The following is a 57,140-nucleotide window of genomic DNA, read 5'->3' on the forward strand; positions in this document are numbered from 1 at the left end:
ACCGGTGTCTGCTGCTCCGAAGACCGGATCCCTGCCAACAACAAAGGCTGCCGTTGCCCAAGCACGTAACCGCGTCTTTGGCAGCTACGCGCCAGAACCGGAACCTTCCGAAGCGGCCGTGAAGCGCCGGGTTGCGCGCGAACGGGCACTGAACTCGAAGCCGGCCCTGGGCCGTACTGCCCAGGTGATCGTGGCTCTGGTCTTCCCGTTGCTGACCTTGATCGCTGCCATCCGTTTGGTTGCCACGCCGGCTTTCCTGGTCCTGTCCTACGGCCGCCCTGGATTCCCAAGCGATTCCTTTGGTTTCACCGATTCTGAACGCCTGACCTACGGCAGCTACGGTGTGGATTACCTGAACAACTTTGCCGGCCCCGAATACTTGGCCGGCCTGAAGCTTTCCACCGGTTCAAGCATGTTCACCGAAGGGGAGGTCCAGCACATGGTGGACGTGAAGAACCTCATCGGGTTCGCCTATATCCTCGGAGCTGTTCTAGCGGTCATCTTGATCATCGGTGTTTGGTACCTCGCCAAGCGCTATGCAGGCGGCGTACGGCGTGCATTGTTCTCGGGAGCGATCTTGGCCTTGGCGGGCATTGCTGCGCTTGCCGTCTCCGCGATTGTGGGATGGGACAATTTCTTCACCCAGTTCCATGCCCTCTTCTTCTCCGACGGCACCTGGACCTTCAACGTCAGCGATACGCTGATCCGCCTGTACCCTGAGCAGTACTGGCTCGATAGCGCCATTGGCATCGCCGTGCTGGTGCTGGCCACGATCGTCACTGTATTGATCAGTTGCTGGCCAACCGGCCGCCGCCGCGAGGCGGCCCGGCTGCGCCAGGAGGCCCGTGCGTTCGGCATTGGCAACTAGCTGGCACAAGGCTTAAAGCACTGGGGGAGCAGTTCATGGCGAACTGCTCCCCATTGCTTTACCCAGTGGGAATTACTGGCGGTAGAGGGCTTCCACGCGGCCTTCGAATTCTTCGAGAACGCTCTGGCGCTTGAGCTTCAACGAGTTGGTCAGGTGCCCGGAAGCTTCGGTGAATTCCTCTTCCAGGACCACGAACTTGCGAATGGACTCAGCCTTGGAAACGGTCAAGTTAGCGGTATCCACGTAGCTCTGGACCTCGGCGATCACTGCTGGGTTGATGGCCGCCTCAGCCAGGGTCATTGCTTCAAGCCCCTTGGCCTTGGCCCACAGCACCAGTTCTTCGGGATCGAGGGTCATCATGGCCGTAATGAATGGGCGCTGTTCGCCAGCCAGTACGCACTGGGAGACGATGCGTCCGGCGCGGACCATCTCTTCCAACGGGCCAGGGGAGACGTTCTTGCCGCCGGCGGTGACGATCAGTTCCTTCTTGCGGCCAGTGACCTGGAGGAATCCTCCATCATCCAGGACTCCGGTATCACCAGTCTTGAAATAGCCGTCTTCATCGAAGACTTCAGCTGTGGCGGCAGGATTGTTGTGATAGCTCGCGAAAACCCCAATGCCCTTGACCAGGATTTCACCGTCATCGGCGATCCTGATGGAGGTGCCGGGAAGCGGACGACCCACGGTGCCCACGCGGATTCGTGATGCTTGATTCACGGTGGCTGGGGCGGTGGTTTCGGTCAGGCCGTAGCCTTCGAGCAGTTCAATGCCAGCGCCGCGGAAGAAATGCGCCAAGTCCGGGTTCAATGCACTGGCTCCGGAAATCGCGTAACCGCAGTGGCCGCCAAAGACGGCCTGCAACTTCGGGTAGAGGACCTTGCTGAACAAGGCATGGCGGGCACGCAGGCCCAAGGGCATGCGAGTCTTGAGGCCACGCGCACGCGCATCACGGATCTTGGAAACCTCGATGGCTGCCTGTTCTGCCTTGAGGAACAGCTCGGCCTTGCCGCCACGTTCGGCTGTGGCCAAAGCGGTGGTGCGAATTTTCTCGAAGACGCGCGGCACGGCCAGCAGGAAGCCGGGCTTGACCGCGGACATGTCCTCGACCAGATTGGCCATGGAACTGGAATGCGCAATCACCGATCCGCCGTGGATGCAGGTCTGCTGGACGGCACGAGCCAATACGTGGGCCAGCGGCAGGAACATCAGCGTTCGGCGCTCTTCCCCGAGCACTTCGAGCATATGGCCGGCCAGATTATGCGCCACCATGGCAAAGTTCGAGTGGGTCATATTGCAGCCCTTGGGACGCCCGGTGGTACCCGAGGTGTAGACCATCGTGGCCACGTCCTGGAGGGTCATGGAAGCACGGCGGGATTCGACCAGCTGCTCATCGACTTGGTTGGCAGGAACCATCAGCTGATGCAGGCCAGCGGAGGGAATAAGCGTCTTGTCCGCCGTGTCGGAGCCTTCAAAGATGTGGGTGCGAACCGGTTCGCCCAGCTGAGCCGCCGCCTGGCGGACGTTGGCGCGCAGCTCGTGGTTTTCGGCGAAAACCACGCGCGCACCGGAGTCGCGCAGGATCCATTCGATCTGGAAGGCGCTGGAAGTTTCGTAGATGGGGACCGTCACGCCTCCGGCGAACCACACCGCTTCCTCTGCCAAAGCCCATTCATAGCGGGTACGGGAAATAATGGCGACCTTGTCACCGGGCTGCAGCCCATCATTGATCAGCGCCATTGCCAGGCGCTTGACATCAATGAGGAAATCACCGGCACTGAGATCATGCCAGGTGCCGTCGCGCTGCACGCTGAACAGTGGTCGTTGCGCCCCACGTGCTACGCGATCAAGGAGTAGGCTCGTCGTGTTTACTTCTGGTGCTAGATCAGTGAGTAGCTCGACGGTTACTTCTTGCATTGAAGAATTGTCCTTTGGGATTCGATGGTCGTCTTAGTGGCCTATTTCATGGAAACAGGTGGCCAAGCCACGGGCAGCCTAGCCCCAGCTGGGGAGCCACACGTGCAAGCGCCAGTAGTCATCCGCGATCATTTCCCCACTCCATATCGGCCAGAAAAAGGCCGACGTGACTAGGAATAGCGCTATGAATATGGTGAGTACGATGATGCGTGATCGGTGCGCGGCACTGGAATTAGGGTCGCGTGGAATGAACCTGCCAATCATATACGTCAACGCGAGCACCATGAACGGAACCAGTGGCAGGGTGTAGAAGAAGAACATTGTGCGTTCTGGGTACATCAGCCACGGCAGGAACCCGGCCGCCACCGATGAGAGGACCGCTCCGGCGCGCCAATCACGGGCGCCAATCCACCACAGAATCAGCAAGAACATGCTGATGGTGCAGGCCCACCACATCAACGGGTTAGGCAGGTCGGTAATGACCTCGGTGCAACGCTCCAGCCCGCAGCCGTTGGCTCCCTTGTCGTAGCCTTCGAAGTAGAACAGCACTGGACGTCCGGCGAAGGGCCACGTCCACGGCGAGGATTGCCAGCCATGCTCGGAGTCGAGCCCGGTATGGAATTCGTAGCCAGCCTGGTGATAGTGCCACAAGGAACGCAACGGCGAGGGCAGCCAGCTAATGCCTTCGCCGGGATTCTCCTCGGCCCAATGGCGGTATCGGCCGCCCTGGGTGATCAGCCATCCGGTCCACGTGGACAAATAGGTCAGCAGCACCAGCGGCAGCATGGTGAAGAAGGAATAGATTCCGTCGCGGATGAATGCCGCCGACTGCCACTTGTGAACTCCTGCGGTGCGCCGCGCACCAAAGTCCCAAAGCACCGCCATGAGGCAGAATACAGCTACGAAGGACAGCGCCGACCATTTAATGCCAACTGCGCCACCGAGCATGATCGCTGCGATCAGCCGCCATGGGCGCCACCAGAGCATGGGGCCATGAACGAGCAAGAAGTCATCTGGCCGGTTACCCTCGGGTACTGAAAGCTTCCGGGCAAGCACGGTTCTGCCGTGTATCCGGTCTTTGAGCAGGGCATAAAACGCGGCAAGCACAAAGAACATCAAGAAGATGTCCAGCAACGCGGTGCGCGACATGACTATGGAATGGCCGTCGATGGCCATGAGCAAACCGGCGATGCCGGCAAGGACGTGGGAACCAAAGAGCAAGCGGGCGCACAGGGTGACTAGCAGGACCGAGAGGGTGCCGACCAGCGCTGTGGAAAAACGCCAGCCGAAGCCATTGAAATCACCGAAGAGGAGCATGCCCACACCGATCATCCACTTGCCCAGCGGCGGATGGACGACAAAGGAAGATTCAGCTTCCAGCTGCGGGTCGCCTGCGATGAACTTCCCATCGCTGTCGTCAGCCCATTCGCGCTCGTATCCGCTTTGCAGCATCGCGAAAGCGTCCTTGACGTAATAGGTTTCATCAAAGATCAGCAGGTGCGGGTGCGCCAGGTTGACGAAGCGCAAGAGGCCGGCAATGAGTGTCACGACCAGCGGAATGATCCACATCAGCGGGCCGCTGGGAGCCACCACAGGCAGGAGCCGCTGTTTCAGGCTCTCGAAAGTGAAGGCCTGTCGCGCCGAGCGTACGTGGCCGGAGTCCGGAGTGTCTAAAACCGAGGTGCCCATCACCAATTCATGCTACCGGTGGAAAGTCCAGAAAGTGGGCTTTTCCTGCGTCGCGTAGGCTTAAGAATGTGCAGAACTCAGATAATGAGGGCGTAATCGTCCTGGGAGCCACCCCGATTGGCAATTTGTCCGACGCCTCCCCGCGTCTGCGGGAGATTATGGCCAGTGCCGATATCATCGCCGCGGAGGACACCAGAAACTTCCACCACCTGGCCCATGCCCTGGGCATTAAAATCACTGCGAGGGTGATGAGTCTGCATGAGCACAACGAGGCTCACAAGCTCTCCGAGGTGATTGACCTGGCCGCCGAGGGCGCGACTGTGCTGGTGGTTTCCGATGCAGGAATGCCGGCGGTTTCGGACCCCGGCTACCCATTGGTGGCCGCTGCCTTGAGTGCTGGCATCCGTGTCACCGCGGTACCGGGCCCTTCTGCGGTGCTCACCGCGCTGGCCCTGTCCGGATTGCCCACTGGCCGTTTCACCTTTGAAGGCTTCCTGCCGCGCAAGGCGGGGGAACGCCGCAAGCGCCTGGATTCCTTGCTCGCCGAAGATCGCACCATGGTGTTCTTCGAGGCTCCTCACCGGCTGAGCGACTTCCTGGATGCCGCTATCGAAGCATTTGGCCAAGACCGCCAGGCCGCCGTAGCCCGCGAGCTGACCAAGAAGTTTGAAGAGGTCCGTCGAGATTCACTGGCAAATCTGCGCGCATGGGCAGAAGATGGCGTACGCGGAGAAATTGTTGTGGTGGTCCACGGAGCCCCGGAAGCCGAGGCCGCATCCATCGAGGATTTGCTTCCCAAGGTTGCAGCCCTCGTGAAGGAAGGCATGCGCATGAAGCAGGCCGTGGCCGAAGTGGCCGAAAAATTCGGCGTGAAGAAACGCGAGCTTTATGAAGCTGTTCTGGCAGCACGTCACGAAGCGGGAAAATAGCCGAAGTCGCATAGGCTAAATGCACAATGAATGCTCGCGTTTATCGTGCAGACGGCAATTTACAGCCACCACCTGCCAGGAATAGCGTAGACATCAAAGACGATTAGTTTTCATTATTTTCTATCAGGAGATGCTCGTATGTCGATTACTGCCCAGCGCGAAGCGGAACTGCTTGCCAAGGTGCCAACCGGCCTATTGATTAATGGCGAATGGAGGGATGCCTCCGACGGTGGCACCTTCGACGTGCTCGACCCGGCTACCGGCGAGAAGCTGCTGACACTGGCCAGTGCTACGAGCGAAGACGCAATGGCTGCACTGGATGCAGCTGACGCAGTCCAGGCCGAATGGGCACTGACCGCACCACGCGAACGCGCGGAGATCCTGCGCCGTGCTTTCGACCTTGTCACCGAGCGCAAGGATGACTTTGCGCTGCTGATGAGCCTGGAAATGGGCAAACCACTGGCCGAGGCCTATGGCGAAGTAACCTATGGCGCCGAATTCCTGCGCTGGTTCTCCGAAGAAGCCGTACGCCACTACGGCCGCTACCTCACCACCCCCGAGGGCAAGAACAAGGTCCTGGTCCAGCACAAGCCGGTTGGCCCATGCCTGCTGATCACCCCATGGAACTTCCCGCTGGCCATGGCTACCCGCAAGGTCGGCCCGGCAGTAGCGGCAGGCTGCACCATGGTGCTCAAGCCAGCCAAGCTGACCCCGCTGACTTCCCAGCTTTTCGCAGCCACGATGATGGAAGCAGGCCTTCCAGCTGGCGTGCTGAACGTGGTCTCCGGCGCTTCGGCCTCGAAGATCTCCGGCCCGTTGATGCAAGATGACCGCCTGCGCAAGGTTTCCTTCACCGGCTCGACCCCGGTGGGCAAGCAGCTGATGAAGGACGCTGCAGACAAGGTCCTGCGCACCTCGATGGAGTTGGGTGGCAACGCACCATTCATCGTCTTCGAGGATGCCGATCTGGATGCCGCTGTCGAGGGCGCCATGGCAGCCAAGATGCGCAACATGGGCGAAGCCTGCACCGCTGCTAACCGCTTCCTGGTCCATGAGGACGTTGCCGAGGAATTCACCGCCAAGTTCGCTGCAGCGATGAAGGCCCTGAAGCCAGGACGCGGCACCGAAGCCGACACCACGGTAGGCCCGCTGGTCGAGGAAAAGGCCCGCGACGAAGTCCACTCGCTGGTTGAAGCCGCCGTCGCCGCCGGCGCGACTGCCATTACCGGCGGTGCGCCAGTTGACGGCCCGGGCTACTTCTACCAGCCAACCGTGCTGGCCAATGTCGCCAACGACGCCAAGATCCTGAGCCAGGAAATCTTCGGCCCAGTGGCACCAGTGACCACGTTCAAGGATGAGGCCCAGGCTATCAAGCTGGCCAACTCCACCGAATACGGTTTGGCTTCCTACATCTACTCGCAGGACTTCAACCGCATGTTCCGTGTTTCGGAGCAGATCGAATTCGGCCTGGTTGGATTCAACGCTGGCGTGATCTCCAACGCCGCGGCACCATTCGGTGGCGTGAAGCAGTCGGGCCTGGGCCGCGAAGGCGGCGCCGAAGGCCTGGAGGAATACACCACCGTGCAGTACATCGGCATTGCCGATCCTTACGCAGCCAAGAAGTAGATTCTCCAGCTCGCGCCGAGGCCCGACCGGATTCTTCCGGTCGGGCCTTGGCCGGTTAAACCGATGGCTACATGTCGATTCGCGTGGATTCTTCCGAGCGCGAATGACGCGGGTGCACCGAAGCAGGGAACAAGAATGCCCTGATTCGTTGGATAAAGGACAGCTCGCCGCGCAAATTGCCCTGGATCGCGTGCAAGGCGTCAAGCAGCGGAGCGGCATCATCAGCGCTGGGATGCCTGTTGGCGTAGAAGCTCTCTTGGATGACAGTTTTCAGGGACTGCAAATCCTTGGCGACTTGGGGATGGTCTTCGCCCAGCCGGGTAGTGTAGTCACCGGCCGACTCGTGGCTGCCAGCCGGCCCCCGGTAATCGGCCCCAATAGCCTGCAGCTCGGCCAGCAGAGCTGGAGCGGCATCAGCGCCGCCACGGCGCACGCGTCCTAGCCGCTCCTCACGCAGGCGATGGCGCCGCCACGGAGCAAGACCCAGTGCGAGGAAGGCCAGCAACAAGACCGCTGGCAACAGCCACACTGCCTTTGCGCCCTGGGTCCCAGAATCTGCGGACGGTGCCGGCGCAGAAGGCGCGGCGCTGGCCGGCAGGCTCGGGTTGCCGCGCTCGGTGGGCACTTGGGGTGCAGTGCTTTCTTGCGGGTTCGACGTAGGAGTTGGTTCCGGCGCGTAACTTGGCGAGTAGCCCCGACCCGGTGTGGGCTCGAACGGAATCCAACCCAGCCCGTTCAAATACAATTCTGGCCACGCGTGGGACTGTTTCCCGCTGACGGTATATCCGGTGAGCTCGGTACCTTCTTCCAGGCGCCGTTCCAGCATGCTCTGGGCGGTGTCCCCGGTGATTTCGAGAGTGTCTCCGCTGGCTTCACCGGGTGCATACCCCACGGCAATGCGCGAAGGGATTCCGGCTTCACGAGCCAGCAGGGCCATCGCCGAGGCGAAGTGCACGCAATACCCCTGGCGCCGGGCCAGGAAGGCTTCGACAACTCGACGATTGGCCCCGTCGTAGCCTTCGCGCAGCGGGGTGCGTTCGGAGTACACGAAATTCCCGGAACGGAAGAAATGCTGCAAAGCCACGGCGGTATCAATGTCGTTGGCAGGCTTCCCCTTCTTGCCGAAAACCTCATCGAGGGTTTGCTGCAGCAACGGTTCCAATCCGTTGTCAGGATCCTGCGGAAGACGCAGGTATTCCTCGGGCAGCTGGTCGCTGGCGTCGACTCCCATGTGCCCGACGTTGCGGACCATTTGCGTGCTGATGACCAAATCCGCGTAGGCCACTGAAATGTCGTTGGTCGATGCCATGGCGTCGCCAGTGAGCCTAGCCACCGAGGTCTCGTAGGTCCAGTTCCAATCCCCGACGATGCCCTGCACGAAATAGGATTGGTTGGGCAAAGGGAGGACCGGACTGCTGATGCCATCAGGCCAAGTCATTCGCAAGACTTCGTCGGTGCTGTTGAACGTGCTGAAATTCGTTGACACCGCGGAGGTGCCATCAAGCGTGTGCTGCATGGAGCTTTCGCTTGGTTCCCAGCGGTCTGAGGAAAGATCCTTGATCACCTGAGTGCGCAGGTAAGGCGCTTCTTCAGCAGTTGTGTAGTAGTCCAGGATGGGAACACCGCTGTTCGAGCGGAGGTCTCTTCCGAGGTTGATCAGCGGATCGACATTGCTGGCCAGCAGATCACCCGAAGGACGTTGCCCCTCGGAGAACATGCCGCTGCGGAAACCAGGCATCCAGATGCTGGCCGCCAAGAGGGCACCGACACAGGCCATCACGCTGACACCCAGAATTCCCAGCGTCCTGGGCGCAGGAAGCATCACTTGGGAATGCTTGGAAGATGCAGGGGCAAAGAGATACGGAATCAGCGCAATATAGCCGAGCACTGCCGACAACAGCAGCGCGAGATAGCCAATTCCGGCGCCTTCCTGCTTGAACAGCGACGCGATGATCGGCGCCAGGGACAAGGGAATGATGATCAGCATGGCCATGCGCCGCGAGCTGGCCAGCATTTCCACGATCAGGCTGATTGCCAAAGTGAAGCACAATACGCTGAAAGCCACAGAGCGGGAATTGGCTACCGGCGGCACCTGGGTAGCTAGCTGGATTCCCGCTTCACCAAGCACATTCCAGACCCATTGGGCGAGAGGCAAACCGTAGATGTTGCTTTCCCGGGCATCGCTGAGCGCAATGGATGCCACGGCGACGATTGCCGCAGCAGGAACAGCACTCCAGCGCAAGCGGCGGACTGCGCGCAGCAGACTGGCGCACAGGTGCACGGCGAAGACCGGGAGGACCAAGGCCGGGAACCAGCTGGAGCCTTCAATGACCCCGGACAGCGAGGCGGCACCCGCTAATACAGCGACTGCCAGGCAGCAGGCAGCAGCAACCCGCACGAGCAGAAGCCGCATCGCGGGAGCCGAGCCACCGCTCGGGTCCGGATTTTCAGGAGTCGGGGCTAGAGTGCTTGCCCCAGCACGGCCAGCGCTCATCATCCCCACATCTCGTCTATCGCCATATCGCCGGGAAGAATATGCACTTTCCAACTGGTGCGAGCCAATTCAAGTTGTATCTGCCCATGGCGTTCAGGGTGGCTGACCAGCAGGAAAACCTCGACATTGCGCACGGTGCGCGAGAGCGTAGCCAGCCAAGCTGCCTGCGGCGCAGTGAGCTCTCCGAGGATCATGATGACCGGTTCTTCGCGGAACACCAAGAGCTCCTTGCGCAGGGTATTGCCCAGAATCTCGGAACCGTTGGCTTCAACTGTTCCGTTGGCCAAGGCCAGGTCCGAAGTTGCGGCATGGAAGTCTTCAAAACTGTTCAGCGCGCCGAGCTCGGAGACGCTTTGCGGGTCTCGTTGCGCCAACGAGGCCCCGGTGAGGTCCCGGAAGGCGAGCTGGTAGCCGCTAGTGGCATATCTCAGGCCGATGCTGCTGGCCAACGACAACGCATTTTCAAAGCGGCGGCTGCTGGTGAGTGCTTCGGCGTGAGCCTGCGGCAACGAGATCCTCAGATCCGATCCGCTGTGATTCCAATGCTCGAAGGAAGTGTCCAGGACCAAGAGCGCTTGCGCGGTTGCCACGTGGTTTTCCTGGCGGACCATGAGCTTTCCGTGCCGGGCGCTGGCTTTCCAGTGCACCTGGCGGACGGAGTCGCCTTGCTGGTAGTCGCGCGTCGCGACATCGTAGTAGTCGGTGGTGGTGCTCCTGGAGAATTTCGCATCGCCAGTGAGCGTTCGTTCGCCGAGCGGGGCGAAACGATCCAACCGGTGCAATTGGGAACGCACGGGGATCTGCAGGCTCGCTCCGGTGCGCACCATTCCCTGTATCAGCCCCAGGGGGTCCACGACTATTTGCTGGGCTGGTCCCACAAGGTGGATCCCGCGTGTGCGGAACACCAATTCGTATTCGATGGAACCCGGGGCCTGGAATCGTGGGCCGGGCCCGAAATCCTCCGGCAATTGTTCCTGGATGATGGAACGCTCAGCACACGACAAGCGGAACTTGCTGACCTCGCCAACGCTGGGAACCGCCGAGAGCAGCTCCCGGTGGATAATCGTGCGTCCGCGCAGGCGCAAGGCCAAACCCCAGTTCGCCAAAGCCAACGCCACCAGGGCCAGGCCCAAAGCCATCATTTCGTGCCGGCCCAGGAGATATGCCACGAACACCAGCAGGCCGCCAGCTCCGGCAGTGCACCAACCGCGCACGGTGAACAGGTCAAGGTGCCAACGCCGCAGGACTGTCGCCGAATTTTCGGTGCGCGTCCAGGAGAGGGCATCGCGCGAATCGTAGCGGGGAATCTTCTCCATGGCTGCCCGTTAGCTCACGGGGGTGCTGGCAACAAGCTCTTGGATCACGGCGCTGGCATCCAAGCCGTCCGCAACCGCTCGCCGGGTCAGGATCAACCGGTGGTTCAGCACCATCTGGGCCACGCTGCGAACGTCTTCTGGCAAGACGTGGTCGCGTCCATGAATCGCGGCATGGGCTTTGGCCGCGCGAACCCACTGAATCAGTGCGCGAGGCGAGGCCCCCAGCGCCACCTGCGGGTGCTCGCGTGTGGCTCGGCCCAGATCCACTACGTAGGCGCCTAGCCGTTCGGTGACCGTCACCGCTTTAACCTGCTCAATCATGTATCCCAGATCAGCCAGCTGCACCACGGCTTGCAGTGCTTCCAATGGGTCGAACTGGTGCCGGCCGGTGAGCATGGTGATTTCGGCATCGCGTTGTGGGTAACCCAGCGAAAGCCGTGCCATGAATCGGTCACGCTGCGCCTCGGGCAGGGCGAATGTGCCCTCGGATTCCACCGGGTTCTGCGTGGCCACAACCATGAAAGGCTGCTCCAGCCGATGGGTGATCGAATCGACGGTGACTTGCTTTTCTTCCATGCATTCCAGCAATGCCGACTGGGTCTTGGCATTCGCGCGATTGATTTCATCGGCGATGACGATATTGGCGAAGACCGGTCCGGGATGGAAAGTGAATTCGTGAGTCTGCGGGGAGTAAACCGAGACACCGGTGACGTCACTGGGCAAAAGGTCCGGGGTGAACTGGATGCGGTGCACCGAACCATTGACGCTGCGCGCCAATGACTTGGCCAGCATGGTCTTACCGACCCCGGGAACGTCTTCCACCAGCAGGTGGCCCTGTGCCAGCAGGACCGTCAATGCGCTAGTCACCGCCTCCGGCTTGCCGGTGATGACGCTCTGGACAGCATCGAAAATGCGCTGGCAATTGGACTGGAATTCCGAATCAAGCGACGGCACTGTTCGGTTTGCACTCATGCGCGGTTCCTCCTGAAGAACGAATCGTTGGCAAGATCGATCGCCGCGGCATTCATTCAATTGGGTCTTGCATCACATCATATGGGGATCTTTTGTCCAGCAACAGAGCCTAACTACCGGGAGCTGAGCACCTGATTGTCGTTGCTACCCCTAGTGGTGCCACAATTAACCACAGATTCGATCCCAGTACTCACGCGCAAAGGATAACCGTGTCCAAGAAGAAGCACACTGATCCCACCCTGGTTCCCGAGGCCTACCGCCCGACGGAACAAGCCGCTGAAGCAGAGCAGGGGGAGCGGTCGCGTGCTTCTGGCAATGAAAAGGGCGGAAGCCAGCGCAATTTGCAGTACCCGGAAGCGCCAGAAGCGCTTCCAGTGCCAGTGGTCGATAACCATACGCATCTGGATTTCCTTGACGGAACTGTGAAGGTCACGGCTGCCGATGCCCTGGCGGCGGCGGCAGCTGTTGGCGTGAAAGGGCTGATCCAGGTCGGCTGCGACGTGGAGTCATCGGAATACGCGGTCCAGGTAGCTAACGAGTACTCGAATATCCTGGCCGCGGTAGCCATTCACCCCAACGATGCCGCGCGTCTGGCTGAACGCGGGGAGCTGGAAGGAGCGATCGCGCGGATCGAAGAACTTTCCGCGGATCCGCGGGTGCGTGCAATTGGCGAAACCGGGTTGGACTACTTCCGTACCGGTGAAGACGGACGGGGCGCCCAGGAGCATTCTTTCCGGGAGCATCTGCGCATTGCGGTGGAGCAGGGCAAGGCCCTGCAGATCCATGACCGGGATGCCCATGAGGACGTGGTTCGTGTGCTCAAGGACGCGCCATTGCCGGGGAAAGTGGTCTTCCATTGCTTCTCTGGGGACGCGGCATTAGCCCGGATCTGCAACGACAACGGCTGGTACATGTCGTTCTCCGGAACTGTGACATTCAAGAATTCGCATGATCTTCGCGAGGCCTTGGCGCTGGCGGATCCAGAACTGCTTCTGGTGGAAACCGACGCACCGTTCTTGACGCCGCACCCCTTCCGGGGCCGCCCGAACGCCAGCTACATGATTCCGTACACGACTAGGTTCTTGGCGGAAACCAAGGGGATCGATCTGGCCGAATTCTGCACCCGGATCGATGCGAATACGCGAGAAGTGTACGGAGAATTCTAGACCCGGAGGTTGTGTGTCTCGTTACAGGACACTTGCCACAAATATAACAATTCGGTTACGGTGGATGAGATGTCCGGTACCGCCCCCGCCTATTTTCGGCACGGTGTGTTCAGGACAGCCTGATCCTCACGCCTTGCTGCAAGTGGAAACACGGCGCAACTTTGACTGAAGGACAGGCAGCGAACACTGCCGGGCCCAACCGGAGATCCTGACAGGATTCCCGCAGTTGGGTCTACAAACGATGGGGACCTCATTACCGTGACTCACTTGCTCAAGAAGACCTGGGTGAAATACCTGGCTCAGGCGCTCGCCGTAGCTGTGGTTATTGCCGGTGCTGTTTTCTATATTTCTGGCCAGAAATCGGTCGTCATGTCGGTGGACGGCCAGCGCCAGGAAATCACCACCCGTGCTGCCACCGTTGGCGCACTGCTGGAACAGCAGGACGTTGCCTTGGCTGAGCGCGACGAGATCTCCGCAGCACTGGATTCCGAGCTTGTCGACCAGCAGCTTGTTGATATCAAGCGCAACAAGTCGATCGAAGTAACCGTGGATGGCACCGAGCGCGTTGTGCACACTACCGGCATGACCGTTGCCGACGTGGTTGAACAGCTCGACCTGGATAAGGATTCCGAGGTTTCCCTCGATGAGGACATGCAGCTCGCAGCCTTGAGCGATGAATTGGAAGTCATCACGCCCAAGGAAATGACCCTGGTCGTCAAGGACAAGAAGAAGAAAATCGCAACGACTGCTTTGACCGTCAAGCAATTGCTTGCCGACGAGAAGATCAAGGTCGACGGCAACGACGAAATCAACGTCAAGATCAAGGACGAAACCGACAAGGACGTCAAGGACAGCGTCAAGCTGGCCGCGGGCACCACTGTCGAGGTGATCGACGTAACGGTCAAGACGTGGGACGAAACGCGCGACATCGACTTCGAGACCAAGAAGGTCAAGGACAGCTCGTTGGATAAGGGCGACACCGAGGTCAAGACCGAAGGCAAGAAGGGCGAGCGTGAGCTGACCCTGCGCCAGGAAACCCGCAACGGCAAGAAGGGCGAGGAAGAAGTCCTCAAGTCCAAGGTCACCAAGAAGCCCGTTGCCGAGGAAATCCGTGTCGGCACCAAGGAAGAGAAGAAGGAAACTTCAACTTCCAAGAACACTCCAACCCCGAGCAGCATCTCCTCGACCTGGGCTGCCCTGGCCAAGTGCGAATCCGGTGGCAACTGGTCGATCAACACCGGCAACGGCTACTACGGCGGACTGCAGTTCTCTGCATCGTCGTGGCGCAATGTGGGTGGCACCAAGTACGCACCGCTGCCGCACCAGGCAACTCCGCAGGAGCAGATCGCTGCAGCTGAAGTGCTGCGTCGATCAGGTGGCTGGGGCCACTGGCCATCGTGCTCGTCCAAGCTGGGCCTGCGCTAAAAGCAAAAGCCGAATAACAACGCGACGCGTCCACCATCACGGTGGATGCGTCGCGTTGTTATGTTTGGATCAATCTAGCTGAACTAGAATTGGATTTGTGATGTCTAAGGAATCTTTGCCGCTGCTTGGGGCCACCGAAATCCGTCGTCTGGCCGAAGAGCTGGGAATCCGCCCTACCAAGACGCTGGGGCAGAACTTTGTGATCGATGGGAACACCATCCGCCGCATTGTCGCCGCCGCCAAAGTCGACCCATCCGAAACAGTGCTGGAAGTAGGCCCGGGCCTAGGATCCCTGACCCTGGGCATCATGGATGCCGCCGCCAAGGTCGTGGCCGTGGAGATCGATCCACCCCTGGCAAAGCGACTGCCGCAGACCATGGCCGAGTTCCGCCCTGGCCGAGAAGACGATCTGACCGTGATCCTTTCCGACGCCATGAAGGTCACCGAACTTCCCGGCGAGCCAACCTCGCTGGTCGCCAACCTTCCCTATAACGTTGCCGTCCCGGTGGTGCTGCACCTGCTGGAGCACTTCCCGTCCATCCGCAATGGCTTGGTCATGGTGCAGGACGAAGTTGCCGACCGGATGGCCGCCACCCCGGGCAATAAGATCTATGGCGTCCCATCGGTGAAGGGCGCCTGGTACGGAACCATGCGCAAGGCTGGCGTGATCGGCATGAACGTCTTCTGGCCAGCGCCGAAGATCCACTCCGGCCTGGTGGGGTTCACCCGCGACAAGGACCGCAGCGACGCCCCGGATCGCAAGGAAGTCTTCGCCATCATCGATGCAGCCTTCGCCCAGCGCCGCAAGACGCTGCGTGCTGCCCTCTCCGGCTGGGCAGGCTCCGGTGCTCGTGCCGAACAGATCCTGGTAGCAGCGGGCATTGATCCGAAGGAACGCGGCGAGAAGCTGGATATTGACCAGTACATCGACATTGCCCGTGCCGCACAGGATATTCCCGCTGAAGCTCCAGCTAGCGAGGCATAAGCATGTCTAAGCAGCGTGTCATCGCGACCGCACCGGGCAAAATCAACTGCTACTTCAAGGTCGGTCCTCCTCGCGAAGACGGATACCACGAAGTGGCGAGCCTCTACGTCGCGGTCTCCCTGGCCGAGCAGATTGAAGCGACGCTGCGCACCGACGGGGAATTGCAGCTGAGCCTGGAACCGAATTCCCCTGTGGTCTCCGAACCGGAAAGCTTTCCGCTGGGTGCAGGCAATCTGGTGCACCAGGCAGCCCAGCTGCTTCGCGAGCACACGGGCTGCAGCCTCGGAGCGAACCTGCACATCACCAAGCGCGTCCCGATCGCCGGCGGAATGGGTGGAGGCTCTGCAGACGCGGCGGCCACGCTGGTAGCCTGCAACGAATTGTGGGGAACCGGGCTGGACCGGGAAGAACTCGGCCGCTTGGGCGCACGCCTCGGTGCTGACGTGCCTTTCGCCTTGATGGGCGGGGCCGCCATCGGCCTGGGCATCGGCGACAAGCTTGCCCCGTTGCTGACTCGTGCCAAGACCCATTGGGTGCTGATCCCGGCCAGCTTTGGCTTGTCGACCCCGCGAGTCTATGGCATGCTCGATCGCTTGCGTTCCGGCACGGAGATCGAAGTCCCGCAGGAAATCGATCCAGCGGTCATCGAAGCGCTGATGGCTTCGGACGCGCCAGCGTTGGCCCAGGTGCTGGCTAATGACCTGACCCAGGCTTCCTTGGCCCTTGCCCCGGAACTAGGCACCATGCGCGATATGGCAGAAGGCGCCGGTGCCCTGCGAGCCATGGTTTCCGGTTCGGGGCCGACCTTGGCTCTGCTGGTCGAAGATGCCGAGCATGCTGAAGAGGTCATGGCCCAGCTGGGCGATGAGGTGGGTGTCGCTACCATCCCGGTGACCGCTCCAGCGCCCGGAGCGCACATTACCGTTTCCGAATAATTTTTCCGGAAGTCCCTGTCTGGCCTTGGGCCGGGCAGGGATTTCCTGCATCATTTTCCGCCACCCCTCTTGTTGCGCCCTGGGCCCGGCCCTAGGCTGAGTCCCAAAGCAATTATTGAGAGCCATTCATTTTGGATCTGGGGCGGAATACAACATGCTCAATGGACGCGTCTCGCACTGGTGGGAAGACATCGGCCTGCCAGAGCCACGCCAGCAATTACGCGGTCAGGGCACCGCAGATGTCGCCATCATCGGTGCCGGGTTCACCGGACTGTGGACCGCCTATTACCTGGCCCAGGCCAACCCGGCTCTTCGCATCACGATCCTCGAAGCCCGGCACGTGGGCTACGGCGCATCGGGGCGCAATGGGGGATGGCTGACCAACACCATCACCGCTGGCCGCGAACGCTACCTGAAATCCCATGGCAGGCAAGCAGTCAATGACTTCCAGCTGGCCATGAACCGGACCGTCGCCGAGGTCATCGAGGTGTGCGCTGCCGAGGGGATCGATGCAGATATCCTGCAGGGCGGCGAACTCGAAGTTGCCTACACCCCGGCCCAGGAAAAGCGCTTGCGCGCCGATGCCATGGCCGACGCGCAATGGGAACACACGCACACCGAACTGCTGGAAGCCGAGGCAGCCCAAGGCAAGGTCAACGTCGCCAATGCCCGGGCCGGGCTGTGGCATCCGCACGCGGCCAGAATCCATCCTGCAAAATTGGTACGCGGACTCGCCGAAGCCGTGGAGCGGCTCGGCGTACGGATCTATGAAAACACCCGCGCCACCACACTGCGCGCACGCCGCATCGAATTCGACGGTGGGTCATTGGACGCCGAGTACATCATCCGTGCCACCGAAGGGTTTACTGCCGGGCTAGCAGGACACAAGCGCTTGTGGCTCCCGATGAATTCGTCCTTGATTGCCACCGAACCGCTAGCTCCATCCATCTGGGACGAACTGGCATGGAACAACGGCGAGGTGCTGGGGGACTACGCCCACGTCTACATGTATGCCCAGCGCACCGCGGATAACCGCATTGCCATTGGAGGCCGGGGAGTGCCGTATAAATATGGTTCGCGCACGGATGCCGATGGCCAGACGCCGCAAAGCACTGTGGAGGGACTGCAGGAAATTCTGCACCGCATGTTCCCGCAGACCCGGAATTCGAGAATCGATCATGCCTGGTCCGGGGTACTGGGCGTGCCGCGGGACTGGGCCGCTACCGTCGGGCTGGACCCGGCGACCGGACTGGGCTGGGCCGGCGGCTATGTCGGCACCGGGGTCGGCGCAGCGAACCTGGCCGGACGAACCTTGCGCGACTTGATCCTCGGGGAAAGCACTGAATTGGCCAATCTGCCGTGGGTCAATCACCAGGTGCGCAAATGGGAGCCGGAACCACTGCGCTGGCTGGCAACCAAGGGGCTCTATGCAGCCTATGGTGCCGCAGATCGAAGCGAACTGAAGGGGCGGGGGAGCTCCTCGCCGCTGGCCGTGCTGGCCGATAGAATCACCGGAAAGCCTTGAGCGCTGGCACACTGGGGCATAGGCTGTGGCCATGGGACTTGATAAACGTGGAATCTATGTGTGCGCACTAGCACTTGTGCTCATTATTTCTGGCGTCTTGATGATCACGCTGATGCAGGCCGGAATTCTTGGCTGGGCACTGCAAGGTGCCGGAATCATCGTCATGGCCTTCTCGGTGGGTGCGGCGCGTGCGCCCAGGGCCCGTGCCTGAGGTGCGCGAGGAGCTCATGGGCGCCTGCAGCTTGTCGGCACGCGGCCAGAACTACCTGCTGCGCGAAGCACGGGCTACGGATCTTGCCCAGATCATTGCCTTGATGGCAGATGATGAGATCCGTCGTGCAGAGCATGCGGACGCTGGGGACGCCGGGGAACAGTATCTGGAGGTTTTCAACGAGATTCACGCAGACCCAGCGCATACGCTGATCGTGGTGGAGGGCAATGACGGAGCCATTGCCGGCACGATGCAGCTGACCATGTTGCCGGGTCTTGCGCGCAGGGGAGCGAAGCGGATGCAGATCGAGGCAGTGCGCGTGGCCAGCGCGTTGCGCGGCGGGGGCCTGAGAACGGAAATGATCCGCTGGGCCATTTCCGAAGCCGAAAGCAAGAGAATTCCGCTGGTCCAGCTGACAAGCGACGCGCAACGCCAGGACGCGCACCGCTTTTACGAGGGGCTAGGATTTACCGCGTCGCATGTGGGCTTCAAAATGCACCTGGCTATAAGCCCTTGATCTTGTAGATTCGTTGCAATCCGGAGGTAGCCTGGCCCCATTCGCTCTTCGCGGCCCGCTGCTGGTGGGCCTGGAAAGCGGCACTGTCTTCGAATTCCTCGTGCACCAGCCAGACCCAGGGATCGCCGGTTTGCGTGACAGAGAAAGAAATGCAGCCGTTTTCCGCCTTGGTGAGGCGTATATGCTCTGGCAGCAATTTCTCCACCAATTCAGCCTCAGCCGCGTCCGCGCACAGCAACCGGCCCTCCATGATCACAATTCCCATGTTCGCCAGTCTGCCACGATCTTTGGCGGATGGGGCAAAAACTAGTGGATCAGCGAAGGGCTCGGAAACCGAAAGTTTCCGAGCCCTTCGCCTGCGTCAAGGCAGAAGCGCTATCCGAGCAGCTCGGACAGTTCCAGCCAGCGCTCTTCCAACTCGTCGATCTGCGATTGGTACTCGTTGATCTCAGCGGTGAATTTGCCCAGCCCTTCATAGTCGCTCTGGTCATGATCGGCCATCTTGGCGTGGACCTTGGCGATCTTTTCCTCTAGCTGGCCGACCTTGCGTTCATTGGCATTCAGTTCCTTCTGCGCGGCACGCAGCTCTGCGCCCGAAGGGCCAGCAGGCTTGGCGGCAGTTTCGGAAGAAGCCTGCGAAGGATTGGACCCGCCAGTGGAACCTTCGGCAGCTCGCAGCAACAGGTACTCGTCCACGCCGCCGGGCACGTGGCGGAAGTTGCCGTTCAGGATCGCGTACTGCTGGTCGGTGACGCGTTCGAGCAGGTAGCGGTCGTGGGAGACCACGATCAAGGTGCCGGGCCAGGAATCCAGCAGGTCTTCCAGGGCCGCCAGCATGTCGGTATCGACATCATTGGTGGGCTCATCGAGGATCATCACGTTGGGCTCATCCATCAGGATCATCAGCAACTGCAAGCGGCGGCGCTGGCCGCCGGAGAGTTCAGCAACCTTGGTCGACAGGTGTGCCGAGGAGAAGCCCAAGCGCTCCAGCAGCTGGGCCGGGGTCAGGTCCTTGCCATCCACGTTGAACGTGGTGCGGTAGCGGGCGAGGATTTCGCGGACCTTGTCCTGGCCGATCTGCTCCAGTTCGCGGAACTGCTGGTCCAGCACGGCCAGCTTCACGGTCTGGCCGCGCTTGATCTTGCCGCCAGTTGGCTCCACGGTCCCGGCGATCAGGCCCAGCAAGGTGGATTTGCCGGCACCGTTGGCACCGAGCAGGCCGGTGCGTTCGCCCGGGCCGATGAGCCAGGTGAAGGGCTTGAGTACTTGCTTGGCGCCGAAGGAGACCTCCGTGTCCAGCAAGTCGATGACGTCCTTGCCCAGCCGGCTGGTGGCCATCTTCTGCAACTCCAGCGGGTTGCGTGCCGGCGGGACATCGGCGATCAGCTGGTTGGCTGCCTCAATGCGGAACTTCGGCTTGGAGGTACGGGCCGGGGCGCCGCGGCGCAGCCAGGCCAGTTCCTTCTTCATCATGTTCTGGCGCTTGTTTTCGGTGACCGCGGCGATGCGGTCGCGTTCCACGCGCTGCAGCACGTAGGCGGCGTAACCGCCCTCGAAGGGCTCGACCAGGCGGTCGTGCACTTCCCAGGTGGTGGTGCAGACCGCGTCGAGGAACCAGCGGTCGTGGGTGACGACCATCAGGCCGCCGGCGTTCTTGGACCAGCGGTTATTGATGTGCTCGGCGAGCCAGGAGATGCCTTCGACATCCAGGTGGTTGGTCGGTTCGTCCAGGATGACGACGTCCCAGTCCTGCACCAGCAGCGCGGCCAGAGCCACGCGGCGGCGCTGGCCGCCGGAGAGGGTGCTGACCTTCGCTTCCCAGTCCAGGTCTGCAACCAGCCCGGAGATGATGTCGCGAATGCGCGCTTCGCCGGCCCACTCGTGGTCGTCCATCTCGCCCACCACGCAGAAGTGCACGGTCGCTTCGGGATCCAGGGTGTCCGACTGGTCCAGCACGCCCACGCGCAGGCCGTTGCGCTTGGTAACACGCCCGGAGTTGGGCTCGATCCTGTCGGAGAGCATGCCGAGAAGCGAGGACTTGCCTTCGCCGTTGCGACCCACCAGGCCGATGCGGTCGCCATCGGAAATGCCGATGGTTACCGAGTCGAAAACGACATGGGTGGGATATTCCAGATGTAGGGCTTCGCCCCCGAGTAAATGAGCCACAATTTCCATTTTACGTTCCGGGAGCAAATCGAGGCCCTGGCGGGACCATCTGAGCGTGTGCCGTGCCAGGGGGCTTGGGCAGTTTAAAGCAGAGAATAAAAGTGAGTTTTGCTACGGTGTTTTGCGATTTCGCACATTGGGCTGATCATGGCAGAATAATTAGCGTGCTTGTCGGGCATGACCTGAGCAAGCCATTTTCCGCCCTGGTGTAATGGCAACACGCCAGCCTTTGGAGCTGTGCATTCTAGGTTCGAATCCTAGGGGCGGAACCAATGATGAAGCGTCACGCAAGTGGCGCTTTTATTTTTTAACCAGTTTCAGCGCACCCCGAAGCTCGCGATAGACTTGCTTTGAGGTTTTACTTCTCTGCCCAAAACCTTGAATCCAATTTGCAGGAGAATGCACTTGAGTGATCAGGTCAACGCACCAGTAGCTGTCATCGTCCTAGCCGCCGGCGCTGGCACTCGCATGAAATCGGCGAAGCCGAAGATCATGCATGAAATCGCAGGTCGGTCCATGATTGGCCACGCACTCTACGCGGCTTCCGCGTTGGAGCCGCAGAACCTGGTAGCGGTGGTCCGCCACCAGCGCGATCTGGTCGCAGAGCACATTCTGGGACAGTTCCCTTCCATCACCATTGCCGACCAGGATGAAATCCCGGGTACCGGCCGCGCCGTGCAGTTGGGCTTGGAAGCTGTGGACCCATCGCTTGAAGGCACCGTTGTGGTGACCTATGGCGATGTGCCGTTGCTCACCAGCGAGGTGCTCCAGGAACTGGTTGCTACGCACGAGTCGAACCGCAACTCCGTGACCGTGCTGACCACCGAATTGGATGACCCTAACGGCTACGGCCGCATCCTGCGCGATGAACAGGGCGAGGTTGCAGGAATCCGCGAGCAGAAGGACGCTTCGGCAGAAGAACTGCTGATCAAGGAAATCAACTCCGGCATCTACGCTTTCGATGCCCAGATCCTGCGTTCGGCGCTGACCGAGGTCACCACCGAAAATGCGCAGGGCGAAATGTACCTGACCGATGTGCTCGCCATCGCCCGCGCACGCGGTGGCCGCGTCGCCTCCTCGCAGATCGCTGACCGCTGGCAGATCGAGGGCGCCAACGACCGCGTCCAGGTTTCCAATCTGGCCCGCATCTACAACGAGCGCAAGACCGAATTCTGGATGCGCCAGGGCGTGACCATCGTTGATCCGGCGACCACGTGGATCGACGCTGACGTCATGATCGGCCAGGACGCCACCCTCAAGCCAGGCACCCAGCTGCACGGCGAGACCATCATCGGCGCCAATGCCACTGTTGGCCCGGACAGCACCCTGACCAACGTGGTTGTTGGCCAGCGCGCTACCGTGAAGCGCACCGACGCCACCGACTCGCGCATCGCTGATGGCGCCTCGGTTGGCCCGTTCGCCTACCTGCGTCCCGGCACCGACCTCGGTGCGGATGGCAAGATCGGCGCCTTCTACGAAACCAAGAACGTCACGATTGGCCGTGGCTCCAAGCTCTCGCACCTCGGCTACGCCGGAGATGCTGAAATCGGTGAATTCACCAATATCGGCTGCGGCAACATCACCGCAAACTACGATGGCGAAAAGAAGCACCGCACCAAGATCGGTTCGCATGTGCGCACCAGCTCCAACACCGTATTCGTTGCCCCGGTTGAAATCGGGGACGGCGCCTACACCGGAGCCGGAGCCATCGTCCGCAAGAACGTCCCGGCCGGTGCCTTGGCACTGTCTGTGGCACCGCAGCGCAACTCCGAGGGGTGGACGCTGGAAAAGCGCCCAGGCACCTCCTCGGCTGACGCAGCGTTCAAGTCCTCGCTGAACTCTTCGGCTTCCGAGTAATTCAGCTACAGACTTCATTTCCTCGACAACAACCTCATACGTGATAGCGAAGCGAGCGAGAAAGCAAACCCCATGAGTGAAATCAGCCATAACGTCGACAAGAAGCTGGTGCTGGCCACCGGTCGTGCGCACCCTGAGCTGGCTGCAGAAGTAGCCAAGGAGCTCGACACCGAACTGCTGCCGTTGAACGCCTACGACTTCGCCAACGGCGAGATCTACGTGCGTTCGGATGAGTCGGTTCGCGGCAAGGACGTTTTCCTGCTGCAGTCCTACCCAGCACCAACGAACAACTGGCTGATGGAACAGCTGATCATGATTGACTCGATGAAGCGTGCTTCGGCCCGCCGCATCACTGTCGTGGCACCGTTCTACCCTTACGCACGCCAGGACAAGAAGGGCCGCGGCCGCGAGCCGATCTCGGCCCGCCTGGTTGCCGACCTGTTCAAGACCGCCGGTGCTGACCGCGTGATTTCCTGCGATCTGCACACCGCGCAGATCCAGGGCTTCTTCGACGGTCCGGTGGACCACCTGTTCGGCTTCCCGCTGCTGGCTGACTACATCAAGTCCAAGGTCGATGTAAATGAAGTCACCGTGGTTTCCCCTGACACCGGCCGCGTGCGCGTTGCCGAGCAGTGGGCAGATCGATTGGGCGGCACCCCGCTGGCCTTCGTCCACAAGTCCCGCGATCTGACCGTGCCTAACCAGGCCGAGTCCAAGACCGTGGTTGGCCAGGTGGAGGGCCGCATCGCGGTCCTGATCGACGACATGATCGACACCGGCGGAACCATCGCAGGCGCTGTGCGCGTGCTGAAGGAAGCTGGCGCCAAGGACGTCATCATCGCGGCTACCCACGCGGTCTTCTCGGATCCGGCTGCCCAGCGTTTGGCTGATTGCGGTGCCCGCGAGGTTGTTGTCACCAACACCCTGCCAATCCCTGAAGAGAAGCGTTTCGAGAACCTGACCGTGCTCTCGATTGCCCCGACGATCGCCCGCGCGATCTCGGAAGTATTCCACGACGGTTCGGTCACGAACCTGTTTGACGGCCGCGCCTAGCAGCCCTCGTTTCGCAAAGCCTCTGGCCGGCACCTTCGGGTGCCGGCCAGAGGCGGTTAAGCGATCATTGACAGTGCCCGTAAGAGGAACCTTTTGCGGAACGAATGCCACTCAGATGATCGCCATGACAATTCAGGGTTGCTCAACCATAAGGAAAGTGATTGACTTTACTGCATGGAAAGTCAGTCGGAGAACGCTCAGAGTTCGGAATCAGTGCGCCAGTCGCTTCGGGCGATCAGTGCAGACCGTGCCCGGATCGGCGAAAAAGTCACGGCGGAAACGTGGTGGACCGCACCAGCGCAGGGCCTGGGCGCTGCGCTTATCATCATGGTCCCTGCTCTCGGGCTGGAATGGGTATGGTTGCCTCTGGTGCTAAGTATCGGGATCTTCGTCGGTGTTGAGGTGCTTTTCCGCAAACGCAGCGGCCTAGGTATCACCCGCCCAGCCGGTCCGCGTGGGCTCTGGATATTGATTGCACTAATGATGATTTTCTTCTTTGCGCTAATGATCAGCCTAGTGCTCACACTGCTCGGTCAGATCGGCTGGGTTCTCGCCCTAGCAGTTACGACAGGTGCAGCTACAGCGCTCATCGTCGTGCAGTATGACCGCGCTTATGCTGCTGAGGTGTATCGTGCGGGCTGAGCCTTGCTTCAATGAGGCGATCCACGCACCAACCCGGCTGCGCCTCTGTGCAATGCTGCGTCCGCTGGCCGAGGCGGACTTCACTACCATTGCCACAACACTCGAGCTCAGCGAAGCAAACCTATCTAAGACCGTAAAAAATCTTGTCGAGATCGGTTATCTCGTCACTAGCAAGCAGGCTTCCCCGCTACGCAAGGATGCTCGCCAGACGACGACGGTCAAGCTCACAGCCCAAGGGCGGAGGGCCTTCGACGGGCACTTAGCTGCTCTGCGAGCGATGGCGGGCGACTAGGGCACGTCTCCCAAAGCGACGTTGATCTGCTATTAACTAATCTGCGAGACTGAACCAATGTCTAGGACTGAAGCCTTTGAACTGTCCGGACTAGTGTGTGCCTTCGCCGCAGCACTGCTGTTGATCGGATTACAAGTCGGAATTGAACCGACAACGCTTGGAATTCTTATCGCCGTCAGTAGCAACGCTGGGTTACCTGTCGACAAATGGCTAAGAGAAAAAATGGCCGCTCCCAAAAAGTAGATGCCTCGTTTTCAGTTCGCGTGAAAGCATCTCGTAAGCCGTTCGTCATACGGGACATATGTGATCTTGACTCGGCTAATTTTTGAAACTCCGAGTTTTCAAAGATTTCAGATTGCCATATACTCCGCCCGAGAAAATGCCGGTGAAGGTGCCTTATGCGGACACGGAAAACTATTATTTATGGTGGTTCAAGCACCAGGAGAGGCAGCATGGAATTTGGAATACGCCAGATCGCTGTGGGAGGGCTGGAACGCGGTGAGCTACTGCAACGCATGGTCCTAGCAGGGGTTCAGCTTAACGACTACGCCAAAATGCTGTTAGCCCGCCGGATTTTCAATGAGGTTGTGCCGGCGAACAACCTCCCCCTGATAAGCCGCAATCTGCAACAGCTGGGCTTGGACGCCGGAGCAACATTGCCCCGGATATTCGAGCGCGCCGTCAGCAGGGGAATGCAGCTATGCCCCGCCATGACCGGCCCGTATCTGCGACTGGATTTTCTGGACCAAGCGTCTTCCAGCCATTCAGTGCTCAGTGATGGGAAGAAGCCGGCTGATTCGTTGACCGTCGCTTCCGCGGCACCCGGCAATCAGGAATTCCCGCGCGGATTCTATCTGCGGATGGTGGATGGAGTGCCGTGGCTGCGCGGTTATCGCTGCGATGACGCCCACGGCTTTACGCTGGACGATACTTTTATTTTCCAAAGCCGTTGAGCGGAATCCAGGAATAGTGGCGTTCGCTACAGGTTTTCCCGTTGGCGATGGCAGCTGGTAGAATTGTTGACTGTGCCCAGGCGAGGGAAACACCAGCAATGGTGGGACCGTTATCGACAAGGCCGGAAAAGCTCTTTCATCTCCTAGATGTTGGATGCTTCCCGAGTCCACGCAAGGGCCTTAACGAAGCATTCATTTCCTAAGGAGAATTATCATGGCATCTGTCAACCTTGACGCCGTTGTACGTAGCGATTTCGGCAAGGGCGCTGCCCGCCAGGCTCGCCGCGATGGCCAGATCCCAGCAGTTGTCTACGGTGCAGGCTCCGAGCCACAGCACGTACTGCTTCCAGGCCGCGAAACCACCCTGGCCGTTCGCGACCGCGGTGTTGAGCTGGTTCTGAACATCGAAGGCAAGACCGTGAAGACCACCATCAAGGACATCCAGATCCACGCGCTGAACCGCACCGTTGATCACATGGACCTGATCATCGCTGCCTAATTACAGCGAACTAGGTTTTAGCTGAGCGTCATGAGTGATGGAACTTGGCTCGTAGCCGGACTCGGGAACCCCGGGTCCGGCTACGCTGGCAATAGACACAATATCGGGCAGATGGTGCTCGATGAGCTGGCTCATCGAGTCGGCTCGAAATTCAAGACCCACTCCTCGCGTTCCCAGGTTGTCGAAGGACGCATGGGGGTTGGCGGTCCACGCATCGTGCTGGCCAAGCCCATGGTTTTCATGAATCTTTCGGGCGGGCCGGTAGCTAACGCGGCGAAGTTCTTCGGCATCGATGCCGCCCGGCTGATTGTCGTGCACGACGAGATCGACATTCCCTTCGATACCATCAAGCTCAAGCGCGGTGGCGGTGAAGGCGGGCATAACGGCCTGCGGGATATCTCAAAGGCCATGGGCTCCAAGGACTACCTGCGCGTGCGCGCAGGCGTTGGGCGCCCTCCGGGCCGCATGGATACTGCCAAATGGGTTTTGCAGGACTTCTCCAAGACCGAAAAGGCCGATCTTCCGTTTCTGATCGACAATTGCGCTGACGCAGTGGAATTGCTGATGAACTCGGGATTGGAAGCTGCCCAGGCAAAATTCCATATCAGCTGACCGCTGATCCCTATGGGGCGCGGTGAAGCCAAGTGGGGACCGCTGGGGACTTGAACGGTCCGCAGCGGTCCTCGACTTCATTAAATTAAGAAAGCTATGGACCGAGGCGTTCCTTACTAAGGCCTAACTTAGATGTGCTTCGAGGCCCGGAGTGGAATAATTACCCAATGTACCCCTTGCCTAATAGGCCTGTGACGATTCTTTGCCACGGCCTGCCGGGCATCCATGACAATTATTCGGAGGACCACGTGCACACGATGACCGGTCAGCCAGAAGCCCTTGAGGCGTTGACAGCTGGAGAAGTTGAGCGCATCAAGGCCGACTTTGAAATTCTGGAGCACCAAGTCAACGGCGTTGACGTTGTGTACCTGGACTCCGGCGCCACCAGCCAGAAGCCGCGTTGCGTCTATGAAGCCGAGCAGCACTACTACGAGAACGCCAACGCAGCAGTACACCGCGGTGCGCATTCCTTGGCAGTTGAAGCGACCGAGATCTATGAGGAAGCCCGCGAGAAGGTCGCCAAGTTCATCGGTGCACGCACCAACGAACTGGTGTGGACTGCTAATGCCACCGAAGCGCTGAACCTGATCAGCTACTCGATGTCCAATGCCTCCTTGGGGCGCGGGGGAGAGGCCGCGGCCCGATTCCGCTTGGGCCCGGGCGATGAAATCCTCACCACCGAACTTGAACACCACGCGAACCTGATCCCGTGGCAGGAACTGGCTTTCCGCACCGGTGCTACGCTGCGTTACGTGCCAGTCACCGAAGACGGTGCACTGCGCTACGAATTGCTTGATGAGCTGGTTACCGAGAAAACCAAGCTCGTTGCCTTCACCCACGTTTCGAATGTGCTGGGCACCATCACCGATACCCAGAAGTTCGTTGACGCTGCCCGCGAGGTCGGCGCCCTGACCGTGCTGGACGGATGCCAGTCCGTGCCTCACCTGCCGGTCGACGTGAAAGCCCTGGACGTTGACTTCATGGCCTTCTCCGGCCACAAGATGCTCGGCCCAACCGGAATCGGCGCACTCTACGGGCGTGAAGAACTGCTCAACGCAATGCCACCGTTCCTCACGGGTGGATCGATGATCACCGTGGTGGACATGGAGCACGCAGAGTACATGCCATCGCCGCAGCGTTTCGAGGCCGGTACCCAGCGCATCGCCCAGACCCACGGCTTGGCTACCGCAGTCAGCTACCTGGATGAAATCGGCATGGGCCGTATCGCGGCCTGGGAAGAGCACCTCGGAGCGATGCTCTATGAGGGCATCTCGAAAATCGAAGGCGTGCGCGTTTTCGGTCCGGCCGACGCGCAGCGTATCGGTACTGTCCCGTTTGAAGTGATCGGGGTGCACCCGCATGATGTCGGCCAGTACCTCGACTCGCGCGGCATTGCGGTACGCGTGGGCCACCACTGTGCGCAGCCGCTGCACCGCGCCCTGGGCGTGAATTCCACGACCCGCGCCAGCACCTATCTGTACAACACGGAAGAAGACATCAAGGCCCTGCTTGAGGCCTTGAGCTCCGTGCGCGAATACTTTGGAGTTTAAATGAACGAATTGGATCAGCTATACCAACAGGTCATCTTGGACCACTCGAAGCGCCGCATCGGTTCGCCGTTGGTTGAGACCACCGAAGGATTGCTGCACGGCGAGTCCCACCAGCACAACCCGATCTGCGGCGACCAGATCCGTGTCCGCGTAGAGCTTGATGACCAGGAGCATTTCACCTCGATGAGCTGGGAAGGCGATGGCTGCTCCATCTCCATGGCCTCTGCCTCGGTGCTGGCCGAGATGCTGCCGGAGCTGACCAAGGAAGAATTTCTTGGGAAGAGGGACTATTTCCGCGAGATGATGCGCTCCAAGGGAAACTTCCAGCCGGATGAAGAGGTGCTGGAAGACGCTGCTGCCTTCGTCGGCGTCTCGAAGTTCCCCGCACGCGTCAAGTGCGCAATGCTCGCTTGGGTGGCCGCTGAGGTCGCGATGCACGAGGCCCGCAAGTAATAGCAAAACCAAATAGCTCGGGCGCCGGCTTCCACATGTGGAAGCCGGCGCCCGAGCTATTTCTTCAGGATTCCAGAAGGCTACTTTCCTTCGTCGTCCTGCTGGTACACATCAGGGATGCCATCCTTATCGGCATCGCGCGTCTCGCGCTCGTGGAGGACCTTGTATCGGCGGTTGCGGGGAATCAGCCACAGGGCACCGAGGATCGCGGCAACGAATGAACCAGCCAGGATTGCTACCTTGGCATGCTCATAGTGCGCCGACTCCAAGCCGAAGGACAGTTCGGAAACCAGCAGGGATACGGTGAAACCGATACCTGCCAGCAACGTGACGCCCAGGATGTCGCCCCAGCGGGCGTCCTTGTCCAGCGAGGCCTTGGTGAACCGGGTCAGCAGCCAGGTCGAGCCCATGATGCCGATCGGCTTGCCGAGCACCAGACCCAGAACGATGCCCCAGAACACTGGATCGGTGAGCAGGCCGCCGCTGCCTTTTTCAGGGGAAAACACGGTCACGCCAGCGGCGAAGAAGGCGAAAATGGGAATGCAGAAGCCGGAGGACAGCGGGCGGAAACGGTGCTCGAATCGTTCAGCCAGGCCGATGCCTTCACGGCCATCGGTGCGCTTGACCGGGACACAGAAGCCCAAGACCACACCGGCGATGGTGGCGTGGATGCCGGAGCCGAAGACGAAGATCCAGGTAATGACACCCAGCGGCAGCAGGATTGCCCACGCGGCCCAAGCGCGCTTGGCGAAGAACTTGCCAAGGAAACGGGCAAGGACCGTGAAGAGAATGATGGGGATCAGCGACAGGCCCAGGTAGGACAGCTTCAGGTCATCGGTGAATACGACGGCGATAATGACAATAGCGATCAGGTCATCGACTACAGCCAGAGTCAGCAGGAAGATGCGCAGCGCTGCGGGAAGCGCCGATCCAATCACCGCGAGCACAGCCACGGCGAACGCAATGTCTGTTGCGGTTGGAATGGCCCAGCCACGCAACAACTCACCGCCACCGGACATGGAAGCGATAGCGACAAAGATCAATGCCGGCACCAGCACGCCGCCAAAAGCGGCCGCTACCGGTACGGCTGCCGTTTTCGCATTGCGCAGGTCGCCAATGACGAATTCTTTTTTCAGCTCCAAGCCGGTCAAGAAGAAGAACACTGCCAGCAGTGCATCGGCAGCCCAGTGGCCGATGGACAGGTTCAGATCCACACCGAAAAGGGTCGGTCCGAAGTGGAAATCACGCAGAGCGAAGTAGGACTCGCGCAACGGGGTGTTAGCCCAAACCAACGCCAGCAAAGCGCCGGCGATGAGAACCATGCCGCCGACGGTTTCCTTGCGCAGGATGTCGCCGATACGGATAGATTCTTTATAGCTGGGGCGCGAAAACAGGTTCTTGCTGGAACCCGAAGACGGAGTTTGGGTCATACGTGTAACTCGCTTACTTCGTTAAATGGATACTTCTCGCCGACCAGACTTCCCGGCACACCTGTCTTTAACCCTAGCGCCAACAGTGCTTCAGAGCACAAATCCCCGGACGCTTTGCGAGAAATCGCACGTCCGGGGATTGAATGTGAAACGTAACTATTCGGAGTGGCTTATTTCGAAAGCCAGGCATTGACCTGAGCAGCCTGCAAATTCAGTGCCTTGCCCAGGTAAGGCTCCGCAGCCGAAGCCAACTTGCCGCCGATGAATGGAATCGACGAGGAAACCTTGGCGTCAATGGAGAACTCGGAAGTTTCGCCCTGGGCCTTGAGCTGTTCGGTGCCGCTGACGGTCACCGGAACACCAGCAACGGAGATCTTTACCGTAGCCGAGCGGTTGCCGGCAGCATCTGGGGCCGTCCACTGGTCTACCTGGGTGATCTCGATGGTCGCGCCAACGAACTTGCGGGCGATATCCGGAACGCGATCGGTGGGGACCGAACGAACGGTGGTCACGGTGAAGGCGCCTGCGGTATCGCCGTTCACGGAGAAATCGGTCAAGGAACCGTTGGCGACCTTGGTCAGGTGCTCGGCAAAGCCACGATCGCTAAGCGTAGCGATGACCTGGTCTGCAGGGTGGGCGATCTGAGTGCTTGCGTTCAATGCCATGAAAGCTAATCCCAATCTGGAAATCTAAGTGGCCGGGCAACGAAATCGCAGGCCCGGCAACGGACAGTATTAACACTATCTGCAAAGCCGCATTGGGTAGGCTAGGACTGCACCCAAAACAGCATATTGACGTTTCCGGCCGTGGAAAAACATTTACGGTCGGCGTTCGTGGTGTCGTTTCGACGTAATACAGTATGAATGCACCCGGCCAAGCGTCTGCATGAGAGGACCCGAACCCCCATGAGCCTAAGCGGACTTCATGATTTCCTGCGCGAGGAACCTTCCTTCAGGCGTATTGGGCAAAGCGCAGCTCATGACTACCCGACGCGAAGCGAAGAGCTGGAAATCGCGGCCCCGCAGGGCATGCGGCCGATCCTCTCGGCGCATATCAGCCAGGCGATGCGTGAAAGCAAGCATTCGGGGGTGACGCTCATCGTCACCGCGACCGGCCGTGAAGCCGAAGAAGTCTCCAGCTCACTGGGTGCCTACCTCCCGGCAGGCCAGATCGCCGAGTTCCCTTCTTGGGAAACCTTGCCCCATGAACGCTTGTCGCCGCGAAGCGATACCGTGGGACGCCGCCTGGAAGTGCTGCGCCGCCTGCACGACCGGGATGAGAGCCTAAACATCATCATTGCTCCAATTCGTGCCGTGCTGCAGCCGTTGGTCGCCGGCCTTGGCGAATTGCGCCCGGTCATCCTGGAACTGGATGCCGAGCCGGGCTTCGATAAAGTCATCAAGGACCTGGCTGCTGCGGCTTATGCCCGAGTGGACATGGTGACGCACCGCGGCGAGTTTGCGGTGCGTGGTGGCATCATCGATGTTTTCCCGCCGACATTGGACCATCCGGTCCGCATTGATTTCTTCGGGGACCAGATCGACTCGATGCGATTCTTCGCCATCGCAGATCAGCGGTCCACTGATGATCCCGGTCCCACCCGGATCATTGCCACGCCCTGCCGTGAAATGCTCATCACCCCGCAGGTGATGAGCCGGGCAGCGAATCTGAAGAACCATTTCCCGGCGGCCCAGGAAATGCTCACCAAGATTGCCGGCGGCATCGCTGTTGAAGGCATGGAATCCTTGGCTCCGCTGCTGGTGGACAAGATGGTTCCGCTGCTGTCCTTGTTGCCGGAATCGTCCATTGCGCTGGTGATGGAGCCAGAGCGCGTGCGCGCCCGCGCGCATGACCTGAACGCCACCAATGCCGAATTCCTGGCTGCCGCGTGGGCTTCGGCTTCGGATGGAGCCAGCGCTCCGTTGGATCTGACCACCGCGGATTCCGAGCGAAAGCTGGCTACCGGTGATTTTGCCTCGCTGGCAGAAACCGTAGAACACGCACAGGCCGCCAAGGTTTCCTGGTGGGCTATTACCTCCCTGGGTGCCGATGACGAGCTGGATTTGGGCGCGGCCACCATCCGTGTCCCGGCCCGTGAACCGCACGGCTACCAGGGCGACATCGAGGCGATGATGGAATTCATCGCAGGACGAGTCAAGGACCAATGGCGTTTCGTCGTGGCTACCGAGGGGCCCGGCCCGGCAGCCCGCCTTTCGGAGCTTTTCGCCGAGTTCAAGATCCCGGCACACAGGGTGGATGACCTGTCCGCGGAACCCACCGCTGGACTGATCGAGATCACCCAGGCCACCGCCGGCCGCGGGTTTGTCTTCGAGGAACTGAAGCTGGGCCTGCTCACCGAAGCAGATTTGCTGGGCCGCTCCAGCGCGTACCCGAACCGCAAGGGCCGCAAGCTGACGGTCAAGCGCAAGCGCAATGCCGTTGATCCGCTGAGCCTGCAAGCCGGGGACTACATCGTCCACGAACAGCACGGCATCGGCAAGTTCGTCGAGCTGATGGCCCGCAAGGTCAATGGCTCGGGCAAGGACGCCAAGCGCGAGTACCTGGTGGCGGAGTACGCCTCTTCCAAGCGCGGAGCCCCGGGGGACCGTCTGTTCGTCCCGATGGACCAGCTGCATATGGTCACCCGGTATGTCGGCGGCGAAGCTCCGACCTTGTCCAAAATGGGCGGTTCGGACTGGGCCAGCACCAAGTCCAAGGCGCGCAAGGCCGTCAAGGAAATTGCTGGCGACCTGATTAAGCTCTACTCGGCTCGCATGGCCAGCCGTGGCCACGCCTTCGCATCAGACACCCCGTGGCAGAACGAGCTGGAGGAAGCCTTCGCGTTCATCGAGACTCCGGATCAGCTCACCGCCATCAACGAGGTGAAATCCGATATGGAGAAGGAAATCCCGATGGACCGGTTGATTTCCGGTGACGTGGGCTTTGGCAAAACCGAAATCGCGGTTCGCGCCGCCTTCAAGGCCGTCCAGGACTCCAAGCAGGTTGCCGTGCTGGTTCCTACCACCCTGCTGGCTTCCCAGCACCACCAGACCTTCACCGAACGCTATTCGGGCTTCCCAGTCCGCGTGAAGACCCTCTCGCGTTTCCAGAGCGCCAAGGAATCGAAGGAAATCCTGGCCGGCCTCAAGGACGGCAGCGTGGACATTGTCATCGGCACCCACCGCCTGCTCTCCAAGAACGTGGAGTTCAAGAATCTGGGCCTGGTCATCATTGACGAGGAACAGCGCTTCGGAGTGGAGCACAAGGAAGAGCTCAAGAAGATGCGCACCAACGTGGATGTGCTGGCGATGAGCGCCACCCCGATCCCGCGTACCTTGGAGATGTCGCTGACCGGCATCCGCGAAACCTCCACCTTGGCGACCCCGCCCGAAGAACGCCATCCGGTGCTGACCTACGTGGGTCCACGCAGCGACAAGCAGATTTCCGCGGCCATCAAGCGTGAGCTGATGCGCGATGGCCAGGTGTTCTTCGTGCACAACCGGGTCAGCTCCATTGAGCGGGTAGCTGCCGAATTGCGCGAACTGGCCCCCGAAGCGCGCGTGGAGGTAGCGCACGGCAAGATGAGCGAATCCCGGCTGGAGCGGATCATCCAGGACTTCTGGGAGAAGAAATTCGACGTGCTGGTCTCCACCACCATCATCGAAACCGGCCTGGATATTTCCAATGCGAACACGCTGATTGTGGACCGCGCGAACAACTACGGCCTGTCCCAGCTGCACCAGCTGCGCGGGCGCGTAGGGCGCGGCCGTGAGCGTGCCTACGCCTACTTCCTGTGGGATGTAGAGAAACCGCTGGGGGAGGTCGCCCTGGAGCGCCTGAAAGCCGTTGCCGCGCACAACGAGCTTGGCTCCGGCTACCAGCTGGCCATGAAGGACCTGGAACTGCGTGGAGCCGGTAATCTGCTGGGTGGCGAGCAGTCCGGGCATATCGCCGGTGTGGGCTTCGACTTGTACCTGCGCCTGGTAGGCGAGGCCGTGGCCGATTACAAGGGCGAAGGCGAGGAAGAAGCCGCCGAGATGAAGATTGACCTGCCGGTCAATGCCCACCTGCCACACGACTATGTACCTGGTGAACGACTGCGTTTGGAAGCCTATCGCAACATTGCCCAGGCCGAGACCGACGAGGCGCTGGGTGAAGTCCGCGATGAGCTGGTGGATCGCTATGGCAAGCTTCCAACTCCGGTGGAGAACCTCATGCGCGTGGCGGCCCTGCGTATTCGCGCGCGTGCTGCGGGGCTGCGTGATATCCAGCAGGTCGGCAACCACATCAAGCTGGCTCCGGCCAGAATTGAAGACCTGCCAGCTTCGCGCCAGGTGCGCTTGGAACGCCTGTACCCGGGGGCTGCGAACAAGCCGGCGCTGAATTCGATCTTCATCCCGAAGCCCAAGACCTCGCCCATTGGCGGACGGGACTTGGCCGACGGGGAGATCCTGGAGTGGGCGGAGAAGCTGCTCTACGCTATTTTCGAGCCAACACCCGCACCGGCAGCAAAGGACTGATTCGGTTGAACTCGCGGGCCAGTAGCATGCCTTTTCCGGCAGGCTGCTGGCCGGCGTTTGCTACCGCTGGCCCGAGGCCGCAGGCGAGGCCAGTTCTCCGGCGTAGCCCTTGATCGCCCGGGCGTAGAGCGAGGCATGGCGCGCTAATGCGCTGACCGCCAGCTGGACCGCTTCGGTGGATTGCCCGGCATCGTGCAAGGCCAGAACCAGGAAGGCCTGGGCGTCGGTAAAGATCGGTGAATCGGCAGTGATCTGCTGCAACAGTTCGATGGACTGGGTGTACTGCCCGAGATTGCGCAGCGTGCTGGCTAGCTGGAGCAGCGCTTCATCGTGCCTTGGCGCTTCCAGCCCAGCTTCCAGTGCCGCCCGGTAGGGGTCGACCGCTTGTTCTTCTTCCCCTAGGTAGTCGTGCAGGGACGCGACCTCGAAGAGCACCCGCGGATCCTGCGGATCCTTGCCCTGCACCAGGAGTGCCAGTTCGGTGCGCAACTGTTCAGGGCGTTTGCCATTGGCTGAGTTCCAGAACTCTTCGATGCGCTGATCCCATGATTCCATGGGGCCAGTCTAAGCGAGGCAAGGAAGCTTAAACGCAAGAGAGGGAAACCCGGACACGGGTTTCCCTCTCTTGAAAAGTTCTAATTAATTCTGGTGGGCATTAGCTGCCGCAACCAGATCCTCAGCCTTTTCCGCGCGACCCATCAGGTGCATCGGGATAGCGAAAGCCAAGAACATCAGAGCGAAGCTGACCAGGGTCGGCCACCAAGCAACCTCAAGGGTCCAGTAGCCCAAGGTGTAGACGCCAGCCGAGAACATCACGAAGAAGATCACGAGGTTGACGATATTGCCGACAAGGCGGCCTTCACCGGAATGGGCAGTGTTCTTGCCGTTCGAGTACACTTTTTCTCCTTGGGAAAACGGATTGGTGCGATTTCCTAGTAGCTGGAACCGCTTTGCTCTCCCTCTAGGATAGCAACTCCTGAGCTAGAACCTAGCCGGGTCGCACCGGCCGCAATCATGGCCCGCGCGGTTTCAACACTGCGAACGCCGCCCGAGGCCTTGACACCCATTTCCGGGCCGACGGTCTTGCGCATCAGCTCGACGTCTTCGACGGTCGCGCCGCCGGTGGAGAAACCGGTGGAAGTCTTGACGAAATCAGCGCCAGCGGCCTTTGCGGCCTCGCAGGCCAGGACCTTGGCTTCCTCGGTGAGCAAGCAGGTTTCGATGATGACCTTCAAGATGGCTCCACCTTCATGCGCGGCCTGCGCAATGGCGAAGATCTCGTTGACCAAGGCATCCCGATCGCCACGCAGGGCGGCGGCAACGTCGATCACCATGTCGATTTCGTTGGCACCGTCTGCAACTGCGTGCTTGGTTTCGAATACCTTGGTATCGGTGGCCGAGGCACCCAGCGGGAAACCGATGACCGAACAGGTCAGTACGTCCGAGCCTTCCAGCTCGCGCGAAACGGTGGAAACCCACAACGGGTTGACGCAGACCGACTTGAAGCCGTACTTCTTGGCTTCGTCGCAGATCTGCACAACTTGTTCGCGGGAAGCATTCTGAGCCAACAGGGTGTGATCGATGTAGCTTGCGATCTCGCGGGCGCTTAGTTCAGTCATCATTTCCTCTAACAATAAAGATTTCAATCATTTCAAATGAAGGTCTCGAAGGGGTAAGCCTAGTTGGCATTCAGGTAAGCTGCCAATTCATCCTTGATTGCCAAGACCTGCGCGGTAGCGCGTTTGCGGGCTTCAGGGACCTCGGCCAGATCATCGACCGGCTCAATAGTTTCCAAGTAGCACTTGAGTTTCGGTTCCGTTCCCGAGGGCCGAACGATCACGCGGGCACCGGAAAATGTATGCAAGACCATGGCGTTGGTCGCAGGGAGCGTCTCGGTGCCCCTGGACAGGTCGGTCACCTCGGAAACCTCGGAGCCGCCCAGCGAGGCCGGAGCGTTCTTGCGGATCTTTTCCATGAGCACCGGGATCTGCGCCAAGTCGGTGAAGCGCAGGGACAGCTGGTCGGTGACGTGCACGCCATGCTTGGCGGCCAGTTCATCCAGGCGGTCCGGGATGGAGCTGCCCGAGGCCTTCAACTGCGCAGCCAGATCGGCCAGGACGATCCCGGCAGAAATCCCGTCTTTGTCGCGCACCAGTTCCGGGGCTACGCAATAGCCCAGGGCTTCTTCGTAGCCGTAGCCCAGGTCCTCAACGCGTGAGATCCACTTGAATCCGGTCAAGGTTTCTTCGTGCTCGCGTCCGGCGTCCTTGGCGATGGCTGCCAGCATGCGCGAAGACACGATGGAATTGGCCAATTTCTTGCCCTCTGGCAAGGTCTTGGAGACCTGGTCTCCCAGCAGCCAACCTACCTCATCGCCGCGCAGCATCCGCCAGCTGCCGCCGTCGAGGATGGCTGCCGCGCAACGGTCGGCATCGGGGTCATTGGCAATGACCAGATCAGCACCGACCGTGCGGGCCAGTTCCAGCGACAGGTCGATGGCCCCTGGCTCCTCGGGGTTAGGGAACTTCACGGTAGGGAAGAGCGGATCGGGGTGTTCCTGCTCAACGACCATGTGCACGTCGTCGAAACCAGCGTTCAGCAGGGCTTGGCGCATGGTGTGGCCACCCACGCCGTGCATTGCCGAAACCACAATTCGCAGATTCTTGCGTACCAGGCCCTGCGGCTGGTTAGCTTCGATGATCGGGTGGATGGAAGCGAGATAGGCTGCCTCGATATCGCCTTCTTCGCCTGGGGCCGGGAGCACTTCCCAACCGGACTGTGCCAGCGGGATCTGCGGCACTGGCTGGTCATGGTCAATCAAGGAAGCTATCTGCGCATCGATGGGGGAGACGATCTGGGCCCCGCGGCCCGACGCATCGGTGATCCTGCCGCCCACGTATACCTTGTAGCCGTTGTCCCGCGGAGGGTTGTGGCTGGCGGTCACCATGACGCCGGCTTCCGCGCTGAATTCACGAACGGCCCAAGCCAGCACCGGGGTCGGCAAGGCCGAGGGCATCAGCAGCACCTCGAAACCGGCAGCGGCGAAGACGGCGGCTGAATCCTTGGCGAAGGCATCCGAGTTGAAACGGGCATCGAATCCGATGACGACCTTCGGGACATATCCGCCGTTGGCCTTTTCGCCCAGAAAACGCGCGATGCCCGCAGCGGTGCGCAGGACCACCACACGGTTCATGCGCATCGGGCCGGCGCCCAATTCGGCACGCAGGCCTGCGGTGCCGAATTCCAGGACGCCGCTGAAGCGGTCGGCGATGTCCTCGAAGGCCAGCGCGTCGCCGTCGGTGACGCACTGGATCAGTAATTGCAGTTCTTCCTGCGTTTGCGGATCGGGATCCTGGGCTGCCCATTGGCCCGCCGCATCGAGCAACTGGATTTTCTGCGTGTGATTCACTGATTTCCCTTCGAAGGACACTGACTGCTTCTTTGCGCCGATAATGCGAGGCTTAGAGCTTCGCGATGATCTGTGCCAGCAACTTGGAGATGCGCGGACCGGCGGCCTGGCCGGCCTCGATGACTTCCTCGTGGCTCAGCGGCACCGGGCTGATGCCGGCGGCCAGGTTGGTCACCAGGGAAATACCGAAGATCTCCATGCCTGCATGGCGGGCGGCTATTGCTTCCAATGCGGTGGACATGCCGACCAAATCAGCACCGATCACCTTGGCGTACTGGACTTCGGCCGGGGTTTCGTAGTGCGGTCCGGTGAACTGCGCATACACGCCCTGATCCAGGGTCGGATCAACTGCGAGGGCAATCTCGCGCAGGCGCGAGGAGTACAGGTCGGTCAGATCAACGAAGGTCGCGCCCTCCAAAGGGGAGGCGGCAGTCAAGTTGATGTGGTCCGAGATCATTACCGGGGTGCCTGGGGTCCAGTTCGGATTCAGGCCGCCGCAACCGTTGGTGAGCACCAGCTGCTCGCAGCCGGCAGCTGCCGCGGTGCGGATGGGGTGGACGACAGCGCGCACGCCGCGCCCTTCGTAGTAATGGGTGCGGGCACCCAGAACCAGGACCCGCTTTCCAGTGGACGTCAGGATCGAGGAGATGCTGCCCTTGTGCCCGGGTACGGCCGGGGCATGGAAGCCTGGAATGGAGGCGGCATCCAGGGTGTGGGTGGTTTCGCCGATGAGTTCGGCGGCCTGGCCCCAACCGGAGCCCAGGACCACCGCGATGTCGTGTTTTTCGACGCCGGTCTGTTCGGCGATTGCCTGGGCAGCTTGTGCCGCCAGGACCTGTGGGTCATTTTGCATATCAGTCACGGGAAATACGCTACCGGTAGCGGGGCGCTTTGTCAGGTGAAACTAGTGCTTCAGATTCAAAATCACGTTCCGGGATCGTGCTTCGATGTGCGCAATCACCGTGCATGGTGAACAATAGTGAATGTGAGCGCAGATCGTAGGAATGAAGCAACCCGTTTAGTTATTCTCGGCGGAGGACCTGGCGGCTACGAAGCTGCCATGGGTGCGGCCCAGCTGGGCGCCAATGTCACCGTCGTGGAGCGTGCAGGCATGGGCGGTTCAGCGGTGCTGACCGACGTCGTGCCCTCCAAGACCCTGATCGCTACGGCGGACGCAGTGCGCCGGGTGAAGCACGCAGAGACCTTTGGAGTCCACGTTGACGGCCTCGACTCGGCCGTCACCGACTTCTCGGTAGTGAACCACCGCCTGCTGGACCTTGCCAAGGAGCAGTCCTCGGATATCCGCACCACCCTCGAACGCGCTGGCGTGCGCATCGTGATCGGCGAGGGCCGCTTGCTGGACGACCACACGGTTGCCGTATCGCACCCGGATGGTTCCGAGCAGGAAATCGAAGCGGACGCCATGCTGATTGCCGTGGGAGCCCACCCGCGCGAACTGCCTACCGCCAGGCCTGATGGCGAGCGAATCTTCAACTGGACCCAGATCTACAACATGAACGAGGTGCCTGAGCACCTGATCGTTGTAGGCTCCGGCGTTACCGGTGCAGAATTCGCTTCGGCGTACAACTTGCTCGGTGCCAAGGTCACGCTGGTTTCCTCGCGCGACCGCGTGCTGCCCGGCGAGGATGCAGACGCAGCTGGCGTGCTGGAAGATGCTTTCAAGGACAACGGCGTTAACGTTGTTTCCCAGGCTCGCGCCGAGGGCGTGGAGCGCCAGGGCGACAGGGTGCTGGTCACCTTGGCGGACGGTCGCGTGCTTGAAGGCAGCCACTGCCTGGTTGCAGTGGGCGGCATCCCCAATACCGCCAACATGGGTCTGGAAGAAGCCGGCGTGCAGCTGACCGACTCGGGCCACATCAAGGTCGATGGCGTTTCGCGCACTACCGCAACCAACATCTACGCTACCGGCGACTGCACGGGCGTCTTCGCCCTGGCTTCGGTAGCAGCCATGCAGGGCCGCATCGCCGTGGCCCACCTGCTCGGCGACTCGGTAAAGCCATTGAACCTGGATCTAGTGGCATCCAACGTCTTCACCTCCCCGGAAATCGCTACCGTGGGTGTGACCCAGCGTGCGGTTGCCGAAGGCAAGTACCAGGCCAACATCATCAAGGTTGATCTGAACACCAACGCTCGCGCCAAGATGATGAACGTGGACCAGGGCTTCGTGAAGATCGTTTCCCGCAAGGGCTCGGGCACCGTCATCGGCGGTGTTGTGGTCGCTCCGCGTGCCAGTGAATTGATCTTCTCGCTGGCACTGGCGGTCCAGAACAGCCTTCATGTTGATGACGTGGCTGAGACCTTCACCGTTTACCCGTCATTGTCCGGTTCGCTGGCTGAAGCGGCACGTCGCCTGCACCGTCATCGGTAGGTTCTGAAGAACTTTTCCAGGGCGGCATTTCCCTTGCATTCAGGGAGATGCCGTCCTTTTGCCATTAATGCCGTAATACAAGCTCTTGTGACCCCATTCACTTTGGCGACCGACTCTGATATAAGTGTAAAAACTGTTTTCTCAGGTCACGTCTCAATATGTGGAAGCGCATATTCCTGCTAGTAGGCCCGTGAATTGCTGTTTGCAGTTCAGTTTCATTTCATCTGGTGTCCAAATGCTGGACATCAATATCCGAATACTGGTCACCGAGGTTTACGATTATGGCAACGTAAATGAACATCTGACTCGTACTTTCACTCTAAGGAGCAGCCTCCATGTCGCAGGCTAACCAAGCAGTGGCGCCGAAGGAAAACACCCGCGGTCGCGTGCTGTTTGCCAGCATGATTGGCACCACTGTCGAATTCTTCGACTTCTACGCCTACGCCACCGCGTCGGTTCTCGTTTTCCCGGCGTTGTTCTTCCCTAACGCCTCCACCATCAACGCGATCCTTTCATCGTTCGCGATCTTCGGCGTGGCTTTCGTGGCTCGTCCACTGGGTTCGATCATCTTCGGCCACTACGGCGACAAGCTCGGCCGCAAGGGCACCCTGGTGGCCTCACTGCTGCTGATGGGCATTGCCACTTTCCTGATCGGCTTCCTGCCGCCGGCTGCGGGCAACTGGACCGTTTTGGCTCCGACCGCACTGGTGCTGCTGCGCTTCGCCCAGGGCCTGGCGCTGGGCGGCGAATGGTCCGGAGCTGCGCTGCTGGCCACCGAGAATGCGCCGAAGAACAAGCGCGCCATCTACGGCACGTTCCCCCAGCTGGGCGCACCCATCGGCTTCATCATTGCGAACCTGATGTTCGTGGCCCTGCAGACCTTCTGCACTGCAGAGCAGTTCATGGCATGGGGCTGGCGCGTTCCGTTCTACTTCTCGGCAGTCATGGTGATCATCGGCCTGTGGGTACGCCTGAAGCTGGTTGAATCCGCGTCCTTCAAGAAGGTCCTGGACCAGAAGAAGGTAGTGAAGTCGCCGTTCGCGGTGACCATGAAGAAGCACTGGCGCCCAACCCTGGCCGGTACCTTCATCATGCTGGCAACCTATGTGCTGTTCTACCTGATGACCTCCTTCACCCTGACCTACGGCACCCAGCCAGCTACCGTCGAGCAGGCGACTGCTGCCGCTGAAGCCAAGGGCAAGACCTTTGACGCCGCAGGCTTCGTTCCGGGCTTGGGCATTGAACGCCCGACCTTCTTGACCATGCTGATCATCGGTGTCGTCTTCTTCGGCATCTTCACCGTGGTTTCGGGCCCGTTGGCTGAGAAGTTCGGCCGCCGCAAGTTCCTGATCTGGGTTACCGCGGGCATCTTCGTCTTCGGACTGTCCTGGACCTTGTTCTTCGGTCCAGGCCAGGGCGCTGCCATGGCCGGGCTGATCATCGGGTTCACCCTGATGGGTCTGACTTTCGGTCCAATGGCTGCGTATCTGCCTGAGCTGTTCCCGTCCAATGTCCGCTACACCGGCTCGGCTGTTGCCTACAACATGTCCTCGGTGATCGGTGCGGCTCCTGCGTCCTTCGTGGCTGTAGCCCTGTGGAAGGCAGGTGCGGGCAACACCACCGGCGTTGGCCTGTACTTGGCACTTGGCGCGGTACTGACCTTGGTCGCGCTGTTCATGACGCGCGATACCTCTGACATGGACATGGAAGAGTGGGTCGAGTAGTTCGACAGTCTTGCTGAGGGAACGGCTCGGCGAATCATCAAGCCATGATGATTCGCCGGGCCGTTTCCCGTTTCCGTGCTGCCTGGATGAATACGAGCTGAAAGTGGCCATCAACCCCTGACAACTTGATGCGCGGGATGGAAGCATGGGACGCGGAATATCCAATACCGAAAGGGAACGCTCATGCGTATTGCAGTTGCGGGAGGCACCGGCGCTATCGGCACGCTGGTGGTCGAAAAACTCAAGAGTGCTGGCCACGAACCAGTGGTGCTCGCACGGTCCATGGGATGCGACCTGGCGAACCGCAACGCGGTAAAGCAGTGGCTGGTTGACTGCCAATCGGTCATCGATGTTTCCGGAGTTTCCACCACCAGCTCTGCTGCATCCATGCGGTATTTCACCCAATCGACGGCAAACCTGGTCAGCGTGGGGCGCGAGTCCGGGGTGCAGAACCACGTGGCGCTCTCGATCATCGGAGCGGCCGAAGTGGATTCCAGCTATTACGCGGGCAAAGCCGTGCAAGAGCGGATGCTGCACATGCTTCCCGGTGGCTACACCCTGCTGCGCACGACCCAATTCCACGAATTCATTGGCCAGAATATCAAGCGTCTGGGCGCGGGCCCGGTGCAGATGGCGCCGAAAATGCGGATGCAGCCCATCGCGGGCATCGAAGTGGCCGCAGCACTAGTGGATCTTGCTGAGGGGCCGGCGCAGGGCGTGGTGCAAGACCTTGCTGGGCCGCAAGAAGAATACGCTCCCGCCCTCTTTGCCAAGTACCTGCAGGCCCAAGGCAGGTCTCCAAAGATGGTTGAAGTGCCTGTTCCTGGCCCCATGGGCAAGGCCATGCGTGATGGGGGACTGCTGCCGGGCGGTTCCGCCCGGTTGGGCCACGAAACCTTCGACGCCTGGCTAGCGCGGCAGTAGCCCGAACCAGCCTCCTTATTCAGTATCCACTGGCTGGCGAGCTGGAACTTCTAGCATCCGAATAGCAGTGACAAAACAAGTGGATTCTGGAAGCATCACGTCATGGACGAAAAAGAACCGCATGTTCCCTACAATCCCACGCCTCGGGACTTTCCCGGCTTTGCGATGCCAGCTTCAGTGCCGCAAGGCATGCGTCTGGAGCTGAGCCGTTCAAGGATCAAGGATGGGCAGGATGAGAACTTTGGCGCCTGGATGGACATGCTCAATGCGCGCTACGAGGAATGCGAAGCATCCTTATCGGCACAACGGGCAGCGCTGGAAGCAACATTCAGGCATGTGGAAGCCGATGGTTCAACATGGATCTACCACCTGAGCCTGGTAGGCGAGAACGGCGGCGGGCTCGATACGCAGCAGGAGATCGATGCGGCGCACGAAGCAGCTAGCCGCCAAGCGAAAATGCCTGGCTGGGAAGAGCTTGAACCGAAGTTCCTGCTCATGCCCGGTCATCTGAAGGCATCCATTGCGCACTGGGCAGAACATGGACAGGTGCCAGAGTAGAAGATTCCAGTTGCAGAACGACGCAGGGCCTGGACATATCTGTCCAGGCCCTGCGGCGATACCAACGAGTGCTACTTGGCTTCTTCGATCGAAGCGATGACGGCGCCCGATGACAGGGTCTCGCCCGGGGCAACTTCCAAGCCGCTGACCACGCCATCACGGTGCGCAGTAATTGGCTGCTCCATCTTCATCGCTTCAAGCACGACAATCAGATCGCCCTGGGCCACGGCCTCGCCATTCTCAACGGCAACCTTCACGATGGTGCCCTGCATCGGCGAACGCAGTTCTGCGCTGTTCGCGCCAGCGGAGCTGGCTGCCTTGCGGCCCGGCTTGCGCTTCTTCTTGCCTGCGGCCTTCTCGGTACCGTTGGAGGATACCGAGCCCAGCGACGAAGGAAGGGTGACTTCCAGGCGTTTGCCGCCCACCTCAACGGTCACGCTGGTGCGCTCGTCTTCGGCTGCGTCCTCGCCGTCCATAGGCATCGGGTGGGGCTCGATGGCGGTATCGAATTCGGTTTCGATCCAGCGGGTGTGGACCTTGAACGGCCCCTGGGCCGGAACGAACGATGGATCGCTCATCACTGCGCGGTGGAATGGCAGTACGGTAGCCATGCCCTCGATCTGGAATTCTTCCAGCGCACGGCGGGCACGAGCCGCAGCCACTTCACGGGTGCTGCCGGTGACGATCAGCTTGGAGATCATCGAGTCGAAGTTCCCTGAAACGCTTTCGCCCTGCTCGATGCCCGAGTCAACGCGAACGCCGGGCCCCGATGGCAGGTTCATCTTGGAGATGGTGCCTGGGGTCGGCATGAAGTTGCGGCCGGCATCTTCGCCGTTGATGCGGAACTCGAAGGAGTGGCCGCGGATCTCCGGGTCGGTGTAGCCCAGTTCTTCGCCGCGGGCGATGCGGAACTGCTCGCGAACCAAGTCCAGGCCGGTGACTTCCTCGGAGACCGGGTGCTCAACCTGCAGACGGGTATTGACCTCGAGGAAGGAAATGACGCCATCCTGGCCTACCAGGAATTCGCAGGTGCCTGCGCCGTTGTACTTCGCTTCGCGCAAGATCGCCTTGGAAGCTTCGTACAGCCGGGTGGTCTGCTCTTCGCTCAAGAACGGGGCCGGCGCTTCTTCAACCAGCTTCTGGTTGCGGCGCTGCAGCGAGCAGTCGCGGGTGGAGACGACAACCACGTTGCCGTGGATATCGGCCAAGCACTGGGTCTCCACGTGGCGCGGTGCATCCAGGAAGCGTTCGATGAAGCATTCGCCGCGGCCGAAAGCCGCGACAGCTTCACGCACTGCCGAGTCGTACATCTCGCCGATTTCTTCGCGGTTGCGGACCACCTTGATGCCGCGTCCGCCGCCACCGTAGGCAGCCTTGATGGCCAGTGGAAGTCCGTGCTCGTCGGCGAAGGCGTATACCTCGTCGGCCGAGGCCACCGGATCCTTGGTGCCGGGAACCAGCGGAGCGCCCACCTTTTCAGCAATGTGGCGGGCCTTGACCTTGTCGCCGAGCTGGTCGATGGACTCTGGCGATGGGCCAATCCAGGTCAAGCCCGCGTCAATAACAGCCTGGGCGAACTCGGCGTTCTCCGAGAGGAAGCCGTAGCCCGGGTGGATCGCGTCGGCGCCGGAGCGTTCAGCTGCGTCCAGGATCTTCTCAATGCGAAGGTACGATTCAGCGGCGGTGGTCCCGCCCAGCGCGTAGGCTTCATCAGCCAGACGCACATGCAGGGCATCGCGATCCGAGTCGGCATAGACCGCAACGGACTCGATTCCTTCATCGCGTGCGGCACGGATAATACGCACTGCAATCTCGCCGCGGTTGGCGATAAGCACCTTCGTCAATGGATTCATCATGAACCTTGTCTTTTAAAAATAGGGTTTCTCAGCTATGAGCCTATCGTTTTTGTGGGAACTATATGTAGTTATCGCCTAGAACGAGGGTGTTAGGGTGAATTTTTTGGAGGAATCCTACAAAGGACCTTGGCGCTGGCTCAACGTGGAACCTGCCCAGGGAGGCTTGCGGACCCTGTCGCCGGCGAGGCCGGGAAAGGGCGCTGCTCTTCGCTGGTGCGCTGGCAGCGCTGGCCTCTGCCCTAGTCTTCGCGCACCCGGCGAACTAGGCTATCGACAAGATGGAAAACAAGGAGGCTGCCGTGGGAAATCGAGGCAAAGCGCTCTGTGCGCTGCTGGCTGCTGGAATGCTCGCCTTGGCCGGTTGTTCCAGCGCAACCGGCATCCCGGCGCTTGACCGCGATCCGGCTGGAACCGACCAGTGGCCGGGGGATAGGAGCCAGTTGGAGGACCTTGGGATGCAATCCGTGCGTTTTCTGGTCACGCACGGCAACGCCGACTACTTCGCCACCGCATCGGCAGATGAGCAAACGGCTTGCCTGTTCAAATTCGGCCAGGGAGAGGTCTCCGCAGCTGGCGGATGCGGCGGGGCCGGGGACGCGGATGCCATCGTCGAGGTGAGCGCCCCTGGAACGAGGATGATGCTGGTCCGGACCGGAAGCGACTTCTCGGACTTGGAAGAGGTGGGCTGGACCAGGATCCACGAGAACATTCTGGTGTTCTAGCTGGCCGGGAGCCAAGGGATTCCTGAAGGGCCGCTTGACGCCTGCAGGATTGGGTTATCCAAGGTTGGCGCCCATGGTGTACACCACAGGTCCCTCTGCTATCGCGGTGCGATGCAATACCTCGAAACCGTGCCGCTCGTATAGGCGGACGTTTCTCTCGTTGGATGTTTCCAGCGACACCTCGGGATAGTCCGACGCGGCAATATGGTTCAGGCACCGGCTGATGAGTGCCGAACCAAGACCCCGTCCAACGCTGGATCCAGCAACCCCAAGCGTGGCAAAGTCCCACGCGTTCTCAGGCCGCTGTGGCAGGTCGGCTCCGTAGGCGATCTCCAAGCGATCGCCCATCAGCTGCGAAATCTCTTCCTGCATGCCCAAGCCAGGCTCTGGACAACTTGGTGGCAGGAGCGCAGCGACACCGTCGAGGTCCTCGCTGACCAGGACGACTCCATGCTCCAGAGCGTGGGAAAGGTAGACGGCTTGAAGGCGTTCCAAGCGCTCCAGGTAGCGATCGGCTGGAATGCTCCACCGTGTCCAGGGGTAGAACGCAAACGCCTCGGCCAAAGTAGAGGACGCACTGGGAATATCCGCGCGGCGCGCGGAACGGATAGCTGAAGTCACATCCATATCCTAGCCAAGCCAGCCCGGCCTCCCGCCGTGCGCCGCCACGCCATGGTTCCGGCCTGGCATGAATCAGCCCCGGCAGCTACGCCTGCCGTTCGCGGTGCCGCCTGACGGCCGCGCGATTGGCGCAACGCACCGAGCAGAAACGCTGGCGCCCGTTGCGTGTCACGTCCACAACCACGTGGCCGCACGGTGCGGCCTCGCAGCGCCGCAGCCGGTGCATGCCCCTGGTGGTCAGGTGCAATGCCGTGCCCACGCAGAAGACCGAGCGCAGCACCTGGGGCATGCTCTGGCCGTCATCGCGATAGTGCAGGTGCCAACCCTCCCCATCGTGGTCCACCAGGCGTGGATAGGCCGAAGCGCGAGCCGCCTGCAAATTCAGCAGCAGCGCCCGCTCGGGATCGGACGGCGCATCAACGATGTCCAGCCAGTCATCCACTACCGCGCGCGTTTGGGCATAGTCCGAGGCGAACCGCGGAAAAGGCATGGTCATGCCGCTCTGCCGGGTGCGTTGTTCGATGCCGTCGCGGTCCGATGGCCAGTCATTGGCCAGAGATGCAGCGAGGAGCACCGCATATTCTCCGTAAGGGTTGAGTTGCATAAGAGCATTACATCATGCTGGAGCCATGACTATTGCACAGCACAGCCAAGCCGTTGATTCCGGGCAGGAAACCGATGTCCATGAGCACTGCTGGGAGATCGGATCCAGCCATCGGACTTCCGCCGGGATTGTTGAATACTTCCATTGCCGCCGCTGCCGGCGCCACATCATGCTCCAGCGCGGGTTCGGGCACGAACAGATGCTGCTGAGCAGGGAACTGCAGGCATGAAAAAGGTGCCTTCCGCTGTGGGGCGGAAGACACCATTTGCCGGCCGGAACCGGATTATTTCCAGAGATCCACGATGCTGATCCCGGCTTGGGCCAGCAGGCCGCGCAGCACGAAGACATCCAATCCGACGACGTTCTGGAAGTTGCCTTCGATGGACTCGATGAAGGCTGCAGCCAGCCCGTCAATGGTGAATGCCCCGGCGCAGGGCAGCGGTTCCCCGCTGGCGACGTAGGCCTCGATCTCGGCATCATCCACGGTGGAGAAATGCACCACGGTGGAAGATACCTGGCCGCGAGCCTGTTCCGGATTGGCGGGATCAATCAGCCAATGGCCCGAGTGCAGGATTCCGGTAGAACCGCTCAGATGCAGCCATCGTTCGCGGGCTACCTCTTTGGTGTGCGGCTTGCCGTAGGCCACGCCATCAAGTTCGAAGACCGAATCGCAGCCCAGCACCACGGTGCCTGCCGGATGATCTGCCTGGGCCACGTTCTCGGCCTTGGCACGAGCCAGCAGCAATGCGGTCTGCGCTGGACTCTGCTCGCCGTTGCGGGCCACGGCAGCTGCCAGCACCGCATCTTCATCCACCTCGGAAACCTGGGTGGTGAATTTGATGCCCGCATCGGCCAGGACCTTCTTGCGTCCCCACGAAGCCGAAGCCAGCAGCAACCGGGGTCCTGTCTTCATCTGTTCGCTCATACGGCGGCGTTCTCCTTGGCCTGGTCCTGGCTGGAATTATCAGCGGAAGTGCTTTCCCCGGAATCCAGCATATCGTTGAGTTTCGATCCTTCGACATCAACATCCGGCAGGATCTTGTCCAGCCATTTAGGCAGGTACCAGGCCTTGTCGCCCAGCAGGTGCATCACTGCCGGAATGAAGGTCATGCGGATGATGAACGCATCGAAGAGCACACCGAAAGCCAGCGCGAAACCGAGCGGGCGGATCATTGCCAGGTGCGAGAACACGAAGCCGGCGAAGACCGAGATCATGATCAGCGCAGCGGCGGTGACGACCGGTGCTGCCATCGAGAAGCCGGAACGGACCGCGTCCTTGGCCGGCTCGCCGTGAGCGTAGCGTTCACGCATCGCCGAGACCAGGAAGACCTGGTAGTCCATGGCCAGCCCGAACAGGATGCCGGTGAGCAGGATCGGCAGGAAGCTGAGCAGCGGACCGGGAACGTTCACATCGAAGAGGCCGGAGAACCAGCCGAACTGGTAAACCATGACGCTGGCGCCGAAGGCCGCGGCCAGCGAGAGCAGGAAGCCGCCGGTGGCCAGCAATGGAACCACGACCGAACGGAAGACCAGCAGCAGCAGGATCAGCGACAGGCCAACCACGATGCTCAGGTACGGTACCAGGGCGGCGGTGACCTTTTCGGAGACGTCAATCTGCGCGGCAACCTGGCCGGTCACGGCAATGTCAGCACCCGTGGCCTCGGAGAACTCCGAGTAGTCCGCACGCAGCTGGTGCACCAGCGCTTCGGTGGCTTCCGAGGAAGGGCCATCGGTAGGGATCACCTGAATGGCTGCCAAGGTACGGTCTTCGGTCATGGTGACTGGAATTGCGGCCACCACGCCGTTGTATTCGCGCAGTTTCTCGGCCACATCGAGGCTAGTTTCCTCAGCTTCGCGCTCGCTGAGCCCTGCAGGCAGATCAGCTAAGACCAGCAGCGGGCCGTTGTAGCCGGAACCGAACTTGTCGCTGGTTTGCTCGTAGGCCTGGAAGGCCTGCGAATCGGCAGGTTCTGCACTGCCATCAGGCAAAGCGGTTCGCATCTGCGTGGCCGGCAGGGCGATGGCACCCAGGACGACTATCACCAGCAGGGTCACCGGAACAGCGATCTTGGTGACCATGCGCACCCAGCGAATGGAGAATGATTCCTTGATCTGGGGATTCTCGGCATCCGCGGCTGCCTTCTTGCGGGCCCGCTTGGAAACCAGTTTGGTGCCGGCCAGGGACAGCAGTGCTGGCAGCAAAGTGATGTTCAGCAGCACCGAGCAGAACACGGTGAACGCTGCCGACAGGCCCAAGACGGTCAGGAACGGAAGTCCTGGAACAGCCAGTGCGGCCAGTGCGATGATCACGGTCAGACCAGCGAAGACTACAGCGTTGCCGCTGGTTCCGACGGCGCGTGCAATCGACTCTCCGGCCTCCATGCCGGACAGCAGCTGCGAACGGTGGCGGTGGATGATGAACAGCGCATAGTCGATGCCCACCGCAAGGCCCAGCATGAGAGCCAGGGCAGGGGTAATCGAGGCCATGTCAATCAGCGAGGAGAACGCCATCGTAGTGCCCACGCCAGCGCCCACACCGAGGATCGCCAGCAACAGCGGCAGGCCGGCGGCGACCAAGGTGCCGAGCATGGCAATCAGGACAATGGCAGCGATGACCACACCAATGATTTCCGAGGCCCCGAAGACCTGGGACATGTCCTGCATGATCTCCTTGGAGAACAGCACCTCCACGCCGTTAGCCTGTGGACCTGCAGCGATAGCCTTGATCTGCTCGCGGTCATCGGGAGTCAAAGCGTCGGTCTGGACCTTGAAGGTCACCTGCGAAACTGCAGTACTGCCGTCTTCGGAAACGAAACGCATATCGGAGCTTGCGCCCACCTGGCGCGAAGCGAATTCCAGTTCAGCGCGGCCGGATTCCAGATCCTTCAGGCCTTGCTCTATGTCCTTCTCGCCCTGCTCAAGCTCGGCGGTCTTTTCCTTGATAGTTTTTTCGCCGTCTTCAAGCTGGTTCTTGGCTTCTGCCAGCTCGGCCTTGCCTGCAAGGAACTGGGCCTTCTTGGCATCGAATTCACGTTGCCCGGCCTCCAGCTTGGCCCTGCCGGCATCGAGCTCGGCCTGGCCTTCGCTCAGCTTCACCTTGTTGCTGGCGATCTCAGTTTTCGCTGCATCCAGCTGCGCCTTGGCGTCGTCCAGCTGGGTTTTGGCGGCGCTAAGCTGGCTGCGGTTCGCGTCCAGTTCCTGATGGCCGGCCTTGGCCTGGGCCTGTCCAGCGTCGAGTTCCTTGCGGGCAGCGTCAAGCTGCTGCAAGCCGGCTTCGGCCTTGGCGATCTGCTCCAGTGCCTCGGTGGCCTGCTGCTTGCCGGCGGTCGCTTGGGCGATAGCTTTCTCGGCTTCGGGTTTCGCGGCTTTCGCCGCAGCCAAGGCGCCTTCGCTGTCCGCTAGTTGCTTAGTGTACGCATCAATGTCGTCTTGGTTTCCGGCCGCCTCTGCCTCCGCCAAGAGCTGCTTGGTACTCTCGATCTGGGCCGGTAGTTCCTCGATGCCCTTTTCAGCCTCGGCCAGTCCTGCCTGTGCGGCGGCCAGGCCATCTTCAGCTGACTTCAGACCCGTGGTGGCTTCTTCCTTGCCGGCCGACAGAGTTGCGTCGAATTCTTCGCGGGAAGAGTCGCCCAGCAGCTGGTCCATGCCAGCCTGGTACTCCTTCTCGCCCGCGGCGAGCTTGGCGTCAGCGGCATCGAGCTTCTGCTCGCCAGCGTCGAACTTTGCGCGGCCAGCGTTGTATTCGGCCGTTCCGTCCTTGTACTGGGCTAATCCGGCGTTGTACTTCGCTTCGCCAGCTTCCAGCTGGGCACGACCCGAAGTCAGCTCGCGCTGGCCGGCTTCCAGCTGCGCGCGGCTATCGGCGAGCTGCTTTTCAGCGGCGGCAATTTGCGGCTCGGCAGCCTGGATTTCCTTCTGGCCGTCAAAGTACTGTGCCCAGCCATCGGTGAGTTCTTCGCGGCCTTCCTGGAGCTGCACCTTGCCATCGGCAATCTGCACCTTGGCATCGTCAAGCTTTTCCTGGCCGTCAACGAGTTCCTGCTGCGCTTTCTCCAGCTCTGGCTGCGCCTTATCGAGCTGTTCCTGCAGTTCGAAGGGGCTCATGGCTTCGACTACCTGGGACTGCATGGCCAGCTGTTCCAGGGACTCGGCGACGGCCTGCTTCTGGGTTTCGTTCAGCGGCCGGTTCGAGCTTTCACGGAACACAATCGAGCCAGAGCCGCCGGCGAGATCCGGGAGCTCTTCCTTCATTCGGTCGAGGGTGCGCTGGGTTTCAGTTCCGGGCAGGGTGAAGGTATTCGATAGCTGGCCCATGAACAAGCTGGCGCACAGGCCGATGAAGATGAAGGCCGCCAGCCACATTGAAATGACGCGGTAGCGGTGCAGGTGTGCCCATCGAGCGAGGCGGTAGAGGAGGGAAGCCATGAGCTTAGATGTCCTTCAAGGTGCTAGTGCTGGTCAGCGGCAAGGCGGTAAAACCCTGGTCAAGGGTTTTCATGGCCTGGGTAATCAAGGAATGGAAGACGGAGATGAGCTCGGGGGAAATATCCAGACCGTGAGTTTCGGTAGCTGGCAGACGCTCGATCCACTCATCAAATGCTGCTTGGCCTGCGCCGAGCAGAGCATGGGTAAAGACTCTGATGGAAAAACTGTCGGCCTGCGGATAACGGCGGGCGACTTTTTCGATGACTTCCGTGGTGGCTGTCCGCCATTCGTTCATCGTGGAGGGGAAGCCGCAGTTGGCTTCTTCCGTTCGCAAGAATGCACCAAACTGGGCCACTTGCCCGAGCATCTGCGACACGTCATCAGACTTGAGCGATTCGATGATCGCTTCGACCAGAGGCATGGAGTCGGTCAGGTCGCTAATGGAATCCACCATGGTTCCCAGAACCTGGTGCAGGGGATAGGAGAAGACCGCATCTACTGATGGAAAGTAGTTGAAGAGTGTACGGCGCGAAACACCGGCCGCTTCAGCGATCTGCGTAGCGGTAAGCGCCGTGGCAGAGCCGTTGCGAAGCAGGTCCGCGACGGCTTCAACGATGGCCTGTTTCGTTGCTCGTTTGTTTAGTTCGCGGCGGGTGCCGGCACTCGGGGAAGTCACATAACTTACACTACGTGCAAAGTTGCACCCTGTGCAAAGTAAATCCGTGTGACCTTTAACCGGAAAGCGGCGCACGAGCAATAGTGCTCGTGCGCCGATTTCCTTCAGCAATGCCTACTTGGTTGCAGCTGCCTCAGCATCTGCCGCTGAGATGCTTTCATCAGCGAAGGGGTTGCCATTGCGTGGTGCGTTGTACATGTCAATGTCCAAGATGCCCTCGCGCTTGGCGACAATGGTTGGAATCAGTGCTTGGCCGGCGACATTTACCGCGGTGCGGCCCATATCAATGATCGGGTCAACGGCCATCAGCAGGCCAACGCCTGCCAGCGGCAGGCCCAGGGTGGAAAGGGTCAGCGTCAGCATGACGATGGCGCCGGTAGTGCCTGCGGTTGCTGCCGAGCCCAATACGGAAACCAGCGCAATCAAGAAGTAATCTGTGAGGGACAGCTCAATACCGAAGAACTGGGCAACGAAGATTGCTGCGATCGCCGGATAGATGGCAGCGCAGCCGTCCATCTTGGTAGTCGCGCCCAGCGGCACTGCGAAGGAAGCGTAGCCCGAAGGCACCCCGAGGTTGCGTTCGGTCACGCGCTGGGTCAATGGCAGGGTGCCAATCGAAGAGCGTGAAACGAAGGCCAGCTGCACTGCAGGCCATACACCCGAGAAGTACTGCTTGATTGACAGGCCATGTGCGCGGACCAGTACCGGGTAGAGCGCGAATAGCACCAGTGCCAAGCCGACGTAGATCGCAACGGTGAACTTGCCCAGTGCGCCAATAGTGTCCCAGCCATAGGTGGCAACAGCGTTGCCGATCAGGCCAACCGTGCCGATCGGCGCGATGCGGATGATCCACCAGAGGACCTTCTGGATGACCGCCAGGATAGAGGCCGAGAACGCGAGGAATGGTTCGGCCGCCTTGCCAACCTTGAGGGCAGCGACGCCCACGGCGATGGCAATGACCAGTATCTGCAGGACGTTGAAGCTGATCGAGGTGGAAGCGGTTGCTTCATCAACCAGCTTGGTGCTCGCGCCCAGACCCAGGAAGTTGGCTGGGACCAGGCCAGTGAGGAAGCCGAGCCAGTCGCCGGTCTTGCCATCGTATTCATCTGGCATGCCCTGGCCGGTATTCGCTCCGGGGCGGAAAACGGTGCCAAGAACCATGCCGATGATTACCGAGATCAAGGCAGTGATGGCAAACCAGAGCAGGGTCTGCCACGCAAGGCGTGCCGCATTGGTGACCTTGGCCAAATTGGCAATTGAGGCGACAACCGCAAAGAAGATCAGTGGGATCACTGCAGTGCGCAGCAACGCAACGTAGCTGGAACCAATGATCGACAGGGCTTCACCCAGCCCGTTGGGTTCCTCGGCGGTGCTGCCGGTGTACTTGGCTAGGAGACCCAGTAGAAGACCAGCAATCAGCGCCGCAATGATCTGCGGGCCGAAATTGGTCATCCAGCGTGGAAGCTTAGATGAAGGTGCGGTAGTAGACATGCGTTCAAGATTAGGGCGCTTTTCTTCGTCGGCGGCAGTTTATGTTACGCAACATGACGGTATTTCGCCGTTTGTGCTTTATTGCACTGAAAAGCGGTGTCTAGGGTCACTGGACCTGCGAAATGACGCACGATTTGTGCGAAGACTTCGGTGCGGGGACACAGATCTTCACATGGGAATTTTTGGCTCCGTGCCATTGTTGCTGGACTAATCGCCGCGACTGTGCTTGAAGAAGCATCGCTCACTTCACGCAGTTTGCTTTCGTATCCTGGACGCGAGCATGCCGCGAAATGCGACCAGCAAGCAAGTGGCAGTTCCTCCCAGTGCCGCCCCGCCGGCAACGGCAAGGACGACACCGGGACCGCCGGCGCCGATAAACCCCAAGAGGTGAATTCCCAGCCCCAGGACCAGCAGGGTTGCTGCAGCGGCGGCGCAAATGGCAATGCTGAACCAATGCAGTGAGCTGGCCTGGTAGAAGGTTCGGCGCCGAAGCTTCAATATGAGGATCCAAAAACAAATCAGGGCAATCTGCAGGAAAACAAGCCCGGCCGTCACTGCGCACCGGTACGGGGTCGCCAGATGGGCCACTTCGGGATGAATGTAGGTGGTCTCCTCGATGAACATCGGCAAAATCAGCACTTGGCCAAGGAGCGCCCCGAGGAAGATTGCGATGAGTGCGATTCGGGCGGGTAAAATAGCGAGACTGGTCATCTAATGATTGTCGACTATTATCTATCGTTAATCAATAGCTTGTTATCGTTTTTCCCTGGAATATGAAGCTGGGCTCTTCAGTGCTGCTTCCGTGATCTTGACCTGTCGGAACCATGTGGAAAGGTAGAAGCCAGCAAGGCGTGGGGAATCCGTGGTTGCTGCATGGGCCGGAACTGAAAGAAGGAAATAATGCGGGTTTATATCACTAGTGTGTGCGTGGATGATCAGGCGAAAGCTAAAGCGTTCTATACCGAGGTGCTGGGCTTCAAGGTCAAGCACGATATACCTGTGGGCGAATACAGCTGGCTGACCCTTGTTGCAGCGGACCAGGAGCAAGGTCCTGAAGTGCTTCTGGAGCCTTCAGCGCACCCTGCCGTTGGGCCGTACCGTTCAGCACTGAAAGCAGACGGCATCCCGGCAACTTCCTTTGCCGTTGATGATGTCCAGGTGGAATTCGAGCGTCTTAGCTCACTGGGCGTGAAGTTCACGCAAGAACCGACGGATGCCGGACCCGTCGTGGTTGCGACCTTTGATGACACGTGTGGCAATCTGATCCAGATTTCCAGCTACAAGGGATAAAACGAATGGCGGTCCTGCCAATAAGCAGAACCGCCAAGCCGATTTCCTGGAGGCTACTTCACCAGGGCGCGCTTCAAGGTATCCAGGCCAACTGAACCGAGCTTCAATGCCGCGGTATGGAATTCCTTGAGCGAGAAGTCCTCGCCCTCGGCGGCCGCGAGATCGTCGCGGATCTGCTCCCAGAGCCGTTGGCCGATCTTGTAGGACGGAGCCTGGCCTGGCCATCCCAAATAGCGGTTGTACTCGAAGTCCAGCTGACCCGTGGACATGTCCAGATTCTTCTCCAGGAACTCATAGCCGTTTTCGGCGTTCCAGGTGCCGGTGCCCCACTGTGCAGGAACTTCCAAGCCCAGATGAACTCCTATATCAAAGACCACTCGCGCGGCTCGAATGCGTTGCGCATCGAGCATGCCCATGTAATCGCCCGGGTCATCGAGGTAGCCCAGCTGGTGCATGAGGCGTTCGGAGTACAGCGCCCAGCCTTCGCCCTGTCCGGAAACCCAGCACATCAATCGGCGCCAGCTGTTGAGCGTGGAGGCCTGCATTTGGGCTGTACCGATCTGCAGGTGATGGCCGGGAACGCCCTCGTGATAGACGGTGGTGAGCTCGGCCCACGTGGTGAATTCATCTTCTCCAGGCGGAACCGACCACCACATCCGTCCCGGGCGGCTGAAGTCTTCTGACGGGCCGGTGTAGTACACGCCGCCATCCTGGGTCGGAGCGATCATGCATTCGATGCGGTCCATTGGCGCCGGGATGTCAAAGTGCTTGCCCGACAAGTCCGCCATGGCCTGGTCAGCCTTGCCCTGCATCCACTCCCGCAAGGCGTCGGTGCCTGAGAGCTTGCGCGCCGGATCCTCGTTGAGGATCTTCTTGGCTTCCTCGATCGTGGAGCCCGGCTTGATCTGCTGGGCGACGCGCCGCTGCTCGGCGATGATGGCATCGAGTTCGCCGACGCCCCAGGCATAGGTCTCTTCCAAATCCACTGCGGCGCCCAGGAAGCGGCGGGACATCAGCGAGTAGTACTCTCGGCCCACCGCGTCTTCGGCCGGTGCCTGTGCCAGGAGTTCATCTTGCAAGTACGCGGTGAGTTTGCGGTAGGCCTTCTTCGCGGCTTCGGCTCCGGCTTCCAGCTGTGCTTGCAAAGCGGTATCCACTGCGGTGCCGGAGGTGGCCAACTGGTCGAAGAATCCGCCATCCTTGGCGTAATCGGTGGTTTGCGTGATCACTATGGACACTTGGCGCTGCGCCGCAACCAGATCATTTGAAGCGGAATCACGCAAAGATGCGATGTAGCCGTCAATCGCAGCCGGAATGTTGGACATTCGCTGGGCGATGAAAGCGTAGTCCTCGGAGGACTCCTGCGGCATCAAATCGATGATCGAGCGGATTTCCTGTGCCGCACTGGCGATATTGTTCAGCTCGGTGCGCCCGGTGAACAGGATTTCCAGTTCGAGGCTCAATCGCTCGGTCATCGCGTCAAGCGAGACTTCGTCAATTGCGTCGACCGCAGTGGCGTTGGCCAATGCGCCCAAAGTCTCCCGCAGTAAGCTGATCTGCTGGGTGGTGCCAGCAGGGGAGTAGTCGCCATAGGTGGTCTCGTAGCCTGGCAAGCCAAGGGAAACTCCCCATTCCGGGGTCAGTTCAAGGGACTTGGCGAAGAAGGCTTCGGCGATCTGGTCGATTGCCGAAGGCTCGCGGTGCGGTGCAGAGGATGTCATGTAACTAACAGTAGTTGATATGAAAGATTTGTTGAAGACTTTTGCGCAGGTTCGTTCTGAACTGCTTCCGCGGTCGTCTAGCAGGTGCTTCCAGGCGCGGGTTATGCCGCTGGACCTGCCGAAAAGGAATC

50 protein-coding genes, 1 tRNA gene and 1 pseudogene (1 of these 52 only partly in view) are annotated in these 57,140 nt (G+C 60.5%); 29 read left to right on the forward strand and 23 right to left on the reverse strand.

The window, feature by feature from the left end:
* Window positions 1-868, forward strand: the 3' portion of a protein-coding gene (locus ACIP6G_RS11415; RefSeq protein WP_400290146.1) for a TIGR01906 family membrane protein. 644 nt of this gene lie to the left of the window's left edge; the window shows 868 of its 1,512 coding nt (coding positions 645-1,512); its start codon lies off the left edge, out of view; it ends in the stop codon at window positions 866-868.
* Window positions 869-940: 72 nt separating this feature from the next.
* Here ACIP6G_RS11415 and ACIP6G_RS11420 read toward each other — a convergent pair whose 3' ends face one another.
* On the reverse strand, window positions 941-2,782 hold the full coding sequence (locus ACIP6G_RS11420) for a long-chain fatty acid--CoA ligase (protein ID WP_105657473.1): 1,842 nt from the start codon (window positions 2,780-2,782) through the stop codon (window positions 941-943).
* A gap of 78 nt (window positions 2,783-2,860) precedes the next feature.
* Complete coding sequence (locus ACIP6G_RS11425) at window positions 2,861-4,471, reverse strand: dolichyl-phosphate-mannose--protein mannosyltransferase (protein WP_400290148.1); 1,611 nt, start codon at window positions 4,469-4,471, stop codon at window positions 2,861-2,863.
* A gap of 68 nt (window positions 4,472-4,539) precedes the next feature.
* On the opposite strand from ACIP6G_RS11425, the gene rsmI reads away from it, so the two are divergent.
* Together rsmI and ACIP6G_RS11435 are read left to right on the forward strand one after the other, a co-directional pair.
* Complete coding sequence (gene rsmI, locus ACIP6G_RS11430) at window positions 4,540-5,400, forward strand: 16S rRNA (cytidine(1402)-2'-O)-methyltransferase (RefSeq protein ID WP_400290151.1); 861 nt, start codon at window positions 4,540-4,542, stop codon at window positions 5,398-5,400.
* Between the two features lie 138 nt (window positions 5,401-5,538).
* Complete coding sequence (locus ACIP6G_RS11435) at window positions 5,539-7,026, forward strand: NAD-dependent succinate-semialdehyde dehydrogenase (protein ID WP_105657476.1); 1,488 nt, start codon at window positions 5,539-5,541, stop codon at window positions 7,024-7,026.
* A gap of 67 nt (window positions 7,027-7,093) precedes the next feature.
* On the opposite strand, the gene ACIP6G_RS11440 is transcribed toward ACIP6G_RS11435, so the two are convergent.
* The 3 genes from ACIP6G_RS11440 to ACIP6G_RS11450 form a co-directional block, all read right to left on the reverse strand.
* Entirely contained in the window at window positions 7,094-9,439 is a 2,346-nt protein-coding gene (locus ACIP6G_RS11440) for a transglutaminaseTgpA domain-containing protein (RefSeq protein ID WP_400290152.1), read from the reverse strand.
* A gap of 80 nt (window positions 9,440-9,519) precedes the next feature.
* Window positions 9,520-10,836, reverse strand: coding sequence for a DUF58 domain-containing protein (locus tag ACIP6G_RS11445; protein ID WP_400290154.1), 1,317 nt, complete (start codon window positions 10,834-10,836; stop codon window positions 9,520-9,522).
* A gap of 9 nt (window positions 10,837-10,845) precedes the next feature.
* The gene (locus ACIP6G_RS11450; protein WP_400290156.1) at window positions 10,846-11,808 is read right to left on the reverse strand and encodes an AAA family ATPase; all 963 of its coding nucleotides are present in this window, start codon (window positions 11,806-11,808) and stop codon (window positions 10,846-10,848) included.
* A gap of 209 nt (window positions 11,809-12,017) precedes the next feature.
* Here ACIP6G_RS11450 and ACIP6G_RS11455 point away from each other — a divergent pair, with 209 nt between their 5' ends.
* From ACIP6G_RS11455 to ACIP6G_RS11485, 7 genes are all read left to right on the forward strand, one after another.
* Window positions 12,018-12,974 carry a TatD family hydrolase gene (locus ACIP6G_RS11455; RefSeq protein WP_400290158.1) on the forward strand — a complete coding sequence of 319 codons (957 nt, stop codon included), beginning with the start codon at window positions 12,018-12,020 and terminating at the stop codon, window positions 12,972-12,974.
* A gap of 258 nt (window positions 12,975-13,232) precedes the next feature.
* Complete coding sequence (locus ACIP6G_RS11460) at window positions 13,233-14,399, forward strand: transglycosylase family protein (RefSeq protein WP_400290160.1); 1,167 nt, start codon at window positions 13,233-13,235, stop codon at window positions 14,397-14,399.
* A gap of 100 nt (window positions 14,400-14,499) precedes the next feature.
* Complete coding sequence (rsmA, locus tag ACIP6G_RS11465) at window positions 14,500-15,384, forward strand: 16S rRNA (adenine(1518)-N(6)/adenine(1519)-N(6))-dimethyltransferase RsmA (protein WP_105657482.1); 885 nt, start codon at window positions 14,500-14,502, stop codon at window positions 15,382-15,384.
* Between the two features lie 2 nt (window positions 15,385-15,386).
* Window positions 15,387-16,319 (forward strand): 4-(cytidine 5'-diphospho)-2-C-methyl-D-erythritol kinase, encoded by a 933-nt coding sequence (locus ACIP6G_RS11470; RefSeq protein ID WP_105657483.1) that lies wholly within the window; start codon window positions 15,387-15,389, stop codon window positions 16,317-16,319.
* Window positions 16,320-16,473: 154 nt separating this feature from the next.
* Window positions 16,474-17,844, forward strand: coding sequence for an NAD(P)/FAD-dependent oxidoreductase (locus ACIP6G_RS11475; RefSeq protein WP_400290163.1), 1,371 nt, complete (start codon window positions 16,474-16,476; stop codon window positions 17,842-17,844).
* 31 nt (window positions 17,845-17,875) lie between these two features.
* A complete protein-coding gene (locus tag ACIP6G_RS11480; protein ID WP_400290166.1) occupies window positions 17,876-18,055 on the forward strand; it encodes a hypothetical protein in 180 nt (59 codons plus the stop codon).
* 16 nt (window positions 18,056-18,071) lie between these two features.
* Window positions 18,072-18,572 (forward strand): GNAT family N-acetyltransferase, encoded by a 501-nt coding sequence (locus ACIP6G_RS11485; RefSeq protein WP_400290168.1) that lies wholly within the window; start codon window positions 18,072-18,074, stop codon window positions 18,570-18,572.
* Here the strand turns inward: ACIP6G_RS11485 and ACIP6G_RS11490 are convergent.
* Both ACIP6G_RS11490 and ACIP6G_RS11495 read right to left on the reverse strand, forming a co-directional pair.
* Window positions 18,559-18,837, reverse strand: a complete 279-nt coding sequence (locus ACIP6G_RS11490; RefSeq protein WP_332503802.1) for an antibiotic biosynthesis monooxygenase — start codon at window positions 18,835-18,837, stop codon at window positions 18,559-18,561. The two genes, ACIP6G_RS11485 and ACIP6G_RS11490, sit on opposite strands and share 14 nt — an antisense overlap.
* Window positions 18,838-18,947: 110 nt before the next feature.
* Window positions 18,948-20,738: an ABC-F family ATP-binding cassette domain-containing protein gene (locus ACIP6G_RS11495; protein WP_400290171.1), complete on the reverse strand. Its 1,791-nt coding sequence runs from the start codon at window positions 20,736-20,738 to the stop codon at window positions 18,948-18,950.
* A gap of 197 nt (window positions 20,739-20,935) precedes the next feature.
* Here ACIP6G_RS11495 and ACIP6G_RS11500 point away from each other — a divergent pair.
* The 11 genes and pseudogenes from ACIP6G_RS11500 (at window position 20,936) to sufU (ending at window position 28,649) form a co-directional block, all read left to right on the forward strand.
* A tRNA-Gln gene (locus tag ACIP6G_RS11500) sits at window positions 20,936-21,010 on the forward strand.
* A 133-nt stretch (window positions 21,011-21,143) separates the two neighbouring features.
* Complete coding sequence (gene glmU, locus ACIP6G_RS11505; protein ID WP_388024133.1) at window positions 21,144-22,595, forward strand: bifunctional UDP-N-acetylglucosamine diphosphorylase/glucosamine-1-phosphate N-acetyltransferase GlmU; 1,452 nt, start codon at window positions 21,144-21,146, stop codon at window positions 22,593-22,595.
* A 72-nt stretch (window positions 22,596-22,667) separates the two neighbouring features.
* Window positions 22,668-23,648: a ribose-phosphate diphosphokinase gene (locus tag ACIP6G_RS11510; protein ID WP_332499429.1), complete on the forward strand. Its 981-nt coding sequence runs from the start codon at window positions 22,668-22,670 to the stop codon at window positions 23,646-23,648.
* Between the two features lie 174 nt (window positions 23,649-23,822).
* Window positions 23,823-24,290, forward strand: a complete 468-nt coding sequence (locus ACIP6G_RS11515) for a hypothetical protein (RefSeq protein WP_332730949.1) — start codon at window positions 23,823-23,825, stop codon at window positions 24,288-24,290.
* Window positions 24,262-24,582, forward strand: coding sequence for a transcriptional regulator (locus ACIP6G_RS11520; protein WP_332504543.1), 321 nt, complete (start codon window positions 24,262-24,264; stop codon window positions 24,580-24,582). The genes ACIP6G_RS11515 and ACIP6G_RS11520 overlap by 29 nt, the downstream gene beginning before the upstream one ends.
* 57 nt (window positions 24,583-24,639) lie before the next feature.
* Window positions 24,640-24,825, forward strand: coding sequence for a hypothetical protein (locus ACIP6G_RS11525; protein ID WP_332594715.1), 186 nt, complete (start codon window positions 24,640-24,642; stop codon window positions 24,823-24,825).
* A 209-nt stretch (window positions 24,826-25,034) separates the two neighbouring features.
* Entirely contained in the window at window positions 25,035-25,535 is a 501-nt protein-coding gene (locus tag ACIP6G_RS11530; protein ID WP_400290174.1) for a hypothetical protein, read from the forward strand.
* Between the two features lie 214 nt (window positions 25,536-25,749).
* Window positions 25,750-26,022, forward strand: a pseudogene (locus ACIP6G_RS11535) (50S ribosomal protein L25); the annotation flags it as partial.
* A 42-nt stretch (window positions 26,023-26,064) separates the two neighbouring features.
* Window positions 26,065-26,646, forward strand: coding sequence for an aminoacyl-tRNA hydrolase (gene pth / locus ACIP6G_RS11540; protein ID WP_105657104.1), 582 nt, complete (start codon window positions 26,065-26,067; stop codon window positions 26,644-26,646).
* 257 nt (window positions 26,647-26,903) lie between these two features.
* Complete coding sequence (locus ACIP6G_RS11545) at window positions 26,904-28,196, forward strand: SufS family cysteine desulfurase (RefSeq protein ID WP_332504545.1); 1,293 nt, start codon at window positions 26,904-26,906, stop codon at window positions 28,194-28,196.
* A complete protein-coding gene (gene sufU, locus ACIP6G_RS11550) occupies window positions 28,197-28,649 on the forward strand; it encodes a Fe-S cluster assembly sulfur transfer protein SufU (RefSeq protein ID WP_105657105.1) in 453 nt (150 codons plus the stop codon).
* 80 nt (window positions 28,650-28,729) lie between these two features.
* Here sufU and nhaA read toward each other — a convergent pair whose 3' ends face one another.
* The gene (gene nhaA, locus ACIP6G_RS11555) at window positions 28,730-30,079 is read right to left on the reverse strand and encodes a Na+/H+ antiporter NhaA (RefSeq protein WP_400290175.1); all 1,350 of its coding nucleotides are present in this window, start codon (window positions 30,077-30,079) and stop codon (window positions 28,730-28,732) included.
* A gap of 170 nt (window positions 30,080-30,249) precedes the next feature.
* On the reverse strand, window positions 30,250-30,744 hold the full coding sequence (locus tag ACIP6G_RS11560) for a DUF2505 domain-containing protein (RefSeq protein ID WP_105657107.1): 495 nt from the start codon (window positions 30,742-30,744) through the stop codon (window positions 30,250-30,252).
* A gap of 240 nt (window positions 30,745-30,984) precedes the next feature.
* On the opposite strand from ACIP6G_RS11560, the gene mfd reads away from it, so the two are divergent.
* Window positions 30,985-34,599, forward strand: coding sequence for a transcription-repair coupling factor (mfd, locus tag ACIP6G_RS11565; RefSeq protein WP_400290177.1), 3,615 nt, complete (start codon window positions 30,985-30,987; stop codon window positions 34,597-34,599).
* A gap of 60 nt (window positions 34,600-34,659) precedes the next feature.
* Here mfd and ACIP6G_RS11570 read toward each other — a convergent pair whose 3' ends face one another.
* The 5 genes from ACIP6G_RS11570 to ACIP6G_RS11590 all read right to left on the reverse strand — a co-directional run bounded on the left by ACIP6G_RS11570 (window position 34,660) and on the right by ACIP6G_RS11590 (window position 38,861).
* A complete protein-coding gene (locus tag ACIP6G_RS11570) occupies window positions 34,660-35,154 on the reverse strand; it encodes a tetratricopeptide repeat protein (RefSeq protein WP_332487848.1) in 495 nt (164 codons plus the stop codon).
* A gap of 84 nt (window positions 35,155-35,238) precedes the next feature.
* Window positions 35,239-35,496, reverse strand: a complete 258-nt coding sequence (locus tag ACIP6G_RS11575; RefSeq protein WP_105657110.1) for a hypothetical protein — start codon at window positions 35,494-35,496, stop codon at window positions 35,239-35,241.
* Window positions 35,497-35,531: 35 nt separating this feature from the next.
* Entirely contained in the window at window positions 35,532-36,218 is a 687-nt protein-coding gene (deoC, locus tag ACIP6G_RS11580) for a deoxyribose-phosphate aldolase (RefSeq protein ID WP_400290567.1), read from the reverse strand.
* Between the two features lie 59 nt (window positions 36,219-36,277).
* Window positions 36,278-38,008, reverse strand: a complete 1,731-nt coding sequence (locus ACIP6G_RS11585) for a phospho-sugar mutase (protein ID WP_400290180.1) — start codon at window positions 38,006-38,008, stop codon at window positions 36,278-36,280.
* Between the two features lie 52 nt (window positions 38,009-38,060).
* Window positions 38,061-38,861: a purine-nucleoside phosphorylase gene (locus ACIP6G_RS11590; protein WP_105657112.1), complete on the reverse strand. Its 801-nt coding sequence runs from the start codon at window positions 38,859-38,861 to the stop codon at window positions 38,061-38,063.
* A gap of 126 nt (window positions 38,862-38,987) precedes the next feature.
* Here ACIP6G_RS11590 and ACIP6G_RS11595 point away from each other — a divergent pair, with 126 nt between their 5' ends.
* The 4 genes from ACIP6G_RS11595 (at window position 38,988) to ACIP6G_RS11610 (ending at window position 43,603) form a co-directional block, all read left to right on the forward strand.
* Window positions 38,988-40,397: an NAD(P)H-quinone dehydrogenase gene (locus ACIP6G_RS11595; RefSeq protein ID WP_332487844.1), complete on the forward strand. Its 1,410-nt coding sequence runs from the start codon at window positions 38,988-38,990 to the stop codon at window positions 40,395-40,397.
* A 335-nt stretch (window positions 40,398-40,732) separates the two neighbouring features.
* Window positions 40,733-42,121 (forward strand): MFS transporter, encoded by a 1,389-nt coding sequence (locus tag ACIP6G_RS11600; RefSeq protein WP_105657113.1) that lies wholly within the window; start codon window positions 40,733-40,735, stop codon window positions 42,119-42,121.
* A gap of 183 nt (window positions 42,122-42,304) precedes the next feature.
* A complete protein-coding gene (locus ACIP6G_RS11605) occupies window positions 42,305-43,045 on the forward strand; it encodes an SDR family oxidoreductase (RefSeq protein WP_400290181.1) in 741 nt (246 codons plus the stop codon).
* 102 nt (window positions 43,046-43,147) lie between these two features.
* Window positions 43,148-43,603 (forward strand): DUF6176 family protein, encoded by a 456-nt coding sequence (locus ACIP6G_RS11610; protein WP_400290183.1) that lies wholly within the window; start codon window positions 43,148-43,150, stop codon window positions 43,601-43,603.
* Window positions 43,604-43,674: 71 nt separating this feature from the next.
* Here the strand turns inward: ACIP6G_RS11610 and ACIP6G_RS11615 are convergent, their stop codons facing one another.
* Entirely contained in the window at window positions 43,675-45,456 is a 1,782-nt protein-coding gene (locus ACIP6G_RS11615; RefSeq protein WP_400290568.1) for an acetyl/propionyl/methylcrotonyl-CoA carboxylase subunit alpha, read from the reverse strand.
* A gap of 281 nt (window positions 45,457-45,737) precedes the next feature.
* Here ACIP6G_RS11615 and ACIP6G_RS11620 point away from each other — a divergent pair, with 281 nt between their 5' ends.
* Window positions 45,738-46,181: a hypothetical protein gene (locus ACIP6G_RS11620; RefSeq protein ID WP_400290184.1), complete on the forward strand. Its 444-nt coding sequence runs from the start codon at window positions 45,738-45,740 to the stop codon at window positions 46,179-46,181.
* Window positions 46,182-46,235: 54 nt separating this feature from the next.
* Here the strand turns inward: ACIP6G_RS11620 and ACIP6G_RS11625 are convergent, their stop codons facing one another.
* Both ACIP6G_RS11625 and ACIP6G_RS11630 read right to left on the reverse strand, forming a co-directional pair.
* Window positions 46,236-46,802 carry a GNAT family N-acetyltransferase gene (locus tag ACIP6G_RS11625; RefSeq protein ID WP_400290185.1) on the reverse strand — a complete coding sequence of 189 codons (567 nt, stop codon included), beginning with the start codon at window positions 46,800-46,802 and terminating at the stop codon, window positions 46,236-46,238.
* A gap of 85 nt (window positions 46,803-46,887) precedes the next feature.
* Complete coding sequence (locus tag ACIP6G_RS11630; protein WP_105657118.1) at window positions 46,888-47,406, reverse strand: CGNR zinc finger domain-containing protein; 519 nt, start codon at window positions 47,404-47,406, stop codon at window positions 46,888-46,890.
* A 25-nt stretch (window positions 47,407-47,431) separates the two neighbouring features.
* Between ACIP6G_RS11630 and ACIP6G_RS11635 the strand changes: the two genes are divergently transcribed.
* Window positions 47,432-47,635, forward strand: a complete 204-nt coding sequence (locus ACIP6G_RS11635; protein WP_146112252.1) for a hypothetical protein — start codon at window positions 47,432-47,434, stop codon at window positions 47,633-47,635.
* Between the two features lie 54 nt (window positions 47,636-47,689).
* Here the strand turns inward: ACIP6G_RS11635 and ACIP6G_RS11640 are convergent, their stop codons facing one another.
* The 5 genes from ACIP6G_RS11640 to ACIP6G_RS11660 all read right to left on the reverse strand — a co-directional run bounded on the left by ACIP6G_RS11640 (window position 47,690) and on the right by ACIP6G_RS11660 (window position 54,709).
* Window positions 47,690-48,331 carry a Maf family protein gene (locus ACIP6G_RS11640; protein WP_400290187.1) on the reverse strand — a complete coding sequence of 214 codons (642 nt, stop codon included), beginning with the start codon at window positions 48,329-48,331 and terminating at the stop codon, window positions 47,690-47,692.
* A complete protein-coding gene (locus ACIP6G_RS11645; RefSeq protein ID WP_400290188.1) occupies window positions 48,328-51,831 on the reverse strand; it encodes an MMPL family transporter in 3,504 nt (1,167 codons plus the stop codon). Before ACIP6G_RS11645 ends, ACIP6G_RS11640 begins: the two co-directional genes overlap by 4 nt.
* A gap of 4 nt (window positions 51,832-51,835) precedes the next feature.
* Window positions 51,836-52,618, reverse strand: a complete 783-nt coding sequence (locus ACIP6G_RS11650; RefSeq protein WP_400290191.1) for a TetR family transcriptional regulator — start codon at window positions 52,616-52,618, stop codon at window positions 51,836-51,838.
* 3 nt (window positions 52,619-52,621) lie between these two features.
* The gene (locus tag ACIP6G_RS11655) at window positions 52,622-53,998 is read right to left on the reverse strand and encodes a dicarboxylate/amino acid:cation symporter (RefSeq protein WP_332727265.1); all 1,377 of its coding nucleotides are present in this window, start codon (window positions 53,996-53,998) and stop codon (window positions 52,622-52,624) included.
* Between the two features lie 246 nt (window positions 53,999-54,244).
* A complete protein-coding gene (locus tag ACIP6G_RS11660) occupies window positions 54,245-54,709 on the reverse strand; it encodes a DUF2975 domain-containing protein (RefSeq protein WP_332730533.1) in 465 nt (154 codons plus the stop codon).
* 189 nt (window positions 54,710-54,898) lie between these two features.
* On the opposite strand from ACIP6G_RS11660, the gene ACIP6G_RS11665 reads away from it, so the two are divergent.
* Window positions 54,899-55,288: a VOC family protein gene (locus ACIP6G_RS11665; RefSeq protein ID WP_105657125.1), complete on the forward strand. Its 390-nt coding sequence runs from the start codon at window positions 54,899-54,901 to the stop codon at window positions 55,286-55,288.
* Between the two features lie 53 nt (window positions 55,289-55,341).
* Here the strand turns inward: ACIP6G_RS11665 and ACIP6G_RS11670 are convergent, their stop codons facing one another.
* Window positions 55,342-57,009 (reverse strand): DUF885 domain-containing protein, encoded by a 1,668-nt coding sequence (locus tag ACIP6G_RS11670; protein ID WP_332498383.1) that lies wholly within the window; start codon window positions 57,007-57,009, stop codon window positions 55,342-55,344.
* Between the last annotated feature and the right edge of the window lie 131 nt (window positions 57,010-57,140).

Source organism: Glutamicibacter sp. NPDC088483, assembly GCF_044753145.1.
GTDB lineage: Bacteria > Actinomycetota > Actinomycetes > Actinomycetales > Micrococcaceae > Glutamicibacter.

What these genes read in the sequence shown, in the direction of transcription:
- ACIP6G_RS11670 (WP_332498383.1), bottom strand. Translation starts at nt 57,009, where the DNA reads ATGACATCCTCTGCACCGCACCGCGAGCCTTCGGCAATCGACCAGATC.
- pth (WP_105657104.1), top strand. Translation starts at nt 26,065, where the DNA reads ATGAGTGATGGAACTTGGCTCGTAGCCGGACTCGGGAACCCCGGGTCC.
- ACIP6G_RS11530 (WP_400290174.1), top strand. Translation starts at nt 25,035, where the DNA reads ATGGAATTTGGAATACGCCAGATCGCTGTGGGAGGGCTGGAACGCGGT.
- ACIP6G_RS11425 (WP_400290148.1), bottom strand. Translation starts at nt 4,471, where the DNA reads ATGGGCACCTCGGTTTTAGACACTCCGGACTCCGGCCACGTACGCTCG.
- deoC (WP_400290567.1), bottom strand. Translation starts at nt 36,218, where the DNA reads ATGACTGAACTAAGCGCCCGCGAGATCGCAAGCTACATCGATCACACC.
- ACIP6G_RS11620 (WP_400290184.1), top strand. Translation starts at nt 45,738, where the DNA reads ATGGAAAACAAGGAGGCTGCCGTGGGAAATCGAGGCAAAGCGCTCTGT.
- ACIP6G_RS11515 (WP_332730949.1), top strand. Translation starts at nt 23,823, where the DNA reads ATGGAAAGTCAGTCGGAGAACGCTCAGAGTTCGGAATCAGTGCGCCAG.
- ACIP6G_RS11665 (WP_105657125.1), top strand. Translation starts at nt 54,899, where the DNA reads ATGCGGGTTTATATCACTAGTGTGTGCGTGGATGATCAGGCGAAAGCT.
- ACIP6G_RS11480 (WP_400290166.1), top strand. Translation starts at nt 17,876, where the DNA reads ATGGGACTTGATAAACGTGGAATCTATGTGTGCGCACTAGCACTTGTG.
- ACIP6G_RS11420 (WP_105657473.1), bottom strand. Translation starts at nt 2,782, where the DNA reads ATGCAAGAAGTAACCGTCGAGCTACTCACTGATCTAGCACCAGAAGTA.
- ACIP6G_RS11630 (WP_105657118.1), bottom strand. Translation starts at nt 47,406, where the DNA reads ATGCAACTCAACCCTTACGGAGAATATGCGGTGCTCCTCGCTGCATCT.
- ACIP6G_RS11600 (WP_105657113.1), top strand. Translation starts at nt 40,733, where the DNA reads ATGTCGCAGGCTAACCAAGCAGTGGCGCCGAAGGAAAACACCCGCGGT.
- ACIP6G_RS11605 (WP_400290181.1), top strand. Translation starts at nt 42,305, where the DNA reads ATGCGTATTGCAGTTGCGGGAGGCACCGGCGCTATCGGCACGCTGGTG.
- ACIP6G_RS11520 (WP_332504543.1), top strand. Translation starts at nt 24,262, where the DNA reads ATGCTGCTGAGGTGTATCGTGCGGGCTGAGCCTTGCTTCAATGAGGCG.
- ACIP6G_RS11560 (WP_105657107.1), bottom strand. Translation starts at nt 30,744, where the DNA reads ATGGCATTGAACGCAAGCACTCAGATCGCCCACCCTGCAGACCAGGTC.
- ACIP6G_RS11655 (WP_332727265.1), bottom strand. Translation starts at nt 53,998, where the DNA reads ATGTCTACTACCGCACCTTCATCTAAGCTTCCACGCTGGATGACCAAT.
- ACIP6G_RS11645 (WP_400290188.1), bottom strand. Translation starts at nt 51,831, where the DNA reads ATGGCTTCCCTCCTCTACCGCCTCGCTCGATGGGCACACCTGCACCGC.
- sufU (WP_105657105.1), top strand. Translation starts at nt 28,197, where the DNA reads ATGAACGAATTGGATCAGCTATACCAACAGGTCATCTTGGACCACTCG.
- ACIP6G_RS11615 (WP_400290568.1), bottom strand. Translation starts at nt 45,456, where the DNA reads ATGAATCCATTGACGAAGGTGCTTATCGCCAACCGCGGCGAGATTGCA.
- nhaA (WP_400290175.1), bottom strand. Translation starts at nt 30,079, where the DNA reads ATGACCCAAACTCCGTCTTCGGGTTCCAGCAAGAACCTGTTTTCGCGC.
- ACIP6G_RS11660 (WP_332730533.1), bottom strand. Translation starts at nt 54,709, where the DNA reads ATGACCAGTCTCGCTATTTTACCCGCCCGAATCGCACTCATCGCAATC.
- ACIP6G_RS11485 (WP_400290168.1), top strand. Translation starts at nt 18,072, where the DNA reads ATGGGCGCCTGCAGCTTGTCGGCACGCGGCCAGAACTACCTGCTGCGC.
- ACIP6G_RS11545 (WP_332504545.1), top strand. Translation starts at nt 26,904, where the DNA reads ATGACCGGTCAGCCAGAAGCCCTTGAGGCGTTGACAGCTGGAGAAGTT.
- ACIP6G_RS11450 (WP_400290156.1), bottom strand. Translation starts at nt 11,808, where the DNA reads ATGAGTGCAAACCGAACAGTGCCGTCGCTTGATTCGGAATTCCAGTCC.
- ACIP6G_RS11490 (WP_332503802.1), bottom strand. Translation starts at nt 18,837, where the DNA reads ATGGGAATTGTGATCATGGAGGGCCGGTTGCTGTGCGCGGACGCGGCT.
- ACIP6G_RS11470 (WP_105657483.1), top strand. Translation starts at nt 15,387, where the DNA reads ATGTCTAAGCAGCGTGTCATCGCGACCGCACCGGGCAAAATCAACTGC.
- ACIP6G_RS11640 (WP_400290187.1), bottom strand. Translation starts at nt 48,331, where the DNA reads ATGAGCGAACAGATGAAGACAGGACCCCGGTTGCTGCTGGCTTCGGCT.
- ACIP6G_RS11610 (WP_400290183.1), top strand. Translation starts at nt 43,148, where the DNA reads ATGGACGAAAAAGAACCGCATGTTCCCTACAATCCCACGCCTCGGGAC.
- ACIP6G_RS11440 (WP_400290152.1), bottom strand. Translation starts at nt 9,439, where the DNA reads ATGCGGCTTCTGCTCGTGCGGGTTGCTGCTGCCTGCTGCCTGGCAGTC.
- ACIP6G_RS11570 (WP_332487848.1), bottom strand. Translation starts at nt 35,154, where the DNA reads ATGGAATCATGGGATCAGCGCATCGAAGAGTTCTGGAACTCAGCCAAT.
- mfd (WP_400290177.1), top strand. Translation starts at nt 30,985, where the DNA reads ATGAGCCTAAGCGGACTTCATGATTTCCTGCGCGAGGAACCTTCCTTC.
- ACIP6G_RS11590 (WP_105657112.1), bottom strand. Translation starts at nt 38,861, where the DNA reads ATGCAAAATGACCCACAGGTCCTGGCGGCACAAGCTGCCCAGGCAATC.
- ACIP6G_RS11435 (WP_105657476.1), top strand. Translation starts at nt 5,539, where the DNA reads ATGTCGATTACTGCCCAGCGCGAAGCGGAACTGCTTGCCAAGGTGCCA.
- ACIP6G_RS11475 (WP_400290163.1), top strand. Translation starts at nt 16,474, where the DNA reads ATGCTCAATGGACGCGTCTCGCACTGGTGGGAAGACATCGGCCTGCCA.
- ACIP6G_RS11445 (WP_400290154.1), bottom strand. Translation starts at nt 10,836, where the DNA reads ATGGAGAAGATTCCCCGCTACGATTCGCGCGATGCCCTCTCCTGGACG.
- ACIP6G_RS11525 (WP_332594715.1), top strand. Translation starts at nt 24,640, where the DNA reads ATGTCTAGGACTGAAGCCTTTGAACTGTCCGGACTAGTGTGTGCCTTC.
- ACIP6G_RS11635 (WP_146112252.1), top strand. Translation starts at nt 47,432, where the DNA reads ATGACTATTGCACAGCACAGCCAAGCCGTTGATTCCGGGCAGGAAACC.
- rsmA (WP_105657482.1), top strand. Translation starts at nt 14,500, where the DNA reads ATGTCTAAGGAATCTTTGCCGCTGCTTGGGGCCACCGAAATCCGTCGT.
- ACIP6G_RS11510 (WP_332499429.1), top strand. Translation starts at nt 22,668, where the DNA reads ATGAGTGAAATCAGCCATAACGTCGACAAGAAGCTGGTGCTGGCCACC.